Genomic DNA, 56,341 nt, shown 5'->3' with positions numbered 1-56,341 from the left:
TCGAAGTAGCTCGCCGCGTGGTCCCAGACCTCATCGGTGACGGCGTCGGCGCGGTCGGCCATCCGGGTGGCGGCCTCGGCCAGCTCCAGCGCGGCGCGCTCCTCGTCGCTGAAGTACGGCGCCTCGCGCCAGGCGACGACGGTGGCCAGGCGTTCCTCGCTGACACCCGCCTTGCGCGCGGACTTGGTGCCGGCGTCGACACAGGAGCTGCAGCCGTTGACCTGGCTGACGCGCAGGTGCACCAGCTCCAGGATCTCGGCTTCCACCCCGCCGGCCTTGATCGCCGTGAAGATCTCCTGGATGGGGCCCATCGCGCCGGACAGGATCATGGCGGGGTTCTGCATACGGGACTGCATGATGTTTCTCCTCGGTTTCGCTTGTTCTCCGCTGCTTGCGGTGTGTCTCCATCACAGCCCGGCGCGTGCGGGAAAACGAGGTCTGTGGGACACTCTGGGACAGCGGAAAACGGCTCTGACCTCTGGCTTGTCGGCGGGAAAATGGTCGTTGCGGACCGGGACACGGAGTGCGGAACAGTGGTGGTGCAACAGCGGGCGTACCCGCAGGACGAACTGGCGGCGCGGCTGCGCGCGATCCAGGAGCTGTCCGGGCGCGGGGTGCGGGCGCTGGCGCGTGACACCGGGCTGAGTTCGTCGTCGCTGTCGCGCTATCTCAACGGCCAGACGGTGCCGCCGTGGCCCGCCGTGCTGGAACTGTGCCGGTTGGTGAAGCGCGATCCGCGCCCGCTGCGCCCGCTGTGGGAGCGCGCGAACAACCCACTGCCCGCCCCACCCAAGACCAGCCGCCAGGTGGCCCCGCCACAGCTGCCCGCCGACGTTCCCGCCCCGCCGCGCAACGATCTGCCCCGCGACGTGCCCGACTTCACCGGCCGGGAACAGGCCATGGCCGAGGTGCTCGGCGCCGTGCGCACGCACCGGGTGGTGGCCATCGACGGCATGGCCGGTGTCGGCAAGTCGTCGCTGGCGGTGCACGCCGCCCACCAGCTGGCCGCCGAGTTCCCGGACGCCCAGCTCTACCTCGACCTGCACGGTTTCACCGACGGCCGCAGTCCCCTCGATCCCGACGCGGCCGTGCGCGCCCTGCTCGCGGCGCTGGGGGTGCCGTCGGAGCGGGTGCCCCAGGACGGCGGTGTAGAACTGCGCGCGGCGTGCTGGCGTTCGGAACTGGCCCGGTTGCGGGCGGTGATCGTGCTCGACAACGCCGCCGACGCCGCCCAGGTGAGCCAGTTGCTGCCGGGCGCGGGCGCATCGGTCGCCATCATCACCAGCCGCAACCGGCTGCTCGAACTCGACGAGGTGCCGCCGGTGACTCTCGACGTGCTCAGCGTCGAGGAGAGCGCCGAGTTGCTCGCCCGGGCCAGTGGCGATGCGCGCGGACCCGACGGCCGGCTGGCCAGAGAACCCGAACAGGCCGCGGAAGTGTTGCGTCTGTGCGGGAATCTGCCGCTCGCCTTGCGGCTGGCGGCGGCCAGATTGCGGCATCGGCCCGGTTGGTCGGTGGGCATCCTGGTCGAGCGGATGGCCGAGGGCGCAACGGAATTCGACACCGCGTTCGGGATGTCGGTGCGTCAGCTCGATCGCGACCGGCGCCGGTTGTTCCGGCTGCTGGGGCTGGTCCCCGGCTCCACCTTCACCGACCACGTCGCCGCGGCGGTGGCCGACATCCCGTTGCGGGTGGCGCGCGACATGCTCGAAGACCTGCTCGACGCCCACCTGGTGGAACAACCAGCCGAGGGGCGCTACCGACTGCACGACCTGGTTCGCAGGCACGCCCGGCAGGCCGGTGCCGAACACGACACCGCGGCCGACCGGGGGCGCGCCCTGCGCCGCATCCTCGACTACTACGTGCACGCCGCGGCCGCCGCCGACACCGCCATGCCGTTCTTGCCCCCGACCCGTCCCGTGTCGGCCGGAGCCGCGCCGAAAGCCGTGCCGCACTTCCCGAATCGCGATGCCGCTTTCTTCTGGTTCGTCAGCGAGTACACGAACCTGATGGCGGTGTTCGACACCGCCGTGGAGCTCGGCGCCAACGAGCACGTCTGCGAGCTGCCCCGCTTCCTGCGAACCTTCTTCGCCCGGCGCTGCGGCACCACCCACCTCAACGCCTTGTTCGAACAATCACTCAGTGCCGCACAGCAACTCGGCGACCCGCGCCGGCTCGCCGAAGCGCACAGCGATCTGGGATTCGCCCGCTACAACGCGGGCCGCATGGCCGAGGCGGCTGCCGCCTACGCCGCCGCGGCCGCCCTGGTCGCCGAGGCGGGCGACCCGTTGCCGCGCGCCGAGCTGACCATGCGCTGCGCCCAATTGCGCTGGGACGAAGGCGATGTCACCGAACCGCTCGAACTGTTCCGCCAGGCTCACGACCTGTACGCCCGCGGTGGCTGCCCGATGAGCGCCGCCGATGCTCTCGCGGGCGAGGCCTGGGCGACGCTGCAACTGGGCAAACGCACCGAGGCGGCGAACCTGGCCAGACGAGCCCTCACCGCCCCCGCCGACGAACCGGGCCGGCCGCCCTCGTTGCTGGCCCAGATCACCCTCGGCGTCGCGATCGCCCCCGACGAACCCGTCGCCGCCCTGGAATATCTGGACAGTGCCTTGGCGCTGGCCCGCGCCGACGGTCACAAACACAACGAGGCCTGGTGCCTGAACTGTCGCGGTGTCGCGCTGCGCGAGATGGGCCGCTACGACGCGGCCCTCGACAGCCACCGCGCGGCCTTCGCCCTCCTCGACGACCTGTTCGAACCGCACTGGAAGATCCACTTCCTCAACGGCTACGCCGAGACCTGCCGACTGGCAGGGCTTTCCGGCGACGCACTGCGGCTGTACAACGAAACCCTCGACCTGGCACCGCGACTCGGTTACCGGTTCGAGCAGGCCAGGGCCAACCAGGGCATCGCCGATCTGCTCGACGACACCGATCCGGCTGCCGCGCGAGGGCATCGCGCGGCAGCCGACGCCCTCACCACCGAGATCACCTCGCCTGCTTGATCAGCCCATCGACTTGGCGCCGTCCAAGGACTCGCGGATGATATCGGCGTGTCCGGCGTGCTGGGCTGTCTCGGACGCGATGTGCATGAAGGTGCGACGCGCGGTCCAGCGCACGCCCGGCTCGAACCACGGCGCCTCCGGCAGCAGTTGACTCGCGTTCAGGTCCGGCAGCGTCCGCACCAGTTCGTCGGTGCGCGCCGCCACCCGCTCGTACTCGGCCAGCACACCCTCGAGGGTGTCCTCGGGCAGCATCCGGAAGATCTCGCCCCACTTCGCCATCTGCTCCTCGGTCATCGAGGAGAAGTCCGGGCCCTTGGCGGGTCCGTCGACGATGAACCCCGCCCAGTTCGCCTCCACCGCGCTCACATGCTTGATCAGCCCGCCCAGGCACAGCTCGCTCGCGGTGGTGCGCAGCCCGGCCTGCTCGTCGGTGAGGTCGCGCACGGTGTGGCGCAGGAAGTAGCGGTGCTGGGCCAGCACCTCGAGGATGTCGGTGCGTTCGGTGTCGAGCAGGGTCTCGGTCATCAGTGCATCCTTCGCTTGTCGGTGTGAATCCCAAGGTAGAACCAATTGTGGCCAGTTTCCGTCCGCAATAGCGCGATAATCGAGAACATGGCCGATACGAGCGCGCGCACCCTCCGACTGCTGTCGTTGCTGCAGACCAACCGCTTCTGGCCGGGCACGGAACTCGCTGAGCGACTGGTTGTTTCGCCACGCACCCTGCGCCGCGACATCGACCGCCTGCGCGACCTCGGCTACCCCGTGCACGCCCGCCCCGGTGTCGACGGCGGCTACCAGCTCGCCGCCGGCGCCGCGCTGCCCCCGCTGGTCCTCGACGACGAGGAAGCCGTCGCCATCACCGTCTGCCTGCAAGCCGGTTCACAGAGCGCCGGCGACGGCCTCGCCGAACCGTCGTTGCGCGCGCTGGGCAAACTGGTCACCGTCCTGCCCACCCGGCTGCGCCGCCGCGTCGACGCCCTACGCGCCATGACCGTCTCCTCCGGGTGGAGCGCCGTGCCACTGTCGGACCTCGACCCCGCCGTCCTCACCGACCTGGCCCTCACCTGCCGCGGCGAAGAACGCCTCACCTTCACCTACACCGCCGCCGACGGCCGGACCAGCACCCGCGAAGTGGAACCCCACCGCCTGGTCTCCCACGGCCGCCGCTGGTACCTGGTGGCCTACGACCTCACCCGCCACGACTGGCGCACCTTCCGCGTAGACCGCCTCACCGCCTCCCACGCCACCGGCGCCCGCTTCCGCCCCCGCACCCTCCCCGCCCCCGACGCCGCCACCTTCGTCCGCGAAGCCATCGGCGCCCGCCGCCCCGGCTACACCGTCACCGCCGAAATAGCGGCCCCCACCGAACACGTCCACACCCGCGTCGGCCGCTGGTGCACCGTCACCGCTCTCCCCGACGACCGCACCCACATAGAACTCACCGTCGACAGCCTCGACTGGCCGGTCTTCCTCCTGGGCAAGGTAGAAGCCGACTTTCGCGTACTCGGCCCGCCGGAACTCGTCGCTCAGCTGCGGGAGTGGGGGACGCGGTTCACTCGCGCCACGTGAAAGCGGCGGTGGTCAACGACGCAGGGCCTTCCATACCACCGAATGTCGCTCGACGATGTCAGACGTATCGGCTCCGCTCACGCCCGATACCGCTGCATCCGCCGCCGTTCGAAGAACAACTGGTCCACCGCCACCGGTTCGACCATCGCCGTGATCTCGGCCAGCCTGCTGTCGTACTGGTGCTCGGTGATGCACCGATGCAGTCGTGCCCGCCGTTCCGGTTCCAGCGCGCCCCACACCGCACCGAACCGGCCGCGGGCCTCCGTCCCCGCGACCGCTACCAGGTCGAGCAGCTCAGGCCAGCAACCGGTTTCGGTGGCCCGTGCGGGCAGCTCCGCCACCGCGGAGTCCGACAACGTGGCAAGCGCGAACCCCACCTCGCCCCGCACCCGGTCGTTCATGCGCGGGATGAGCGTGAACAGCCCACGCCAGCTCTCGGCCGATGACTGCCCCTCCAACGCGGTAACCAGCCCGACTCCGACCTCCGGCTCGTCGAACACCGCATTCCCGACCAATGTCCACAGCGCGACCGGAGTGAGATGCCCGGCCATGGTGAGGAATTCGGGCACGGCTCCTACCCGCAGCGCGTTGCGCATCAGATTGGCGACAGCACCGGGTGGCGCGTTTCCGAACAACACATCACCCACCCGCCCGATCACATCATCGGCGCACCGCGAGAACACCGACAGCGCAGCATGTTGCAGACTCGGCGGCCCGGCCAACACTGTCTGCGCCATCCGCGGCACCCGCCGGTGCGGCCCGTCGAGCAGCTGCCGCACAACTGCACTGAGCACAGCACCGTCATAGGAGTACGCGGCAGAGTAGATCAATCCCGCGTCATCGCGTACCCCAGCCTCGACAGCGGCAATCAATTCCGTTGTGACACACGACAGGAATGGCCCCGCCGTCACATAGTCCCGCCGCCGCAACAGCTCGTTGACAATCGCTACCACCGGCCCCGCGGACGCCCGCTCCGCCAGCTGCGCGATAGCCCGCGGATCCAGATACGGCGCACAATCAGCCGCGTACCCAGGATCGAGCAACCCCAACGTCTCCGCGGCCTTCCCCGGATGCTCAACGCCCACCGCCCCCGCGGCCCGCCCGGTCATCATCGGCGGAACCAGCTTCTGCACCAACGGAATAGAAACTGTCAACGGAACAAACGGCACCAACGCACTGATCCGCCGAAACGTCACCGCATGCTGATCGAACAACACCCCCGACACCTGCTCCTGCAACTCGTGCAACCGGGCAGCCCCCAGATACCGCAGATGATGCACCCGCTGCGGGTGCACATGCAACGTCCGAGCCAGCAGAATCAACTGCGCCCGCGTCGTCAGATCACTCATCGCCCACCGAACATGATCCGCTTCGCCACCCCACGCAGAGCACGAGGCAGAGCCCCCACCATCGAGTCGATCGCCTTGTCCAAGGTGGCGGCTTCGAAGGTGCTTGCCGCTCTGATCAGGTTGAACAGGTCGCGGGCTTCGTCGACCGGAAGGCGTTGCAACGCGGGCATCCCGGCTGTTACGTCGGCTTCATACTCGCTTCGGATAGACATCAAGGCCCCCAGATGCACAGTGCTTGCCCTTAGGATGCGGCCATCTTTCGACTGAGCATGCTGCTTTTTCGAATATCTGTGCGCAGCTATGAAAGTGAAACGAAAAATATGTGTGAAGCAACGTTCACGGGCAGTCTGAATCCGGCAATGGACGCGCAGCGCCGGTGTGACCACGAGTAGTGCAGCCTTCATGACACGGATTGTGCCCGCGAATAGACAGTTCCGCTGGAACGAGCGGTTACATCCGCTTTGAACCACCATGGCGTCGTAATTCGCTTGTGCGGGACACCGCATATCGCAGATTAGCTGGGCTGACGACAAGCTCGACTGAATCCACCTCAATAAGCCAGCTGACCGGTTTAACTGACTCGGGACAAATTTGACTTATAGTACTCATGGCGTCCATGGTCGTCCTGTCCTATGAAGGCCCTGAACTGCCCGATCTTGTAGGCAAAACCAGTCGGACGCGCCTCCCGATGTATCTCGAAATCCTGGCTGAGCAAACTGATGCGCCTGTCGATCTCGGGATCGTCCAAATCTAGGCCGGTTTCGCGGGCGATTTGTGCAGCGGTGAGGAAGGACGCCTGTTTCCGGAGCGCTTGGTACACCGGGTCCACAGCAGGGTTGATATCGCGGTCGACGCGAGCGCCCTGATGACGCAAGGCGGCCGCTATCGACAGGCCGATTGCGCGGGCTACTGGAGGCGGGAAGGCATTGCCAATCTGTCGGTAGACTGCCGTCTTACCGCCTTCGAAGGTCCACGTATAGTCGGGGTATCCCGCTGGATTCTCGTCTCTCAACATTGCTGCGTGATTCTCGATGCGAGGGTCTTGGAGAATCCAGCCCTGAATGCGTGCAACCATTTCATTTGTAAGTTTTGGCCCATACTCGGTCATCGGACGCTTCTTGTACGGGGGTGCGGAATCATGAACTCCGTACGCGTCGACACCGAGTTCGGCCCATGCTCGTTTCGCACGTGTCGGTCCCAGGTCAGCCCCGCCATGCTTCTTCGAACCACCGACGATTGTGGGGGCGATGCCATTGGCTTTATCGGCCCAGGCGTCTGCTCCCTCCCACCGGTCTCTCTTCATGAGCGCTCGAAGGGTATCGCCAACGGTGCCTGGGTCACCTGACTTCTCAGGCCATCTGAAATACTGAAACTCCTCTGGTTGCATGGCAACCAGGACGAACCGTGGGCGTAGCTGAGGCACTCCGTGTTCAGACGCTTGTATCAGGCGCCATTCGGCGGAGTAACCAAATTCACGGAGTCGCTCTAGTACATGCTGTCGGTAGCCAGCGAAGCGCGGCATGCTGAGCCCCCGAACATTTTCCAGGAGCAATGCCCGCGGTTGGATGACGGCCACCTGCTCCACTGCCCAGGCGAACAGGTCACGCTCATCGTTCGCACCGAGCTGTTTGCCTGCGATGGAGAATGGCGGGCAAGGCACGCCTCCGGCTAAAAGGTCCACCGGGCCTCTGTTGGGGCTAGGTGCGAAGTCGCGGGGATCGAAGACCCGGGGGTCGGCAACATCGCCGACAGCGACCTTCCAATCCCGGTTGAGGACGAGAGTCGCCGCAGCAGTCGGATCTAGCTCCACGGCTAGCTCGTGCTCAAACCCGGCCAGCTCGAGGCCGAGGGCCTGCCCGCCCGCACCGGCGCAGATCTCGATAACGCTGAGTTCTTTCACGCGAAGGCCTTTCGACGAAGGGGCAGGAGTGGATGTGCTGGCCGTAGACCGGTATCTTTGCCTACTGCAGGCTCCGCAGTCGAACCAGGACGCATATGAACGACGACGAAGTCAACGCCATCAGAGTCGCGGCGCACGGGCGAGGCCGCTACCCGGCGCCTGCAAGCGCTGCCAGGTCGCGGAACATGCGCGCGAATCGACGAGCTGATACCAAACCCGAAGTCGAGCTTCGCCGGGCGCTGCATCGGCTCGGCTACCGGTATCGGAAGGACTATCGCCTCGATCTCGGTACTGCGAAGGTCCGCCCGGACATCGTGTTCACCGCCCGGAAGGTGGCGGTATTCGTGGACGGATGTTTCTGGCACGCGTGCCCTGAGCACGGTAGGCGCCCGACGGTCAACGAGTGGTACTGGGAGCCGAAGCTTCGGCGGACAATCGAACGTGATCGCAATGGTGACGCGCTGTTGAGTGCTGCAGGGTGGCGTGTCATCCGGATCTGGGAGCATCAAGACCTGCCGACTGCCATCGGGGCTGTCATCGAAGTACTTGAAGGCGGATCCGAACATATGAGCGATCGTAGGTGATACGCCGACCGGTGCCGTGTCCGACTCTCCGGGGACGATCCCAAGGTAAGGTTGCCGGTTACCGCGGATGTGGACTCCGCCGGAGCGGAGGCTGGACGTGCCCTATAGCTATGACTACCAGTGGATCGGCAGGCCGCGCCAGCCCAGCGTGAGAGACTCTGAGATCGAGGAAGTTGCGCAAGAGCTCTACCGACTCGATCAGTCGGGTGAGAGATTCGGTAGTGTCGTCAGGGATACTTTTGACCAATTATACGACGGTCAGCGTACCGGTCGCTGGAACTTCGACCAGCTCTATAAAACCGAGAAGACGCACATGGGTACCCTTGTGGAGATCAATCTCCAGCGGACGTTTGATTTCGCGGACGGCGATGCGACCGACTATCGGATCGCTGGGTTCGAGGTGGATTGCAAGTATTCGATGAAACCGGGGGAGTGGACCTTGCCTCCCGAGGTCATAGGCCGGATCGCGCTCGTTGTGACCGCAAACGACCGGCAGTCCATCTGGGCAGCCGGACTCGTCCGGGTGCGTGTAGAATATCTTCGCTTGGGGCGTAATCGTGACCAGAAGAGTAGCCTCCTGGCGGCCGCTCGGCCCAACATCTCGTGGCTGTGGAATGGGACCAACAACCTAGCTCCCAACTTATTTTTGCATATCGATCCCGCTGTCAGGGATCGTATATTTGCGGCGAGAGCTCCGCGCGGAAGCCGTCACGGACAAGCGCGCGTGAACGAGTTGTTCCGGTCAGTGCAGCGCCGGATCATACGCAGGGCAGAATTAGCCACCGTAGCGCAACAAGATGATTTCATGAAGCGTGCTCGAAATAATGGTGGAGCGCGAGAGAGGCTGCGCCCAGAGGGGATTCTGGTGCTCGGTCATCATGATTGCGATATCGAAGTAGCCGACGCTTTGGGGCTTGCGATTCCGGCGGCGGGTGAATTCGTCTCTGTTCGTGTGGCACCGACATCGCCCGGTACGTCTCGTCGAGCAGTCAACATTACGGGTAGCTGGTGGGCTATTGCCGAGGAGGGTGAGGCAGCTGTGTTTGCGCCCGATATCGAACGCCGTGCCGATGTGGAAGGATGTCCGGGGCTGAGTGATCGTGCCCAGCAAACCTAGATCGACCTATTCAGTCTTCCGTGCCACTGAGGTGCTGTAGCAATGCACGTACATCAGCGATATCCATTCCCGCGCTAAGTGACGGTTCCTCCTCCAGGTCGGCGAGCTTTTGCACGCTGGGATCGTCGAGAATGCGACCCATAAACGTCAATTTCTTGTGTAGTCTGACATTGACCACTTCGTCCACCGTGCCACGAGTCACCAGTATCGTAACTCTGGTGTCGGTGCCAGGAGGGAGTCCCAAGCGGTGAATACGGTCGAGGCTTTGCAGGAACCTCCCTGCCATGAAGTCTCGATCAACATAGACGGCGTCGTGGCAGACATGATGAAGACTGATTCCCTCTCCCAGAGTTGCCGGATTGGATATCAATACATGGCAATTCGGGTCTCTTTTGAAACGCTGCAGCTGTTCTTCGCGATCGAGAGTGCCGCCGAATACGGTGGCGGGTTCGTACTGTGCGAGCACCCTTTCCAAGGTGGTAAGGCTGCGTACAAAGGTTGTCCACACCAATGTCTTCCGCCCGTTCGCGGCATTTTCGGCGACGATCCGCACGGTCTCCTCGTACTTCGGTGGAAGTCCCTCGGTCGGTATGTTCTTCAAGCGCTCGTATACGGTGCTCCCTGGAACGGGCCTGAGTGCAGGCAACTGGTATTCTACTGGTTCGTAGCGGCTCGAGCCCTCCAATAGGAGGGCGGGGCTGATTGCTGCCATTAGCAGCCTTAGCATCGATCGGCCGAGCGCTTCGATATTTCCACGAGACCCATCTGCTTCGTTGGCGAAATTACCCTTCAGCGCCTCGTAGATTTCCGCGCTGTCCGCCGGCATGTCGAGGTAGCGGATCTTGGGTTCATATGGCGGAAGACCGAGTTCGTGTTTGGTTGTGCGGGTAAATAGTGGTCGCAATACATTGCTGGCGTACCCGAGATCGCCACCACCGACAGCGTCATTTATCACTCGCTTGCCATGGCCGGGCCAGACGAATGAGAAGAGATTCTCCAGATCTCTGGCTCCGTTGGGTGCTGGAGTGCCAGTAAGAATTAGGCGTCGACTGGCTAACGGACCCAAGGCGAGGCATGATGATCCATAAGTGCCGCTGGCACCGAGCTTCATTCGGTGCGCTTCGTCGAGAACGATCATGGCTGGAGCGCTTCTGAGCCAGTCCGATAGATCACTCAATGCGCGATCGAGCCGTTCGTAGTTCACAATGCGAAGTTCAGCTCCGACCGCGTCGGTTGAACCATTTATCGCTACACGGAGGGGCTCATCGAAACAGGTTGCGGCTTCCTGCTTCCAGGCGTCATACGCAGACTTTGGGCACACCACTAGGAGTCGTTTCGCGTGGCCTTGTTCGCGAACCGCGGCGTACACGGCAAGTGCGACGCGTGTTTTGCCGGCCCCTGGCACACTGAAGTTCGCGCCGTGACGCAGTGACAGCAGTCGAGCGATGTCGCGCTTTTGGAATGATGTCAGGTCGGCAATCCAATTTTTACCGAGGCGACTGATGACCTGCTCCGCCGCAACGTCGAAGTCCGAGATTGCGGCGGAATCTCCGGCCAATCTGCGTTGTATCGCGTCGGTGTCGTCGAGGACTCCGGTGACGAGTGTGGCAAGGTTCGCATCCCAGTTGACGCCAGGATGGATCCATGTACTCAACTCGCTGAGGCTGACCAGGAAGTCGTCCAAGTCGACTTCGATTGAGAGCGCTCCGCGCTTCCCCGTTCCTGCTAACCGCCCAATGAGCCTGGCGAAGTCGGACTGGTATGCCGCAGTCGTACGCAGTTCTACCCGCGTACGTGTGACATCGAAGCTCAGCCGTAACGAAGGTGTGGTGTCAGGATTAGACATGCCGCTCCTACTTCGCCTCCACGGCGGCGCTCAGCCATTGAAGGCCTTCGCCGGGCAGCTCGATACTTCGATTGGCTTCGAATACTACCTTTTTCAGCACCTGACGGAGCTGGGACAATGCATCATCAAACGCGCCTTCGTCGAGGCTGGCACTGCCTCGTGCCGTCACGATGTCGGTAACCGACTGATCCAAATCTTTACATGCGTCCGTGATTCTATCTGGCGCTGCCAGCCGCTTTTTCTTCAGTCGCGTGTCCCTCCCGGCGACTTCAATCGCTTCATTGAATGCCCTTCGATAGTCTCCTATCAATTTTGACGCGGCCAGTTGCTGGTCGATATCGGCGGCCGCGCCTGCAGATTCGATAGCTTTCGCCTGAATAAGTTTGTCGGTGATTGCCCGTGCCGAAGCGACATCTGCACCGGGTGCGGCTACACTACGCCCGAGTCCGGGGATGGAAACCGTTGCCGGCGCGGCCTCCTCGCTATCCTTCATCTCATCGGTCAATTCCCTGTTTAGGTACCGAGTTTGGAAATCGTGATCGATGTACCTTACATCGGTCTTTGAGAAGTCGAGAACGATCGCCGCGAGTCGGGCCTCCTTGAGGAGATCTGCTTTATCCTTATTTTTAGAGCTTTCCTTAATGTACGCGCGGTATAGCTCTGCAAGCTTCTCCTGGGAACGCTCGAGGTCCATCAAACGGAGTGTGGGACCACCGGTGGTTTCGCTGCGTTCGATCAAATCTCGAAGTTGCGCAAGAACCCATAGATCGCGCTCACAAGAGCGCACGTTGGTGTGGAATTTCGCTGCGATCACCGGAAGCTCGCGATTCAGATGGACACGCTGTTCCTCGATGGCAAGCAGCCGGTTTATATACGAATAGTCACGGCGTCGGTCGGGACGCAGTTGGAGTGATATCTCGATATCGTTGATGTCCTGCCAGGTGCAGGAGGCCGGCAACACGCCGACACGCATATTCGAGTTGGGATCGATCTCGTGGAGTGCAGCGCAGCGAGTGTTGCCGTTCACGATCACGCCATCGCGTGTGATCAGGCCGGGATCATTCTGCTTGTGTAGCTGGAGGCTTGCTTTCAGCTCTTCAAAATCAGGATCGCGCTTGTTGGGCTCTGATGGGCGTATTGTGAGCAGGTGCCGGAGATAATCTTGACTTTCCTGGCTCCAGGGGTCGTCAGTGAGCGTGGCGTCGCGCTCCGGGTCAAGACTGCGTTGTGCACGTATGCGATGAGTCCCAGGGTTGTAGGCCAGTGTGGTCAAGGGCACATCGATTACCTCGATATGCCTCTGCGTGCCGCGCCATTCGACAGTGAGTGTCTCCGCGACGCCGTTGGTTTCGCGACGGTCCTCGAGGCGCTGCTCGACCAGTTGCCGGGTATGTGGCGCCTGGGGAGGTGTGCCGAAGTCGGTAAACATCGTGGGTTCTCCTGAGGATATTTTGAATTGGAATATTCGCCCGTTCAGCAGCAGCCGTAGCTGCATGTGAAATCGCGGTGTGTTCTATTCGAGCGACTCGTGGACTAGGGCCCGCGAGTCGGCCGGTAGTGTGCGGTATGCAGCCCACAGGGACTCAGCCTCGCTGAATGTGCGGAAATCTTGTTTCACCCAGCTGGCAAGCATCTGCTGTTCGTACCGCGGAAGTGATGCAATGCGTGTAATTATGTCGCCGGCGTCGGCTACAAGCTCTCGTCTGCCGATACGGCAGCGGGTGCACTCGATAACCAAGTGGACATCTATCTCGCCGGATGGCAGCCGGACTGATCGCCGTGCTACATCGAGCTGGGACGCGATGTACGTACCCGGATAGGTCTCGCCAGGGCCTATTCCGCATGAGCGGCACATGTGCCCGTCACGCGACATCGCCAACTGTCGTTCGGCAGCCGTGATCGTCGCGCCTGTCCTTCTCGTCGCCCTGCCTGGCTCCCACACGGGATCTCCCTGGGTGACGAACCGTTGTTCGTGACTCTGGAGACTGGGGTCCTCCCGGTTGGTATCGATGCGCCAGCCGAAGTCACGAAGGTCCCGAAGCCGTCGATCGACCTGGGCGACTGACGGAAAGGCGTCACGGAGGTCCTGTTTGCTGAACAGCTCACCCTCTCCTACTTCCTGGACGAGCCAGAGGCCAACACGTTTCATAGACCCTAGTGACGTTTCGCTCCAGTCCGGCATTGTCATGCTTGCTCGGCCTCCAAAAGATCCCTGACGGTTTAGTAGGACGTTGACGCGCAACCTTGGCGGGCTACCTGGCTACCTACCTTACGTTCATCTGAAGATGTTCACCCATACCGATTTTCGACCCATCCCGGATTTACCCATCCCGACTTCGGCTGCCTGACTGTTGTCAGTCCGGGCGAAATGTGGGCTGGGTGGAGGCGTTGACGGACCGGACGTGGCGAGGAAGATTCTAGGCAGAGTTGTGTCAAATGCGGTTAGGGGCAATCTGTTTCATGAATAGTGGAAGATTCCAGCCGGGATGTTTCAACGAGCTGGACCCCAATCTGAATCATGCATACCGAAGGTTCGCAGTGGAGGTGCGGAGGATCGTGAAGTTCCTCGACGGGTCGTATGAGCACATCAAGGTCCAGCTGGATGACCTGTACGACCGTGCGCTTCAGTCCCAAGGGGTCCGACCGTGGTGGGAGGTGTGCAGTACCACGACGATGTCACGGTGGGTTCGAGGCGATCTGCGGCGCCAGCCCAGAGAAGAACTGCTCCGCCCGCTGCATATCCTTGCCGAAACCAAGGCCGGTAGTCGTGAGGTGCTGCCATGGGAGTCGCATCCGTTGTGCACGGCATGGCAGGGACTGGGAAGCGTCGGCGCCAGGAATGGGAAGAAGCGGCGTGGATCGATGAAGCCGGCCTCCCCGGTGGAGGAGTTGGTTGCCGATGTTGGGCCGGTCCCCCTCAAGAAAGGGGACCGGCCCGACGCCGATGGCATCGATGTAGCTTGGCCTGCGGCGAGATTGGTTGTCGAGTACGTTGGCGCCGGCGATCTTGCGCGCGTCAACGGGCTGATCCGCCATGTCGGGTCCGACGCGTTGCCAGCAGAAGCCGTCGAGGCGATTATCTCCTGTCGGAGCATCGGTGTCTCGGATGCAGCGGATGGAATTGTCGCCCACGCGGCTCAGCGGAAGCCTCTCGAGGTGATGGAGATCGCCTACCGGCTCCTGGAGTCGGAGGCTGGCGTCGACGTCTCCGCGCTACTCGGAGGTGCGTTGATGGCGGCCGGGAGATCCCTGAAATGAGGTGTCGAATGTCCTCGCGCGGTCCGCCATGGCGTGGGCATTACCGAAGTGATCATCGCCTGTGCAAAGACTGATCAGGGCACGTTGGGCGAACTCATAGCCTGCAATCCGCACTGCCGACCGGCGACGCGGACCCGGAATACGTTAGGAGCTGGTAACTCACAATGAGTGAGGACAACCCGAATGACCCCGCCGACCGAGATGATGCTTGCCTGTGGCCGCGCAGATTGGCCGCACTGATCAGGTACGGAAAAGCTCTGAGCCTGGTCTGCTTGCCGGTGCTGCTGTCTTTGCTCTTTACTCCGCCGCAGTCGTGTACCGACTCGACCGTGCCGGCCGAGTCGGTACACGCTGTTCACGGCTCGTAGCGGTTGACCCTGGAAAGTTTTCCCGCTGAGCCGCCGAGATGCCCCGCTGCAAGTTTGTAGCTGGGGAGCAATCGTCCCGGACCATCAAGTATAGGAACGCATCAAATCGGTTCGATGGTGAGGTGCGGTCGATGGTCACTCCCGTTCGCACTGGGCACGGGAGTGACCATGCGCACTTGCCTGTTTCGGGCAGCGTTGCGATGCCATGCGTGCATATGGGGTGGGCGAGTCCTCGACCCGCGCTGTCGACTGGGGTCGAATCGCGTTCAGGGGCTCCTCCTACTTATCGCCTGTCGTCGCGCGTTAGCCGTACGAGCTCGCCGTGCCAGGTGTGCGTGTATACCCCCGGAGACCCACGCCGAGCTGGCGGGTCGCCCTGCCGATGACCTGATAGGCAAGTCGGTGGTCCTCCAGCTCTAGCCCAGTGCCCACATAAACGAGACCGCCACCGGGGGAGCCCGCGGCACCGAAATTGCGTCGCGCGCCGCGGTCGTCATCGGGCTGTCGCCGGGATAGCCGACGCGGGCTAACACAGTCAGACCGGACCGCTGCAGTTGGTGGTCAGATGCTTTCCGTCGCATTGGTGAACGCGCGTAATCGCCGAATCGAGGGGCCCGGTCGCCTCTGTCGACGCGGTCAACCCGACCAGCATCCGACTCCAGGAACCGGTCTTCGCGTTCGCTACTGGCAGGATAAGACTGGAAGCTTATTGGGAGTCGACTGCGGGGTCCAGGCTCCGCCGTTCGGACAACTCTGTGGTTTCTCTTGTGTAGAAACGGGCAGTGGCGGTCAGCGTGTTACGCGGAGCGCTACGCCCGTTAAACTTTGTCCAGGGAGCGATCGTTCAGCAGACGCGCTGGGATGATCGGCGGCCCTGGCGTCGTACAGCGAGTTCGCACATACGCCGAAGAACTTCTCGGTGCCTGCGGCGAGGGGATTCCCATCCCTGCTGAGGAAGCAGGACGGTTGCTGCTCGAGGCCGACTCGGAGGAGACCTTGAGGTGGGAGATGGTGCTTCTCCTAGGCGCCGAGTCGTGACCTCCGGCGTTCGTATGATCAGACCTGGTCGACGGGACGGACCATCGTCAGTTGGTGTACCCGTGCACCCTCGTAACGGAGGCCGGGAACCACGGTCGGAACGCCGTGCGGTGTGAAACCCATCCGCTCGAAGAAACGAACAGCTCGGGTGTTCTCGACCAGCGTTTGTAAGTAGCAACCGGGTGATCCGCTGGCGGCGGCGTGGTCGAGGAAGTGGTGCATCAGGGCGTCGGCGGCGCCGGTGCCGCGGGCTCGGGGGAGGAGATTGATGTGGAGGTGTGAGGGCCAGCGGGGGTCGATGAGTTCGCCTGAGATGGGTTGGCGCCGGGCCTTTGCGATGAGGGTGTCGGCTACGGCGCGGGCGAAGAAGGTGGCCGGTTTGCGTCGGAAGATCAAGCGGTGCCGGCGGATTGCAGATTCGAAGCGTTCCGGTTCGCTCGGGAACGTGGTGCTGTCGACGCACCCTGTGAGGTAGCCGACCAGATAGCCGTTGTCGACCGCCAGGAACAGTGAGTCGGGTTCGAGTTCCATGTACGGGTACAGGTATACCGCGGCCTCGGATTCGGGGTGGCCCCACAAGGTGCCGGTAGGTGAGCCTTCGCCCACATCGTTGGACAGGTCCCGAAGGGCCGCACCGTCCGCTTCGGTGAAAGCTCGGATCTCCACGGTCTCAACTCTACGAACCCGCCGGCGTAAGCGCGCACTGCTGACGCCGAGGACATCCGCCTGCGGCTCGGATGGATATGTTGTAAAACGGTGCGGTCGAAGGTGTGATCAGTAGGTCAGGGCCCGCCAGCTTCGTGGGGGGTCTGCCGCTAGGTCTGTGTGCGCGCTGCGTTCGATCTGTGAGGCGATTTCCTCGGACAGCCACCTGCACTGCGGTGATCGTGCCACCAGACGGGAGCGGTTCAGCTCGTCGGGCGGACCTTGATGGCGTCGCGGGAGATGAAGACGTCGTATTCGCCCGGGGTGGCGATGACGGCGTTACCGTAGGCGGAGCGGACGAAGGGGGAGGTGTACCAGCGGTTTTCGCGCATGTCTTCGAAGAAGTCGCGGTCGCCGCCGTTGAGCATCAGGTGGTCCTGGGTGGTTGCTTTGCCGTTGAGGCGCTGGCCGTAGAGGCGGGTGATCTTGTAGCCGGAGTGGAAGCCGAGGGCGTTGACCCAGTGTTCGAGTTCGACGATGCCGGCTTGCAGGACCCACAGGTCGCCTTCGACGCGGTGGGTGGTGCGGGTGTCGAGGTTGCCGTCTTCGTCGTAGAGGGTGAGTTCGAGTTCGAGGGATTGGTCGGCGACGGTTTTCGCGACGACGTGGGCGGCTTTGATCTCGCCGGTCAGGCCGAGGTAGCTCTGCAGCAGTGTCGCGACCCAGAGCAGCACGACCGCTACCAGCATCAGGGCCAGGGCGGGAACGGCGCGGCCGAGGACGGCTTTCGGGCCGCGGCGGCGCGCGGCGGCCAGGCCGGCCCAGATGAGGAGGACGACGGCCACCGCGAGAAGGGCGAGCAGCCCGACCTGGGTGAGCCCGAAGGACATCGGGAAACTCATGAACTGGGTATACCCCGAATCCGTCTGTGGCAGGCGCGGTCTCGAACTTCTCCTGTGGGCAATCCGGCAAGGAGGGATGACGGCGCGGACGTATCGGCGGTCGGCGACGGCGTGCGACGATGGATGTATCGGCACGACAGGCACATGGGCAGGAGGGTCGGTGGATGACCGGCGGCGTGGTGAGCTGGTTCGACGGCGGCAAAGGGTTCGGGTTCATCGCCCCGGACGCGGGTGGGCCCGAGGTGTTCGTGGAGTACACCGCGCTCGCCGGGGCGGGGTTCCGCACGCTGCGTGACGGTCAGCGGGTGGAGTTCACGGTGCGCCAGACCCGGCGGGGGCCGGAAGCGCAGCGGGTGCGGGTGGTGGAGTAGCCGGTCTCAGTTCTGGCCGCTGGGCCAGAAGCGGCTGGCGCGTTGCCCGCGGACCGGGCGGGTCGGGTTGGGGTCCTCGGCTTCGGTGATGCCGACCTGCATCAGCAGGATCATGGTGACCATGCTGATCGCGATGATCAGCGGGCTGAGCAGTTGCGATGCGGTGGCGCCGGTGGCGTGGGCCGCGTGGGCGGTGGTGTGGGCGCTCATGGAGAACATGCCGGTGTAGTGCATTCCGGTGACGGCCACGCCCATCAGCAGGGCGGCGCCGAGGGTGGCGATCAAGCCGTGGATGTGCAGGGCGAACCACAGGGCGGCGGTCGCGGCGACCACGGCGATCACCAGTGAGAAAGCCACGATGAACGGGTCGTAGACGATCTCGATGTCGGTCTTCAGCGCGTACATGCCCGCGTAGTGCATCGCGGCGACGCCGAGGCCGGTGATGGCGCCGCCGACGGGCAGCGCCGCGGAGTCCCAGCCGCGCCGCACCACGATGGACAAACCGAGCCACACCACCCCCATCGCCACGGCGGCGCTGAACAAGGTGATGGGGACGTTGTATCGGATAGTCGCGCCCTGTACCGAGAAACCGAGCATGGCGATGAAATGCATGACCCAGATTCCGGTGCCGCCGAGTGCGACCGCGGCCGCGGTGAGCCAACCGCCGTGGTTGCCGGAGGCGCGCGAGCGAACCATGCATCGCAGCGCCAGCATCGACCCGAGGACCGACATGAGATAGGCCGCCGACGGGGTCAGCCAGCCGTAGGTGAAATGGTTGATGTTCAGCACGCTCTGCTCCTTGCGCGATTTTCCCGCGGGGTGTGTGCACCCTCACGATTGGTGAAAATACGCTGGTAGGAAATTTGCCGTACTGGGTTCATGGAAAATGTAAAGGGTTGCTGACGATGTGCATCGAGGGCGCGGACGGCTGCTCGCTCATGATGCGTGCCAGTCGGTTTGCCGGGTGCGGCGAAATGATCTGGCATCCGCACCGCAACTACCTCGGCATACGCCGAGCATCCCGGAATGAGGGCGCCGTCACCTCTGTGTCGGCACCGGCTGACAGGGCCCGGGGGAGGGGTGTCTCACAGTGGGGTGGCTGAATTCGTCGGATCATGGCATGGTGGTGACTGAGACCGGGACCGGACTATTAGGACCTGGCTCATCTACAGAAGGTTTTTGAAATGGCACAGGGTGTTGTTAAGTGGTTCAACGGCGAAAAGGGCTTCGGCTTCATCGCCCAAGACGGAGGCGGCCCGGACGTCTTCGTGCATTACTCCGCGATCGGCGGCTCCGGCTTCAAGTCCCTCGAAGAGGGCCAGCGCGTGGAGTTCGAGGTCGGGCAGGGTCAGAAGGGCCCCCAGGCTCAGGACGTTCGCGCCATCTGATTCTGCGCTGAACTAGCGTACGAATGTGAAGCTCCGCACCTGCTGGTGCGGAGTTTCTGCTATCCGGGGGTGGTTGCCCCCAGCGCTTCGGTGCGGAAGAACTCGCCGGTGATCGCCCTGGCCGTACTCAGGTCACGCGGGCCGCGTGAGTCGAATGCCGTTGCCGCCCTCGTGAATTCATCGGTGATGAACGCCGCGATCAGGGCGGGCGGCGCCGCCGAACCCATCTCCCTCGTTCGCGACTTCAGATCGGTGAGTTCCGCGATCGCCGTGACGAGGTCGGTGGGCAGGTCGCACTGCTCCATCAAGGTCGGCAGGTGCATCGGCGCGACCGCGGCCGCGGGATGCTCGCGCAACCAGCGCAGCGCCATGGCCGGCCGCAGCGAGTAGAACACCTTCTTGATGCCGCCGTTGCGCTCGAACAGTGCCCACTGGCGCGCGCCGAGGTGCAGATAGTGCCGGGCGATGCGATCACGATCGGCTACTCGCGTGGCGACCTCGCGCAGGCGGGTGCGGAAATCCTCGTCGCCGCGATAGACGATCGGTGACATCAACCACTCGACGAGCACCGCGTTACCCGCGACGAGCAGGCGCAACGCCTTGGCCAGATCCCAGCCGTTCACATCGAGCAGACCGACCAGCGGTGTCTCGATCACGTCGCGGGTGCGCCACGGTGAGAGATAGGTCTCGAGGCCCGCCACGTAGACGAAACGACAGTCGTAATCGGAGTCGGGGGAAGGGAAGCCCCAAGCGCGGCTGCCGCTTTCGATGGCGAGCGGGATCGCGACGCGGTGCTGTGCCGCCACCCGGTCGAGCTCGGCGTCGACGGCGGCGACCACGGCCGGATCCATCGAATCGGGGACGGTGCGCAGGGTCATGCGGTGATGTTAAGGGCGCGGTACTCAGGGTTCACCCGGTTTTCGGGCAGGGGGGTAAGGGGACCCGAACCCCCGGCGACTATTCTGGGCAGCGGAAACCGCCGACCCCTTTCTTCCCCAGGAGTACCCCACAGTGAGCCAAGCAGGCCGTCCTGTAGTTCTGATCGCCGACAAGCTCGCCCAGTCGACCGTCGACGCGCTCGGTGACGGTGTCGAGGTTCGCTGGGTCGACGGCCCCGACCGCCCGGCGCTGCTCGCCGCGGTCCCGGAGGCCGACGCGATTCTCGTGCGCTCGGCCACCACCGTCGACGCCGAGGTGCTCGACGCGGGCAAGAAGCTCCAGATCGTCGCCCGCGCCGGCGTCGGCCTCGACAATGTCGATGTGCCCGCCGCCACCGAACGTGGCGTGATGGTCGTCAACGCGCCGACCTCCAACATCCACACCGCCGCTGAGCACGCGGTCACGTTGCTGCTCTCGGCCGCGCGGCAGATCCCGGCCGCCGACGCGACGCTGCGTGAGAAGACCTGGAAGCGCAGCAAGTTCAACGGTGTCGAGATCCTCGGCAAGACCGTCGGTGTGATCGGCCTGGGCCGCATCGGCCAGCTGTTCGCGCAGCGCCTCGCCGCCTTCGAGACCAAGATCGTCGCCTACGACCCCTACACCTCGCCCGCGCGCGCCGCCCAGCTGGGCATCGAGCTGCTGAGCCTGGAAGAGGTGCTCGAGCGCGCCGACTTCATCTCCATCCACCTGCCGAAGACGCCTGAAACCAAGGGCATGCTCAACGCCGAGACCCTGGCCAAGACCAAGCCGGGCGTCATCATCGTCAACGCCGCCCGCGGTGGCCTGATCGACGAGCAGGCCCTGGCCGACGCCATCAAGTCCGGCCACGTGCGTGCCGCGGGCCTCGACGTGTTCGAGACCGAGCCGTGCACCGACAGCCCGCTGTTCGACCTGCCCGAGGTCGTCGTGACCCCGCACCTGGGTGCCTCCACCGCCGAGGCGCAGGACCGCGCCGGCACCGATGTCGCCAAGTCGGTGCTGCTGGCGCTGGCCGGTGAGTTCGTGCCCGGTGCGGTGAACGTCACCGGTGGTGCCGTGAACGACGTCGTCGCCCCCTGGCTCGATGTGGTGCGCAAGCAGGGCGCGCTGCTGGGTGCGATCGCGAGCGAGCTGCCCGTCAGCGTCGAGGTGCAGGTGCGTGGCGAGTTGGCCACCCAGGATGTCGCCGTGCTGGAACTGTCCGCGCTGCGCGGGGTGTTCTCGGCGCTGGTCGAGGACCAGGTCACCTTCGTCAACGCCCCGGCGCTGGCCAAGGAGCGGGGCATCACCGCCGCCGTCACCACCGCCACCGAGAGCCCGAACCACCGCAGCGTCGTCGACCTGCGCGCCGTGTTCGGCGACGGCTCGACCCTGAACGTGGCCGGTTCGCTCACCGAACCCGCCCAGGTCGAGAAGATCGTCAACATCAACGGCCGCAACTACGACATGCGCGCCGAAGGTCTGAACCTGGCCGTGCTGAACTACAGCGACAAGCCGGGCGCCCTTGGCAAGATCGGCACCCTGCTGGGTCAGGCCGAGATCGACATCCTGGCCGCCCAGCTGAGCCAGGACGTCGATGCCGAAGGCGCCACCGTGGTGCTGCGCGTGAACGCCACGGTTCCGGCCGAGGTGCAGACCGCGATCGCCGAGGCCGTCGGCGCGTCCAAGGTCGTCCTGGTAGACCTGGCTTGAGTTTTCGGAGCGCCGCGGCGCTCTGATCGCGGCCGGACGGGTCGCGCGAGGGCGGGGCGAGACGCGCGGTGACAGCCGCGGGTCCCGCCCCGTTCGGTCGTTCGCCCGAGCGGTCTCGAACGGCTGCGGTGTCCCGACAAGGGTCGCCGGGGTCGTGCCCGGCACAGTGACGCCAGACAGTGCCGAAGCGCGCTCGGGTGCGTGCGGCGGCCCTGCCGCTGCCGGGTAACGTGGCGATGTTCGACGGGCTGGTCTCCAGCAAGCCGTCACCTGTACGGGCTGGTCTCCAGCGAAACCGTCTGATTGGAGTCGTAACACAATGAAGCTCGCAGTTATCGCCGGTGACGGCATCGGTCCCGAGGTCATCGCCGAGGCGCTCAAGGTGCTCGACGTGGTGTCGCCGGGTGTCGAGAAGACCGAGTACGACCTGGGCGCGGCGCGCTACCACCGGACCGGGGAGATCCTGCCCGAGTCGGTGCTGCCGGAGCTGAAGCAGCACGACGCGATCCTGCTCGGCGCGATCGGTGACCCGTCGGTGCCCAGCGGCATGCTCGAGCGCGGGCTGTTGCTGAAGACGCGTTTCGCGCTGGACCACCACGTGAACCTGCGGCCGTCGAAGCTGTTCCCGGGTGTCACCAGCCCGCTCAGCGGCAACCCCGACATCGACTTCGTGGTGGTGCGTGAAGGCACCGAAGGCCCCTACACCGGCACCGGCGGCGCGATTCGCGTCGGCACCCCGCACGAGGTGGCGACCGAGGTGTCCAACAACACCCGCTTCGGCATCGAGCGCGTGGTGCGCTACGCCTTCGCGACCGCGCAGGCCCGCCGCAAGCACCTGACGCTGGTGCACAAGAACAATGTGCTCGCCTTCGCCGGGTCGCTGTGGCAGCGCACCGTCGACGAGGTAGCCACCGAGTTCCCTGATGTGACAACGGCGTACCAGCACATCGACGCCGCCACCATCCACATGGTGAACGACCCGGGCCGCTTCGACGTGATCGTCACCGACAACCTGTTCGGCGACATCATCACCGACCTCGCCGCCGCTGTGAGCGGTGGCATCGGGCTGGCCGCCTCGGGCAACATCGACGCCTCGGGTGCGAACCCGTCGATGTTCGAACCGGTTCACGGCAGTGCCCCCGACATCGCGGGCCAGTCCAAGGCCGACCCGACCGCCGCCATTCTGTCGGTGGCCCTGCTGCTCAACCACCTCGGCGACGCCGAAGGCGCGGCCCGCATCGAGTCCGCGGTCGCCAAGGATCTGGCCTCGCGCACCGGCTCCGCGTCCACCGTGGAAATCGGCGACCGGATCGCCGCCGCCGTCTGACAAACACCGAACCGAAGGGTCCGCCCGGCACACAGCCGGTGCGGGCCCTTCGAATTTTCGGGTCGCGTTGGTGCTCAGCGTCTTTCGCGTGAACCGGTGTCAACCGCGGTCGGTCTCGGCTCGCCGCCAAGCCGACGAGCTCAACAGGCGGAGGCCGTTGAGCGCGACGATCACCGTCGATCCTTCGTGGCCCGCTACGCCCAGGGGTAACGGCAAGTGCCCCACCAGATCCCAGGTGACCAGTACCGCGATGAAGGTGCCTGCGATGGCGAGGTTGGCGATGACCAGGCGGCGGGCTCGGCGGGACAGCGCGATGACGGTGGGGATGGTGGTGAGGTCGTCGCGGACCACCACCGCGTCGGCGGCTTGCAGGGTGAGGGCCGAACCGGTGCCGCCCATGGCTATTCCGACGTGGGCGGTGGCCAGCGCGGGGGCGTCGTTGAGGCCGTCACCGACCATGGTGACCCTGGCGCCCTCGGACTGCATGGCGCGGATGGCGGTGACTTTGTCATCCGGGAGCAGCTCGGTCCGGATGTCGGTGATTCCCACGCGGGCCGCCAACCGGGCCGCGGTGGTGTGATTGTCGCCGGTGAGCAGAACCGGTGCGGCGCCGGTCGATTCGGTGAGCGCGGTGACGGTGGCGGCGGATTCCGGGCGGTCGCGGTCGGCGATGCCGAGGACGGCGATGGGGGAGTTGTCGCACAGGACGATCACCGCGGTGTGGCCGAGTGCCTGTTGCGCCGCTACCGCGGCGGTGGCCGCCGAGTGGACGGCATCGCCGCGGGCGCCGAAGCCAACCGTGTCCGGTGCTGCCTCAGCAGTTTTCGGTGGATGAGGCTCACCGGTATGCAACAGCGTTGCGGGCGAGCCGACTCGGATCGAATGGCCGTCGACGACGGCGGATACGCCGCGGCCCGGTTCGGCGGCGAATTCCGTGGCGTTCGGCAGGATGAGGTCGCGGTGGCGGGCGGCCCGGACGATGGCGGCGGCCAGTGGGTGCTCGCTCGGGTGTTCGGCGGCGGCGGCAAGGCGAACGACTGCGTCTTCGGTGTGCGAAACTTCCGGCAGCACGAGGACTTCGGTGAGTTCCGGCGTGCCCCGGGTGAGGGTGCCGGTCTTGTCGAAGGCGACGCGGGTGGTGGTGCCGAGCTGTTCCATCACCGCGGCGGACTTCACCAGCACACCGTGCCGGCCGGCGGTGGCGATCGCGGCGAGCAGGGGTGGCATCGTCGCCAGGACAATGGCGCACGGGGAGGCCACGATCATGAATGTCATGGCGCGCAAGAGGGATTCGCGTATCGGCGCACCCCACAGCAGCGGTACGGCGAACACCGCGACGGTGGCGGCGACCATGCCGATCGAATAGCGCTGCTCGATCTTGTCGATGAACAGCTGGGTGCCCGCCTTGGTGCGGACGGCTTCGTCGACCAGGCCGGCGATCCGGGCGACCACCCAGTCGTGTGCGCGCCGATCCACCCTGACCCGCAACGTGCCGGTGCCGTTGAGCGTTCCGGCGAAGACTTCGTCGCCGACGGTGCGATCCACCGGGAGCGGTTCGCCGGTGATGGTGGCCTGATCGACTTCGCTCGCCCCGGCCACGACCGTGCCGTCGGCGGCGATCCGGTCGCCGGGCCGGATCAGCACCACCTCGCCGATGTCGAGCTCGCTTGCGGCTACCGTTTGTTCGGTGCCGTCGGTCCGAAGCACGGTGGCGGTCTCGGGGGTGAGGTCGAGCAGGCCGCGCACCGAATCCTCGGTTCTGGCGGTGGCGAGGGCCTCCATCGCGCCGGAGGTCGCGAAGATCACGATCAGCAGTGCGCCGTCGGTGATCTGGCCGATCGACACCGCGCCGATCGCGGCGACGACCATCAGCAGATCGACATCGAGCGTGCGGTCCCGCAGCGCCCGCAGCCCGCCGAGCGCCGGCTCCCAGCCGCCGGTGACGGCGCAGGCCAGGTACAACGCCCACCACGTCCACTCCGGCGCACTCGACAACTGCGTGGCCAGGCCCAGCAGGAACAGGACCAGCGACGTTGCTGCCCAGCGTACTTCCGCGATGTCGAGCAGGCGGGTGCGCCGGACGCGGGGGAGTGCGGCCGCGCGGGGGCGCAGTGCGGTGGACGTGGCCACGAGGAACCTCCGGGACGGGGACAGGACGAACGCGAGAATAACAGAACATATGAAGAGGTCTTCATCAATGCCGGTCCGCTAGACTGCCGCCCATGGGACACGGTGTGGATGGCCGCGACCGGCCGACCACCCGGCTGGACGCCGACACCGCCGCGCACGTGGCCACCACCCTGCAGGCATTGGCCACTCCGAGCAGGCTGCTGATCCTGTCCGAACTACGGCAGGGGCCGCGCCCGGTGACCGAACTGGCCGAGGCGGTGGGGATGGAGCAGTCGGCCGTCTCGCATCAGTTGCGGCTGCTGCGCAATCTGGGACTGGTCATCGGCACCCGCGCCGGGCGAAGCATCGTCTACAGCCTGCACGACAATCATGTCGCCCAGCTGCTCGACGAAGCGGTCTACCACAGCGAACACCTGCGCCTCGGCCTCGCCGACCGCTCCGGCACCGCCTAGCCGCCCCGAATCCGGCTCCGACCGGCTATCTTCCGGTGCTCCGCGGCACCAGCGGGATGGCCGCCGCGGCCGCCACCGCCGCCACCGCGAAGACCGCGGGGAAACCGGTGGCGGCGATGACGGCACCGAAAACCGGTGGAACCGCGGCCAACGCGAGATTCTGGCCGGTGTTCTGGATGCCCAGGCCGCGACCGCTCCAGAACGGCCCGGCGATTTCGGCCACCGCGGTGAAGGCCAACCCGTTGTCCGAGACCGAGATCACCGAGGCCGCGACCATCAGCGGGATCGCCGCCCACCACCAGTCGGTCCAGGCGGTGACGGTGAGCGCGGCCATGGTGATGGCGGCGGCGACGGCCACCTGACGCAGGGGTCCCAGGCGTGAGCCGACGCGGTCCGACCACGCGCCCGCGCCGATTCGTCCGGCCGCGCCCAGGAATTGGGTCACCGTCAGCAAGGCCCCCGCCGTCGGGAGGGGCCAGCCCAGGTCGCGGTGCAGCCACAGCAGGCCGAAAGTCCACAGGGTGCCCTGCGGGATGACGAGCAGGATCGAGACCACGTGGATTCGCCACAGGGTGGAACCGCCGCGGTAGGGGTTGGCGCGGTCGGCGGCCTCGGCGGGCGGGCGCGCCGGGTCGACGATGCCCACCAGGCAGCCGATCGCGGCGGCGCCGGCCAGCAGCGACGGGACGAGCATGGCGGCGGGGATGCCGTGGTGCTGGGCGACCCAGGGGATGGTGATCGCGCCGATGCCGACACCGAGGGGCTGGGCGGCCTGGCGGATTCCCATGGCCACCCCGCGCCGGTCCGGCGGGAACCAGCCGACGATCAACCGCCCGCTGGCGCCGTTGGAGCTGGCGGCGCCGATACCGCCCACGAACAGCAGCGCGGCGAACACGACCGGGTCGTCCGCCAGTGCCGCGGCGACGCCCGCCACGCACATCAGCGCGGTGCCCGCCACCAGTACGACGCGTTCCCCGATCCGGTCGACGACATAGCCCCAGGCGATCAACGTGCACACCAGGCCCAGGGTCGGCAGGGCGACCAGGGCGCCGGCTGCCACCAGCGAGTCGCCGCGGGCGGTGAGCGCGGGCAGCAGGAACGGGGTGCCGTGGATGAAGATCGAACTCGCGGTCTGGGCGAAGACCCCGAGAGCGAGCATCAGCCAGCGTCTGCCGTTGTGGATCCGGTCCGTCGGCCGCACCTCGGTCACGATACTCACCTCGCTGGATTGCACGATTGCATCTCATGGAATGGGATTGAAGTCCCAGTCCATGAACGCTGGTGATCACGCTACACCGGTGACCCGTGGGTCTCGCTCCGGGTCGTGGTGTCTGACAGGTCACACCCGGAGCCTCGGGCCAGAATGCGAATCACGCACGCGGACAGCACCTTCGAATTACACCGATGTGAGCCGGGTCCGATCGGGCCGGCACGCGCATCAAAGGACTCGCGCCGCCTCGCGGGCGCGTTCGGGCAGGTGGGTGTGCCTCGATAGACTTCACCGCATGCGCTTAGGTCGAGTTGCCAGTCCCGACGGAGTCGCGTTCGTCAGCATCGAAGGTGACGGAAGCGATGCCACCGCCAAGGAGATCGCCGAACACCCGTTCGGCTCGCCGACGTTCACCGGACGGAGCTGGCCGCTGGCCGACATCCGCCTGCTCGCGCCGATTCTGGCCAGCAAAGTGATCTGCATCGGCAAGAACTACGCCGCCCACGTGGCCGAGATGGGCGGCGAGGCGCCGTCGGAGCCGGTGATCTTCATCAAACCGAATACGTCCATCGTGGGCCCCAACGTTCCGATCATCCTGCCGCCCAGCTCTTCCCAGGTCGACTACGAGGGCGAGCTCGCCGTGGTGATCGGGCGCCCGTGCAAGGACGTCGCCGCCGCCAAGGCCGCCGACGTGATCCTGGGCTACACCATCGCCAATGATGTGACCGCCCGTGACCAGCAGCGCCAGGACGGACAGTGGACCAGGGCCAAGGGCTACGACACCTTCTGCCCGCTGGGACCGTGGATCGAAACCGCCCTGGATCCCAGTGATCTGGAGATCACCACCGAGCTCGACGGCGAGGTGCGCCAGCGCAGCCGCACGTCGCTGTTCCTGCACGACATCGGCGAGATCATCGAGTGGATCAGCTCGGTGATGACCCTGCTGCCCGGTGATGTGATCCTCACCGGCACACCGGAAGGCGTCGGCCCGTTGCAGGCCGGGCAGAACGTGTCGGTCACCGTCGAGGGCATCGGCACCCTCACCAATCCTGTTGCCACCAAGCGCTGATCCCCGGACAAGCGCAGAGAAGAGAGTCATGACTGAAGTACGGGTCCGTTTCTGCCCGTCGCCGACCGGCACGCCGCACGTCGGCCTGATCCGCACGGCACTGTTCAACTGGGCCTACGCGCGCCACCACGGCGGCAACTTCGTGTTCCGGATCGAAGACACCGACGCCGCACGCGATTCCGAGGAGTCCTACAACGCGCTGCTCGACGCGCTGCGCTGGCTGGGACTCACCTGGGACGAGGGGCCGGAGGTCGGTGGGCCGTTCGGGCCCTACCGGCAGTCGCAGCGGCGCGATCAGCACCTCGACGTGGTGCGCAGGCTGCTCGCGGCGGGCGAGGCCTATGAGGCGTTCTCGACGCCGGAGGAGGTCGAGGCCCGGCATCGCGCGGCCGGGCGCGATCCGAAACTCGGGTACGACAACTTCGACCGGGACCTGAGCCAGGAGCAGATCGCCGCGTACAAGGCCGAGGGCAGGCCCGCGGTGGTGCGGTTGCGGATGCCCGCCGAAGATCTCAGCTGGAACGATCTGGTGCGCGGGGAAACCACCTTCAAGGCCGGTACCGTGCCCGACTTCGCGCTCACCCGCGGAAATGGTGACCCGCTCTACACGCTGGTGAATCCGGTGGACGACGCGCTGATGCGGATCACCCATGTGCTGCGTGGTGAAGACCTGCTCTCCTCGACTCCGCGGCAGCTCGCGTTGTACGGTGCGCTGCGGCGTATCGGGGTCGCCGAGTTCACGCCGGAGTTCGGTCATCTGCCGTTCGTCATGGGCCAGGGCAACAAGAAGCTGTCCAAGCGCGACCCGGAATCCAATCTGTTCCTGCACCGCGATCGCGGATTCATCCCCGAGGGTTTGCTGAATTATCTCGCGCTGCTCGGCTGGAGTATCGCCGAGGACCGCGATGTGTTCTCGATGGCGGAGATGGTGGCCGCATTCGATATTTCCACGGTGAATTCCAATCCGGCCCGATTCGATCAGAAGAAGGCCGACGCGATCAACGCCGAACAGATTCGTTTGCTGGAGCCGGGTGATTTCGCCCACCGTTTGCGGGAGTACCTCACCGCACAGGGCCATATCGGTGCCGAAATCGACGAGAAGACGTTCGCGGTGGCGGCGGAACTGGTACAGACCCGCATCGTGGTGCTCGGCGACGCCTGGGGTCTGCTGAAGTTCCTGTTCGTCGCGCCCGCGGAGTTCGCGATCGACCCGGCGGCCGGGGCGAAGAATCTGGGCGCCGAGGCCGACCAGGTACTCGAGGCCGCCATCGCCGCTGTGGAGCCGCTGGGCGAGTGGACCACCCCGGCGCTGGAGGAGGCGCTGAAAAAGGCGCTGATCGAGGATCTGGGGCTCAAGCCGCGCAAGGCCTTCGCGCCGGTGCGGGTGGCGGTGACCGGCTCGCACATCAGCCCGCCGCTCTACGAGTCGATGGAGTTGCTGGGCCGTGCGGCCTCGCTGGAGCGGTTGCGTGCCGCTCGTGGCTGGGTGCCGGCCGCGCAGTAGCCGCCGGGGGTGGGTGCGGCCCGAGTGGCCGCACCCGCTCGCACCGCGGTGTATCGGCCGAAAACAGCTGAAAACCGCGCTTTGACCAGGCGATTTGTAGTTTACCCCCTAGTGTTTGGTAATCTTCTTCTCGCCGCGGAACACGGCCTCGCAACACCGACAGCCACTCGGTGGGGATTGCAGGGTCGGGCGTTTCGGTCTTTGGGGTATGGTGTAATTGGCAACACAGCGGTTTCTGGTACCGCCATTCTAGGTTCGAGTCCTGGTACCCCAGCAAGGTTTCACTTCAGTGAGATCGTCCTGGCCCCGTCGTCTAGCGGCCTAGGACGCCGCCCTCTCAAGGCGGTAGCGCGGGTTCGAATCCCGTCGGGGCTACGAAAAGAAGGCCCCCGGTCGAATCCGACCGGGGGCCTTCTGGCATTCACAGCCGCTTGTGCAGCGCCTCGGCGGCGGCCACCAGGTCGGCGGCCCAGCGCGCACCCGGCCGGCGGCCCATCCGATCGATCGGTCCCGACACCGACACCGCGGCCACGATCACACCCCCCGCGTCACGCACCGGCGCCGACACGCTCGCGACGCCCTGGGCTCGTTCGGCCGCGCTCTGCGCCCAGCCCCGCTTGCGGACCTCGGCCAGCGCCCGATCGCCGAACACGGCGTCGGCCAGGACGGTGCGTTGCAGCTCCGGGTCCGCCCATGCCAGCAGCACCTTGGCCGCGGAGCCGGCGGTGAGCGGTAACCGCGAGCCGACGGGCACCGTGTCGCGCAGGCCGACGGGCGGCTCCAGCGCGGCCACGCAGACGCGTGCGTGCCCGTCGCGGCAGTAGAGCTGGACGCTCTCGCCGGTGATCTCACGCAGCCGGGGCAGAATGACCCCTGCCGCCTCCACCAGTGGATCGGCGGCCCCCGCCGACAACTCGGTGAGAGCGGGCCCCGGACGCCACAGTCCGTTGCCGTCACGGGCCAGTAGCCGATGTGTCTCCAGCCCGACCGCCAGCCGGTGCGCGGTGGCGCGCGGCAGGCCGGTGCGGGTGCACAGGTCGTTGAGACCACAGGGCTCGTCCGCGACGGCGTAGAGCACCGCCACAGCTTTGTCGAGGACGCCGATACCGCTATGCTGTCTCATAGAACGATACTAACGTCTCAAATGTTGAGATACCAAGTATGCCCGTCGAAAGGTGATCAAGCAATGGCCGAGCGCGCCCGCACACTGGCCGAGAAGGTGTGGGAACAGCACGTCGTCAACCACGGCGACGGCGAAGGTTCCTCTCGCGAACCCGACCTGATCTACATCGATCTGCACCTCGTGCACGAGGTGACCAGCCCGCAGGCCTTCGACGGGCTACGCGCGGCGGGCCGGCCGGTACGCCGCCCGGATCTCACCATCGCCACCGAGGACCACAATGTCCCCACCGCCGACATCGACAAGCCGATCGCGGACCCGATCTCGCGCACCCAGGTGGAGACCCTGCGCCGCAACTGCGCCGAGTTCGGTGTGCGCCTGCACCCGATGGGCGATGCCGAGCAGGGCATCGTGCACGTGGTCGGCCCGCAGCTCGGACTCACCCAGCCGGGCATGACCGTGGTGTGCGGCGACAGCCACACCTCCACCCACGGCGCGTTCGGCGCGCTGGCGATGGGCATCGGCACCAGCGAAGTCGAACACGTGCTGGCCACGCAGACGCTGTCGCTGCGCCCGTTCAAGACGATGGCCATCACCGTCGACGGCGAACTGGCGCCCGGTGTCACGAGCAAGGATCTGATCCTCGCCGTGATCGCCGAGATCGGCACCGGCGGCGGTCAGGGCTATGTGCTGGAGTATCGCGGCGAGGCCATTCGCAAACTGTCGATGGAAGCGCGGATGACGATCTGCAACATGTCCATCGAAGCGGGCGCGCGGGCGGGCATGATCGCTCCCGACGAAGTGACCTACGAATTCCTGAAGGGCCGCCCGCACGCGCCGCAGGGAGCCGACTGGGACGCCGCGGTGGCCGCCTGGGAAGCGCTGAAGACCGACGAGGACGCGGCTTTCGACGCCGAGGTCCACATCGACGCGAGCGCGCTCACCCCGTTCGTCACCTGGGGCACCAATCCCGGTCAGGGCCTGCCGCTGGGCGCGAACGTGCCCGATCCGGCGCAGATCGCCGACGAGAGCGAGCGCGAATCCGCCGAGAAGGCCCTGCACTACATGGACCTGACACCGGGAATGCCGCTGCGTGAAGTGAGTGTGGACACCGTATTCGTCGGTTCCTGCACCAACGGCCGAATCGAAGATCTGCGCGCTGTCGCCGGGGTTTTGCAGGGCCGCCGCGTGGCCGACGGTGTGCGAATGCTGGTGGTACCTGGCTCGATGCGGGTGCGCGCCCAGGCGGAAAAAGAAGGACTCGGCGAGATTTTCACCGCGGCCGGCGCGGAATGGCGCCAGGCCGGCTGCTCGATGTGTCTGGGCATGAATCCCGATCAGCTCGAACCGGGTCAGCGTTGCGCCTCCACGTCCAACCGTAATTTCGAAGGCAGGCAGGGCAAGGGCGGCCGTACGCACCTGGTCTCGCCGCTGGTGGCCGCCGCGACGGCGGTGCGCGGCACCCTGTCCTCGCCCGCCGATCTGGCCTGAGCGCCCGACCACCACGATCGAAGGAGAATCGTTATGGAAGCCTTCACTGTTCACAAAGGCATCGGGGTACCGCTTCGCCGGTCCAATGTCGACACCGACCAGATCATCCCCGCCGTTTACCTGAAGCGCGTGACCCGTACGGGTTTCGAGGACGGGCTGTTCGCGGCGTGGCGCAACGATCCGGACTTCATTCTTAACACCGAGCCCTACCGGCACGGGAGCGTGCTGGTGGCCGGTCCGGATTTCGGTACCGGGTCCTCCCGTGAGCACGCGGTGTGGGCGCTGTCGGACTACGGCTTTCGAGTCGTCATCTCCTCGCGTTTCGCCGACATCTTCCGTGGGAATGCGGGCAAGGGCGGTCTGTTGGCCGCGCAGATGTCACAGAACGATGTCGAAATGCTCTGGAAGCTGATCGAGGAACAACCCGGCATCGAATTGGTTGTCGATCTGTCCGCGCGCACCGTGACAGCGGGAACCATCGTGTTGCCGTTCGATATTGACGACTACACCCGCTGGCGTCTGCTGGAGGGTTTGGACGACATCGGCCTCACGCTGCGCCGGGCCGACGTCATCGGCGAGTTCGAAAAGGGAAGGCCATCATGGAAACCCGTGACGCTGCCGGAGCCTAATTCGCAGGCGTAATCGGCTGGAACGATTGGCGGAGCTTCCCTGGGAGCGGTAGCTGGACGTGTGCTAAACCACATGAATTTTGGCGTGGCACATAGACTCTTGCTCAAACTGGGTTTACCGTGGTACCTAGTCGGTCCGACGACGGGCCATTAGTCTGCGGAGGATTCAATGAACAAGGCGGAACTGATCGACGTTCTGACCGAAAAGTTGGGTACGGACAGGCGGACGGCTACTGCGGCTGTCGAGAATGTTGTCGACACCATCGTCCGTGCCGTGCACAAGGGTCAAAGCGTCACCATCACCGGATTCGGTGTGTTCGAACAGCGCAAGCGTGCTCCCAGGGTTGCCCGTAACCCGCGTACCGGTGAAACCGTGAAGGTGAAGGCGACTTCGGTCCCGGCCTTCCGCCCGGGCGCTCAGTTCAAGGCGGTGATTGCGGGTAAGCAGAAACTGGCCTCGTCCGGTCCCGCCGTCAAGCGCGGTGTGAACGCGCCCGTGGCGGCGAAGAAGGCGGCAGCCAAGAAGACCGCGGCGAAGAAGACCGCGGCCAAGAAGGCGACGCCCTCGAAGGGTCCGGCCAAGACCACGGCCCGCAAGGCCGCCACCAAGGCTCCTGCCGCCAAGAAGACGACAGCGGCCAAGAAGACCACGGCGGCCAAGACCACCGCCGCCAAGAAGACCACCGCGGCAAAGAAAGTGACCGCCGCCAAGAAGGCGCCGGCCAAGAAGACCACGGCGGCCAAGACCACGGCAGCCAAGAAGACCACCGCTAAGAAGGCTCCTGCTAAGAAGGCTCCCGCAAAGAAGACTGCTGCCAAGAAGACAGCCACCCGTCGTGCTCGTTGATCCTGCCGCAGCGGGATCGGGTCGGGGAATGGGCACGTAAGCCGCATCACCCACCACTGGACCGAGAACGGCCCCGCCTCGAGCGGGGCCGTTTCGGCATCTGTGGGGAGTTCGCGCGTCTCAGGCGGTGACGATTCCCGTCGAGAGAGCGCGATCCATATGGTCCGCAGCGACTAATCGGTCGTCGACGAACGACAATGCCCATACACTGCCCTTGCGATTGCGGGCCGGGGGCAGGCTGAGCCCGTCGCGCTCGGCGAGCCACTGGACCAGATCGGGAATCACCCCGCCCTGACTACACACCACCGGTACACCCCGATCTGTTACCAAAGACAGGAATCGTTGCCGCGCCGGACCTTTCGCTGAATCGTAACCTTGCTCGGAAAACATTGGCTCGCAATTGATTTCGACGTTCAGCTGTTGCGCCAACGGGGTAACGGTTTGGATACAGCGCAGTGGGTCGGCCGAATAGATCTCGGATGCGCCGAACGCCAGCAGATTCGGTGGTAAAGCCTGCGCCTGCCGCCGACCGGCGGCCTCGAGCGGGCGCAGTTCGTCGGGACCGTCGAATCGGCTGCGCTTGCCCGCCTTCGCGTGGCGCACCACCAACACCGTGGCGGTGCGGGCGGGCAACCGGGCGAACATGCGCACGATCTGGCGATCCATCGGATACGACAAATGGTCCATGACCCGATCGAGTGAGAACCAGCGCAGCTGATCGACTTCGGCGTTCTCGGTGAACTCGCCCGCAGCGGCCTCGGCGGCCCAGTAGTCCACCCGCTTGAGCTTGCGGTGCCCCGGGATCGGATAGGTGACATGACCCAGATAGCGCCCCAGCGTGCACGGCAGCCCGGTTTCCTCGCCGACCTCGCGCACCGCGGCCACCACCGGGGTCTCACCGGGATCGAGCTTGCCCTTGGGCAGCGACCAGTCCCCGTATTTCGGCCGGTGGATCACCGCGATCTCCGGCCCGGCCGCGCCGGCACGCCACAGGACCGCGCCGGCGGCATGGATGTTGGGCCGTACCCGCGGATCCCGCATCGCCGCGGCGGCTTGCTTGCTCACGGCTGATCGGGGCGACGCAGTCGCATCAGGAACTGCTGATGGTCGCGTACCTGGCTGGCTTCGGCAGCACGCGGGCTGGCCTGCCAGGTGCCGTCGGGCAGCAGGACCCAGCAGCGTGTCATCGGGTCGAGCGCGGAATCGAACACCGCGGTGAGCCGCTCGGTCAGCCGCGGATCCTTCACCTGCACCATCACCTCCACCCGGCGATCCAGATTCCGGTGCATCATGTCGGCGCTGCCGATCCAGGTCTCGTCCTGTGCCCTGAACTGCAGGACCCGCGAGTGCTCGAGGAAACGACCGAGAATCGAGCGCACTTCGATGTTCTCGCTCAGCCCCGGCACCCCGGCGCGCAGGCCGCAGATGCCGCGCACCACGATCTGCACCGCCACCCCGGCCTGAGAAGCGCGATAGAGCGCGTCGATGATCTGCTCGTCGACGATCGCGTTGGCCTTGATCCTGATCCGCGCGTCGGCGCCCTGGCTCGCCAATGCGATCTCGCGGTCGATCCGCTCGATGATGCCCGCGCGCACCCCCAGCGGCGCCACCATCAGGTTGCGGTAGTCGTCCTTGCGGGAATAGCCGGTCAGCGAGTTGAACAGGTCGGTCAGATCGGCCCCGATTTCCGGTGCCGCCGTGAACAAGCCGACGTCCTCGTAGAGCCGGGCGGTCTTGGGGTTGTAGTTGCCGGTGCCGATGTGGCAGTAACGCCGGATCGTGGAACCCTCGCGGCGCACCACCAGGCAGGTCTTGCAGTGGGTCTTGAGCCCGACGAGGCCGTAGACCACGTGCACACCGGCCTGTTCGAGTTCACGCGCCCACTTGATGTTGGCCTGCTCATCGAAGCGGGCCTTGATCTCGACCAGCGCCACGACCTGCTTGCCCGCCTCGGCGGCATCGATGAGCGAATTGATGATCGGCGAATCACCCGAGGTGCGGTACAGGGTCTGCTTGATCGCGAGCACCTGCGGGTCGGCCGCGGCCTGCTCGATGAAGCGCTGCACGCTGGTGGAGAACGAATCATAAGGATGGTGCACCAGCACGTCACCCTCGCGCAGCGCGGCGAACACGTTGCGCGGAGTCTCGCGCTCACCGAAAGCGGGCGGGGTGGCCGGCACGTAGGGCGCGTCCTTGAGTTCGGGGCGGTCCACCCCGTAGACCTGCCACAGGCACGACAGGTCGAGCAGACCGGGCACCTGGATGACGTCGGCCGGGTCGACCTCGAGCTCACGCAACAGCAGTTCCAGCATGTGCTCGGTCATGTCGTCGGAGACCTCGAGGCGCACCGGCTTGCCGAAACGACGCCGTGCCAGTTCACGTTCCATCGCCTGCAGCAGATCTTCGTCGCGATCCTCGTCGACCTCGAAGTCGGCGTTGCGGGTGATGCGGAACGAATGGGTCTCCACCACGGTCAGACCGGGGAACAGCAGATCCAGATGCGCGGCGATGAGGTCTTCCATCGGCAGGAACGCCGCGATCGCCGAGGGCGCGGTGGTGCGGCGCACGCGCACGAACCGGTCGACATTGTCGGGCACCTTCACGCGGGCGAAATGCTCACCGCCGGTGCCCGCGTCCTTCACCGTCACCGCGAGATTCAGGCTCAGACCGGAGATATAGGGGAACGGGTGGGCCGGGTCGACAGCGAGCGGAGTGAGGACCGGGAACACCTGGTCGGTGAAGTGGTTCGAAAGCCGTTGACGTTCATCGACGTCGAGATCGGCCCAGCAGATGATGTCGATGCCCTCGGCGGCCAGGGCCGGGTTCACCGCGTCGATGAAGACATGGGCGTGGCGATCGGCGAGCTCCTGGGCCCGCGCGCTGATCATCTCCAGCTGCTCCGACGGTGAGCGGCCGTCGGCCGAGCGCACCGACAGTCCGGTCTCGGCACGGCGTTTGAGACCGGCGACACGGACCATGTAGAACTCGTCGAGATTCGAGGCGAAGATCGCCAGGAACTTCGCCCGTTCCAGCAGCGGCAGCGAGGCGTCCTCGGCCAGCGCCAGCACCCGGGCATTGAAATCCAGCCAGCTCAGTTCCCGATTGAGGTAGCGATCACGTGGCAACCGTTGCGTGCTCGCGTCGCCGCCGGCGGTGATCGCGGCCGCGGGTGGCGGGGAAATCGGGGGCAGCTGCTTGATGGTTTCCGTATCGCTCACACCACCGATCATCCCTTACGAACCGGGCAGTTCGCATCATGACATCGAGCTCTGTGACCAGCTCGCGGCGGTGGCGGCGACCGGCTAGCACACGGTGCGAACGGGATCACTTCGCTGCGATGTCATTCCGATGTCGCGCAGGGTGTCGGCGGTGAACGCGCCGACGCCCAGCGCGCGCACCGCCACCAGGTCGGCGGGAGTGTCGACATCGCAGCGCAGGCCCGGCCAGTGCCCCGACAGCGCCCGAGCGCCGCCGTCGCGGTGGGCGCGCGCGGATTCGGCACCGAAACGCGGAGCCAATGCGGCCGTGCGGTCACCGACCAGCAATGCGGCGGTGCCGGTGCCCGTGTGATCGATCACCAACGCGCGTGCGCCGTCTGCGGCGACGGCGAGCACGTCGGCGAGTTCGGCGGTGCGCAGGGCGGGCAGGTCGGCCTGCAGGGCCAGCAGACGAGTCGGCCCGTACCGATCGCGGACGTCCTGGGCGCCGGCGGCCAGCGCCGTGTTGAGCGGGTCATGCCGGCCCGGCGGCTCGGCGAGTACGTGCGCGCCGAGTTCGCCGGCGCGGGCGGCCACCAGCGGGTCCGGGGTGACCACCGTCAACGAGGCCAGCGCGGGCACCGCCGTCGCGGCCACCACGGTGTCGGCGAACATGGCCAGCACGAGCCGGCCGCGCTGCTCGGTGGTCAGCATGTTCGCCAACCTGCTCTTGGCCCGGTCGATGTGCTTGACCGCCATCACGGCGTGCACGGTGTGCATGCCCTCGATCCTTGCATGGCATATTGGGCTGATGACGAGGGCGGCGGTAATGGGTGCGGGGTCGTGGGGTACGGCGTTCGCCAAGGTGTTGGCAGAGGCGGGGACCGATGTCACGATCTGGGCCAGACGCGACGAGGTGGCCCGAGCCCTCGACACCGAACATCGCAATCCCTTCTATCTGCCCGGGGTGCAGTTGCCGCCGGTGCGCGCGACCGACGATCCCCGGATCGCTCTCGACGGCGCCGAACTGGTGGTGCTGGCGGTGCCCTCGCAGTCACTGCGCGCGAATCTGGCCGGGTGGAAAGGCGACATCGGGTCCGAGGCCACGTTGCTGAGCCTGGCCAAGGGGATCGAGACCGGCACCCTGCTGCGGATGAGCCAGGTGATCGCGGAGGTCACCGGCGCGCAGGCGAGCCGGATCGCGGTGCTGTCGGGTCCCAATCTCGCGCACGAGATCGTGCAGCGGCAGCCGGCTGCGACGGTGATCGCGTGCAGCGACAGCGAACGGGCCGAGGTCGCGCAGCGGGCGTGTGCCACCGGCTATTTCCGGCCCTACACCAATACCGACGTGATCGGCTGTGAGATCGGTGGCGCGTGTAAGAACGTGATCGCGCTGGCCTGCGGCATCGCCTCGGGAATGGGATTGGGCGACAACTCGGTCGCGAGCCTGATCACCCGTGGGCTCGCCGAAGTCATGCGACTCGGCGTCGCCCTCGGGGCCCAACCGGTGACCCTGGCCGGGCTCGCCGGGGTCGGCGATCTGGTGGCTACCTGCACCTCGCCGTTGTCGCGCAACCGGTCCTTCGGATACGTGCTCGGTGCGGGCGGCTCGATGCAGGCCGCCCAGGACGCGACCAATGGCCAGGTCGCCGAAGGTGTGAAGTCCTGCACATCGGTGCGCGCGCTGGCCGCCGAACACCAGGTGGAAATGCCGCTCACCGACGCGGTGCACCAGGTGTGCCACGAGGGACTTTCGGTGAGCGAAGCGGTGGGCAGTCTGCTGGGCAGACGGATCAAGCCCGAATAAGGCCGATAGCGTCGCGCGGACGCGAACCTACTACGGTGACCTCCATGACGGAACGGATCAGGGTGGCTGTGGTGTTCGGCGGGCGCAGCAGCGAGCACGCCGTCTCGTGTGTCTCGGCCAGCAGTGTGTTCAGCAACCTCGATCCGCAGCGGTACGAGGTGGTGCCGATCGGCATCACCACCACCGGCAGCTGGGTACTCGCCGACGGCCTCGGCCAACTGACGCTGAGCCACGGCGGGCAACCCGAGGTCGACGCGAGCGGCACCGCGCTCACCCTGGCCGCCGACCCCGGCCGTTCCGGCGCCCTGGTGGCCCTCGACGATCCCGGCGCCGTGCTCGGCAACGTCGACGTGGTGTTCCCGATCCTGCACGGGCCCTTCGGTGAGGACGGCACCGTCCAGGGCATGCTCGAACTGGCCGGGGTGCCCTATGTCGGTGCGGGCGTGCTGGCCAGCGCGGCGGGCATGGACAAGGAATTCACCAAGAAATTGCTGGCCGCCGAGTCCTTACCCGTCGGCGTGCAGGTGGTGCTGCGGCCCGGAACCGACACGCTCACCGAAGCCGACCGCGACCGGATCGGGCTGCCCGCCTTCGTGAAGCCCGCCCGCGGCGGGTCCTCGATCGGCATCACCAAGATCACCGACTGGACCCACCTGCCCGCGGCCGTCGCCGCCGCCCGCGCGCACGATCCCAAGGTGATCATCGAAGCCGGCATCGTCGGCCGTGAAGTCGAATGCGGCGTGCTCGAATTCGCCGACGGTGAGGTGCGCGGCAGCGTGGTCTCCGAGATCCGGATGCCCGACGCCGACGCGAGCACCCCCGAGTTCTACGACTTCGCCAGCAAATACCTCGACGACGTCTGCGAATTCGACGTACCCGCCAAACTCGACGACGACCTCGCCGACGAGATCCGGGAACTGTCGGTCCGCGCGTTCCGGGCGCTGGACTGCCAGGGCCTGGCCCGGGTCGACTTCTTCGTCACCGCCGACGGTCCGGTGATCAACGAGATCAACACGATGCCCGGGTTCACCCCGATCTCGCAGTACCCGCGGATGTGGGAGGCGAGCGGCGTCGGTTACTCCACGCTGGTGTCCACGCTGATCGACACGGCCCTCGCGCGCGGCACCGGCCTGCGCTGAGGCGCCGCCCGGCCCGTTTCGTCTACAGCTCGCCCGGAGTCGGTTCGCGGGCGGGCAGGTTCGCGTTGATCACGTCGGAAACCGCCGTGATCGAATCCGTGCCCGAACCGTCGGGGATCGTCAGGGCGACGTAGGTCTCGCGATCCACTGCGAACCAGGTGCCGGTCTCGGCCAGGTCGTCGCGGACCTGGAACCACTGCACCCCGTTGACCACCGTCAGGCTCGACGCGCGGTTGAACTCGAGCGGACGGTCCAGGCCGCACCGCAGCACGACCGGTTCGCCGCCGTCGGGATGCTGCCAGGCTCGGGTGGCCGGTGGTGCCGGTTCGACCAGGGTCGACTTGGTGTAGTCGTCGATCTCGGCGGGCAGGGCGGGCAGCAGCGTCTGGCAGGCGGGACCGTCGGCCGCGGGGGCGGGGACCGGGCCCAGCGCAAGGGGATCGCGTTCGACGGGGGCGCGCAGGGCGATATAGGCGGCGACGAGGACGCCGACGATCAGGACGACCGGGAGCGCGACCGCGGTGGCGATGAGTGCGGGGGAGTGGGTGGTGCCGGCGGTGGTGGTGTCGGTGTCGGTGAGCTGGGAGTCGGCAGGCTTCGTGTCGCCGGGCTCGGTGCTGGCGGACTGAGCTTCCGAGTCCGAGTCCGAGTCCGAGTTCGAGTTCGAGTTCGCGTCCGGTTTCGCGTCGGGCGCGGACCGGTCCACCGGGCGGTTCCCCTCGTCGCGATCGTCTGCTGTCGGGTCCGGCGAATCCGCCATAGTCGTGTGGTCCTTTCCGGTCGCTGGTTCCGCGCACCGTCAGTGATGCCCGATCGCCTCCGAAAGGGTACCGTCGGAGCGATTTCGTCGGTCGCCAGCACAGTGGAGAGGGGTCGGTCATCAGCGAGCACAGCCGTCCACAGACAGTGCGTGAGCTGGGCGAATTCGCCCTGATCGACCGGATCAACGCCGGTCGCGAGCAGGCGGCGCAGGTGTTGCTCGGCCCCGGTGACGACGCCGCTCTGCTCGCCGCGCCCGACGGACGGTTCGTGGTGAGTACCGACATGCTCGTCGAAGGCAGGCACTTCCGGTTCGACTGGTCGACCCCGCGCGACATCGGTCGCAAGGCCATCGCGCAGAACGCCGCCGACGTGGTGGCGATGGGGGCACGGCCCACCGGGTTCGTGGTCGCGCTGGGTTGCCCCGCCGACACCCCTGTGCCCGTCGTGGAGGGCATCGCCGATGGCATGTGGCTCGAGGCGGTGCGCGCGGGTGGTTCGATCACCGGCGGCGACCTGGTGCTCAGCGAGCAGTGGGTGATCTCGGTGACGGCCTTCGGCGACCTCGGCGGGCAGGCCGCGCTCACCCGCTCCGGTGCCGGGGTGGGCGAGGTGGTCGCGGTGTCGGGCGAACTCGGCTGGTCGGCGGCCGGGCTGGCCGTACTGTCCGCCGGCGCTGACACTTCCGATCCCGCGTTCGCCCATGCCCTTGCCACCCACCGGGTTCCGCAACCGCCCTACGCGGAGGTGATCGACCTGTTCGGCGAGCACATCCCTACCGCTCTCACCGATGTCTCGGACGGCTTGCTCGCCGACCTCGGACATCTGGCCCATGCCTCCGGGGTGGCGATCGACGTACACGCCGCCGCGCTCACCGATCCGGAACTGTCCGCGCTCGCCGACCGGCTCGAAGCCGATGCGGCACAGTGGATTCTGGCCGGCGGCGAGGACCACGCCTTCGTCGGCACCTGGCCGTCGAGCACCGCGTTGCCGCCGGGCTGGCGGCCCATCGGCGTCGTCACCGCAGGCAGTGGCGTCACCGTCGACGGCACGCGGCCCAGCGGCGGCACCGGCTGGGAATCGTTCCGTGGGGCGGACGCGACGCCCACCGGCCACAACAGATAGGTTGTGCGGTCATGGGTGCCAAACCACTGTCGGAGATCATCGATCCGGGCTGGGCCCGGGCCCTGGAACCGGTCGCCGACCGAATCAGCGCGATGGGCGAATTCCTCCGTGAAGAGAACACGGCCGGACGCGGATACCTACCGGCGGGCGAGAACGTGCTGCGCGCGTTCCGGCGCCCGTTCGACGCGGTGCGCGTGCTGATCGTCGGCCAGGATCCCTACCCGACGCCCGGGCACGCGATGGGCCTGAGCTTCTCGGTCGCGCCCGACGTCTCGCCGGTGCCGCGCAGCCTGTCCAACATCTTCGCCGAGTACAGCAAGGACCTCGGCTTCGACACGCCCCGCTGCGGTGACCTGAGCCCGTGGTCGGATCAGGGTGTGCTGCTGTTGAACCGGGTACTCACCGTCACCCCGGGCGCACCGGCCTCGCACCGGGGTAAAGGCTGGGAAGCGGTCACCGAGCAGGCGATCCGGGCGCTGGTGGCCCGCGACGAACCACTGGTCGCGGTGCTGTGGGGCCGCGACGCCGGTTCGCTCAAGCCGACCCTCACCGAAGCCGAGATCCCCTATATCGAATCGGCGCACCCGTCACCGCTGTCCGCCTCGCGTGGGTTCTTCGGTTCACGGCCCTTCTCGCGGGTCAACGAACTGCTCGACGAACTCGGCGCCGACCCTGTCGACTGGCGGCTGCCCTGACCCGGGGTGCCGCCCGCCCGAGAAGAAAATGATGAAGGAGCACAACCCGATGCACATCAAGACCGTTCGCGCCGCGCTCGCGACCGCCGCCGTCGCCGCCGCCCTCACCGCCGGTGCGGGCTCGGCCTCGGCCGCCGGCCTGCAGCTCGAGCCCTACAACGAGCAGGCCTCGCCGGTGCAGACCAGCCAGATCGGTGAGGAGTGGACCTCCACCGGCACCTCCACCATCTCCGCGGGCGTGAACGCGAAGGTGACCTGCCTGCTGCAGAACACCTTCAGCGCCCTCGGTGCTGCGTGTTAGGGCGGCTGGCGCCGCGGGGTTTTCGGCCCTGATTGCCTCACCTCCGAGGGGCGATACTTCGCCTTCGGCGTTACGTCTCGCCCCTCGGAGGCGAGGCGGCCGAAAACCCATGGTGGTCGGTTACCCATCCCGTGATGGTGGGTGATCGAAATCCGTGGTGTCGGGTTTTCGGCCGTGGTTCGATGTTCAGCTGAGCCCTAGGTAGTCGGGCTTGCGCTTGGCCACGAAGGCATCGACGCCTTCGCGGCCGGTGCGGCTGTTCGCGGCGGCCGCGATGCCGGCGCGTTCGGAATCGAGCTGCTGGTCCAGAGTCGCCGTGGGCGATTGGGCCAGCAGCTTTTTCATGCCCGTGTAGGTGGCGCGGGGGCCGGTGACGAACGTGTGCGCCACCCGCAGCGACTCGGCGCGCACGTCCTCGTCTGCGACGGTGCGGCTGAGCAGCCCGATCCGCACGGCCTCCTCGGCATCGATCACGGCATCGGTGAGCAGGATCTCCTTGGCCCGGCTCGCGCCGACGATGCGCGGCAGCGACCAGGACATGCCACCGTCGGGACTCAAACCGATGCCGGGATAGGCGGGGCGCAGCTTCGTCGACGGGCCACCGATCGCGATATCGGCGGCGCACACCAGGCTCATCCCCGCACCGGCCGCCCAGCCCTGCACCGCGGCGACGACGGGAACCGGGCTCGCGGCCAGGGCCCGCATGAAGTCGTGCAGTTCGGTGGCCTTCTCGTAGAGGTAGGCGCCACGATCCTCGGCTGCGGCGAAATGACGGACGTTGCCGCCCGCGCAGAAGTTGGCGCCCGCGCCGGTGAGCAGCACGGCGCCGACCCCGGCGTCGAGGGCACGCAGCGCCGCGGTGCCGGCGTTGATCAGGTCGAAATCCATTGAGGTGCCCGCGGCGGAGGTGGCGATGGTCAGCTGCAGCACGCCGTCGATGACTTCGGCGGCGGGGACCGGTTCGGTGGTACTCATGCGCGTCACCCTAGCGAAGAGTCGCGCCGCCACCATTGTTCGGGCAGCAGGGTGAACGGGTCGGTGCGGCGCACCCCGGTGTCGGTGAAGCCGTGCCTGCGGTAGAAGGCGTGCGCGCGCGGATAGTTGCCGAACACCCACAGACTGCACGGCGAATCGGGCGCGGCGATGTCGATCAGGACATCGGCGAGGCCGGTGCCGTGCCAGGCGGCGCGGACATAGAGGGCTTCGAGTTCGGTGCCGGTGGCGGCGGCGAAACCGATCAGCCGGTCACCGGCGAAGGCGACGGGGAGCCGGTGGGTGCCCGCGGCGCGGCGGCGTTCCCAGGTGATGGCCGAGCGTTCGAGGTCGAACGCGGCCAGCACACGATCCGGGATCAGCTGGTCGTAGGCCTCGCGCCAGCTGGCGATGTGACAGGCGGCGAGCGCGGTGACGTGCTCGGCGGTCAGCGGCTCGATCCGCCACTCGGACACCGCGACGCCTACCTACGACAAAACCCCGGATCACCCACGAGGGGTGCCGGGGTACTGTCGGCAGAATGTACGGGCTGAGAAATCAGCCGCGGACGACCTTGCCCGCCTTCAGGCAGGAGGTGCACACGTTCATCCGGCGGGTGTTGCCAGGGGCAACCTGCGCACGCACGGTCTGGATGTTCGGGTTCCAGCGACGGTTGGTGCGCCGGTGCGAGTGCGAGACCGACTTCCCGAAACCGGGGCCCTTGGCGCAGACGTCGCAAACGGCAGCCATGTCGCGAGCTCCTTCATGTCATAAGCGGCCAGCGGCGCACGTATGCCCGCTGAACCGGAAACTGATGTCGTCAAATGCCTTGCCGACTCGCGTCGGCCAGCGCAGACCGGAAGGCCGCACGAGGCAACCCTGCAAGCGTAGCGGGCCGGGGCGGGAACTTCCAAACCGGGCCTCCCGGCCGACACGCCGGGCACGCCCGGATGACGGGCCTGCCCGCGCTCAGGATACTGCTGTCGGACGCCGGCGCTAACCTGGCGTGCGATGCTCGGCGGGCGAGCACGGCCAACGCGGAACGAGGTGACGGTGTCGCACGTGCGGGAGGCGCTGGACGGCGCCACACTGCTGGCTTGGGCCCTGTCCTGCCGCACCGACCTGGAGGCCCGCCGGGCCGAGATCGACGCACTCAATGTGTTCCCCATCGCCGACGCCGACACCGGAACCAACCTGCTCGCCACCATGCGCGCGGCGGTGGCGTGCGCCGACACTGCGCTCGCGGCTGCTCGCGGTGCCGCGGCGAGGCCGGGCGACCTCGGGGAGTCCGGGCTTCCCGCTGGTGACGCGACCGGGATCGGTGACGCGGCGTTCGTGGCGCGGGCGCTGGCTCGTGGGGCGACGGTGGGGGCGCGGGGCAACTCCGGGATCATCCTGTCGCAGGTGTTGCGCGGTGTCGCCGATGCCGTGGTGGACGGGCCGCTGACCGGTGCGCGGTTGCGGGTAGCGCTGGGCCGGGCGGCGGTGCTGGTGCGCACCGGGCTCAGCGCCCCGGTCGAGGGCACGATCCTGACCGTGCTCGATCGCGCCGCGGTGGCCGCCGCCGAACCGGCCGACCCGTCGCTGGCCGCGGTGGCACGGGCCGCGGCCGACGGCGCGGCCCTGGCCCTGAACGAAACACCGGACCAGCTGGGCGTGCTGCGCGCGGCCGGCGTGGTGGACGCCGGTGCTCGCGGCCTGCTGGTCCTGCTCGACTGCCTGGTCGAGCAGGCCTGCGGTGAGGCTCCGGCCCGGCGCAGTTACCTGCGTGAGCGCGGCGACCACGATGGGCGGGGCGTGCACGCACCCCGCGACCTCGGGGTGGACTGCGGCGATATTCATGGGCCGGGGTTGTTCGGTGTGGACGGGGACGGGGCGCCGGACCCGCACTTCGAGGTGATGTACGTCCTTTCCGGTACCGATGACACCGGGGCGACTGCGTTGCGGGAGCGACTCGCGGTGCTGGGGGACTCGGTGGTGGTCGTCGGCGACGGGGACGGGGTTTGGTCGGCGCATGTGCACTGTCGCGATGCGGGGGCAGCGATCGAGGCGGGGCTGGCGGTGGGACGGTTGGCCCGGATTCGGGTGGAGAGCTTCGCGGTGACCGCGCCGCACGGCGACAACCACCACGACGCCCCGACGGTCCAGCCACAGGCCGGTGCGCACCGGACGGAGGGTGTCGATCGTGCGCCTGCCCACTACGGGCTCGACGCTGCCGCTCGTGTGCCCCTCGTGAGTGAAAGGTTCAACGCCGCGCGTGGGACGGACGGCGTTGATCGTGTGGGTCCCGTAGGCGAGCGTTTCGGCCCTGCCCGCACGGTGAGCGGGATCGAACATGCGCCGATCGCGGGCGACGGGCTCGCCGACCGCGGAATCCTGGCCGTGGTGGCCGGCGCCGACGCGGCGCGACTGTTCGAGGACGCGGGGGCGGCGGTGCTGCGCGGGGATCGGCAGCTCGAGACCGATGATCTGCTGCGCGCGATCCGGGCGATGCCGCACCGTGAGGTGCTCGTGCTGCCCAACGGTGCCCTACCCGCCCAGGAACTGGTGGCGGTCGGTGTGGCGGCGCGCGACGAGTCGCGCGATGTGCTGTTGCTGCCCAGTTCGTCGACGGTGCAGGGACTGGCCGCGCTGGCCGTGCACGATCGGGGGCGGATCGCGGTCGACGACGCGTTCGCGATGTCGGAGGCAGCGGCGAGCACGCGCTGGGGCGCGTTGCGCGCGGCGAGCGTGCGGGCCCTCACCATGGTCGGCACCTGTTCGCCCGGAGACGGATTGGGTCTGGTGGGCCATGATGTCGTGGTGATCGACCCGGACGTGGTCGGGGCGGGGCGCATTCTGCTGGACCGGATGCTCGGTCTCGGTGGTGAACTGGTGACTCTGCTGATGGGCGCCGAAGCCGGCCCCGAACTGGCGCAGGTACTCGCCGACCATGTGACCGCCGGTTTCCCCGGTGTCGATGTGGTGGTGTATTCCGGTGGGCAGCAAGCGGATCTGGTGCAGATAGGGGTCGAGTAGAGATGACGACGTTGAACGACCGGCTCGATCACGTACTGGGCGTCAAAGCGGCCGACCGGTTGACCGAGGCCTTCGACATGACCACGGTCGAGGACCTGCTGCGCCACTACCCGGTGCGCTACGCCACCCAGGGGCAGCCGCTGAGCGAGGAGGAGCCGGCGGAGGGTGCCCACATCACCGTCATCGGCCGGATCACCAAAACCGAACTGCGACCGATGAAGAACCGTCGCGGTTCGCTGCTGAAAGTGCAGCTCGACACCGGCGCGCAACGCCCCATCGAGGCCACCTTCTTCAACGGTGACAAGGTGCGGTACCTGGTGAAAGACGGTGTGCGGGCGATGATGTCGGGCACCGTGCACTGGTGGCGTCCCGACCGCTGGAGCCTGTCGCACCCGGATTACCTGATCCTGCCCGACAAGGCCGAATCCGGGGTCGCCGAGCTCACCACCGTGCGCGGCAGCGGCGCGCTGCGCGGGCTGGCGCAGAGCGCGAAAGGCGCCGGGGGAGTGGACGCGTCGTTTTTCGAGCGCGAGTTCGTTCCGGTGTACCCGGCGACGGCGAAGGTGCAGAGCTGGGACCTGCTCGCCTGCATCCGCCAGGTGCTCGACCAGCTCGACCCGATCGAGGACCCGCTGCCCGAGGATCTGCGTGCCGAGCGCCACCTGCTCGATGTCTCCGACGCGCTGCGCCTGATCCACCTGCCCGAACATCAGCTCGACATCGAGAAGGCCAGGGACCGGCTGCGTTTCGACGAAGCGCTGGCCCTGCAACTGGTGCTGGCCGAGCGGCGCCACGACGTGGAAGCCCGCACCGCCCCCGCCTGCCCGCCGCGCGTCGACGGGATCGCCGCCGCCTTCGACGAGCGCCTGCCGTTCGAGCTCACCGACGGTCAGCGGCAGGTGATCGATGAGATCTCCGACGACCTGGCGCGCACCCGTCCGATGCATCGGCTGCTGCAGGGTGAGGTCGGTTCGGGCAAGACGATCGTCGCCCTGCACGCGATGTTGCAGACGGTCGATTCCGGTCGTCAGTGCGCCCTGCTGGCGCCGACAGAAGTGCTTGCCGCCCAGCATTACCGGTCGTTGCGAGCCATGCTCGGCGACCTGGGGACCGCCGGTGAACTGGGCGCGGCCGAGCACGCCACGAAGGTGGTGCTGCTCACCGGTTCGATGTCGACCGCGGCGAAGAAAGCCGCACTGCTGGATGCGATGACCGGGGCGGCGGGCGTCGTGATCGGCACGCACGCGCTCATCCAGGACGCGGTCGAGTTCTTCGACCTCGGGCTGGTGGTGGTCGACGAACAGCACCGCTTCGGTGTCGAGCAGCGAGACGCTCTGCGCGCCAAGGCGAACAACGGCATCAGCCCGCATCTGCTGGTGATGACCGCGACGCCGATCCCCCGCACCATCGCGATGACCACCCTCGGCGACCTCGAGACCTCCACGCTCACCCAGCTGCCCCGGGGGCGCTCACCGATCGTGTCGAAAGTCGTGCCGCGCAAATTGCATCCGGGCTGGGTGGACCGGGCCTGGGAACGCATCGTCGAGGAGGTCGGCCAGGGCAGGCAGGCGTATGTGGTGTGCTCGCGCATCGGCGAGGACCCCGACGCGCCACCGGCGAAGGGCAAGAAGGCCGAGGAAAAGGAAGGCCCCACCACCCAGGCCGCGGTCGAGATGTACGAGACGTTGAGCACGGGGCCGCTGGCCGGTGTCCGGGTGGGGTTGCTGCACGGCCGGCTGCCCGCCGACGAGAAGGATCATGTGATGCGTCAGTTCAACGACGGCGCCATCGACGTGCTGGTGTGCACCACCGTCGTCGAGGTGGGCGTCGACGTGCCCAACGCCACGGTGATGGTGATCGTCGATGCCGACCGCTTCGGTGTGAGCCAGCTGCACCAGCTGCGCGGGCGCATCGGGCGTGGTCAGCACCCCGGGCTGTGTCTGCTGGTCACCGATGCCGCACCGGGCGGTACGGCGATGGCCCGGTTGTCGGCGGTGGCGGCGACCACCGACGGTTTCGAACTGTCGGTGCTGGATCTGCGGCAGCGCCGGGAGGGTGATGTGCTGGGTGCGGCCCAGTCGGGCACGGCCCGCTCGCTGCGCCTGCTGTCGCTGCTCGACGACCTCGAGGTGATCACCGCGGCGCAGGAGCTGGCCAGGCGGGTCGTGGCCGAGGACCCCGGGCTGGTGAAACATCCCGGTCTGGCCGGCATGATGCGCGCCGCGGTGGACGGCGAACGCATCGAATACCTCGCCAAGTCCTGACCCGCGAGCTCAGCGCGGCAGGCGCGGGTACGGCAGATCGGTGCTGGTGTGTTCGGCCACCGCCAGCGCGCGCCCGATCTGCGGGAAGGCCCGCTGCGGGCAGGACGGACGCTCACACACCTTGCAGCCGGCACCGATCGGGACCGCGATGTGCGGGTCGTCGAGCTGGATCCCCTGGGAGTACACCAGCCGGTCGGCGTACTCGATATCGCAGCCGAGCGCGATGACGAAATTCTTCGCCGCGGTGCCGTACCCCTGCGCGGTGGGCGGGGTCGTGCGGGCGATCCACAGGTAGCGCCGCCCGTCGGGCATCTCCGACACCTGGGTCAGGATGCGACCGGGATGGGCGAACGCCTCGTGGGTGACCCACAGCGGACAGTTCCCGCCCACCCGGGAGAAGTGGAAGGCGGTGGCGGACTGGCGTTTGGAGATGTTGCCGGCGCGATCGGTGCGGACCAGGAAGAACGGCACCCCACGCTGACCTTGGCGTTGCAGGGTGGCGAGCCGATGGCAGACCGTCTCGAAACCGACCTCGAACCGCAGGGCCAGCAGGTCCACGTCGTAGCGCAGTTCTTCGGCCGAACGCAGGAATCGCCCGTAGGGCAGGATCAGCGCACCGGCGAAATAGTTGGCCAGCCCCACTCTGGCCAGCGCCCGGGATTCGCCGTTGAGCGTGTGGGACTCGGCGAGCACGGTGTCGATCTCGCCTCCGTAGAGCAGCAGTCCCAGCGTGGAGGCGATCTGGAAGGCGCGCTGACCGGGGCGCAGACGCCGGGCCAGGGTGAGGGTGCGGGTGTCGGGTTCGTAGTGACGTTTCGGGATGGACGGGTCGGCGCCGTCGCCACGCACCAGCACGGTGACGCCGGCGCGTTCCTCGGCGATGCGGGCCAGTTGACGATCCAGCGAGCCGATGCTGAGCCCGGCCTCCTCGAACAGCTGCTCGGCGGCGTGGTCGAGGGTGGCGATGTGATTGCGGTGCTCGTAGAAGAAGTCGCGCACGTCCTCGTAGGGCATGGGTGTGCCCGAGGTGCCGCTGGGTGTGTCGACCCGGGCCGAGAGCAGGTCGAGCTGGTCGGTGGCCGCGCGCAACCGCCGGTGCATGGCGATCACGATCCGCGAGACCTCCGGCAGCCGGGTGGCCAGTTCCTCCACCTCGGTGATCGGCGCGGTGTCACCGCCGCCCGCGGCATCGACGAGCACCTCGTGCAGATCCGAGACCAGCCGGGCATCGGAATCGGCGGCGAAGAACTGCACGTCGAGGTCGAAGGTCGAATTCAGTTTCAGCAGAACGGGAATGGTGAGCGGTCGCTGGTCGCGCTCGAGCTGGTTGAGATAACTGGGCGAGAGATCCAGTGATTTCGCGAGCGCCGCCTGGGTCATCCGTCGTTCTTCGCGCAACCGTCGTAGCCTGGCCCCCGCGTACATCTTCCGCACGCCGAAGATCCTAACGCCGCTGGTTCGCAATGTTCGCTGAAAGTGTCGAATGCCCTAGGAGAACGCCAGTCCCGCAAGGGATTCTGACAGTGATTACTCGTGCGTAACATGCGAAGCGCCCGCCGGGGCCGTTGTTTCGGCCCACTGAGCGGGCCGGCGCACCGCGGAACCGATCCGGTCGTGAGATGTGACGGCCCGGTAACCACAACTTCGCAGGTGGGCGGGACGCGCGGTGAAGAATATGGCGAAGCCACCTTGCCTGCCGGGGGTGTCGTGGCGTCCGGGTACCGTAGGCCAATGTTCTCGAAAGTCTTGGTCGCCAATCGCGGCGAGATCGCCATTCGTGCCTTTCGTGCGGCCTATGAACTGGGCATCGGAACGGTCGCGGTGTTCCCGCACGAGGATCGCAACTCCGTCCACCGGCTGAAGGCGGCCGAGTCGTATCAGATCGGCGAGGAAGGTCACCCGGTCCGGGCGTACCTGTCGATCGAGGCGATCATCGACGCGGCCAAGAGCGCCGGCGCCGACGCCATCTACCCCGGCTACGGCTTCCTGTCGGAGAACCCCGACCTGGCCGCGGCGTGCGCTCGTGAGGGCATCACCTTCATCGGCCCCTCGGCGCACGTGCTGGAGATGGCGGGCAACAAGGCCACCGCGATCGAAGCGGCCCGAGCTGCCGGTTTGCCGGTGCTGAAGTCCAGCGAGCCCTCCGCCGACATCGACGAGCTGCTCGCGGCCTCGGCCCAGCTCGAGTACCCGATCTTCGTCAAGGCCGTGGCCGGTGGCGGCGGGCGCGGTATGCGCCGGGTGGCCGCGCCGGAGCAGCTACGCGAGTCGATCGAGGCGGCTTCGCGCGAGGCGGAGTCGGCCTTCGGCGATCCGACGGTGTTCCTCGAGCAGGCGGTGGTGAACCCGCGCCACATCGAGGTGCAGATCCTGGCCGATCAGCACGGCAACGTGATGCACCTGTTCGAGCGCGACTGCTCGCTGCAACGTCGTCATCAGAAGGTGATCGAGCTCGCGCCCGCCCCGAATCTGTCGCCGGAGCTGCGCGAACGGATCTGTGCCGACGCGGTCGCCTTCGCCCGCCAGATCGGGTACAGCAACGCGGGCACGGTGGAGTTCCTCCTCGACGAGCGCGGCAACCACGTGTTCATCGAAATGAACCCGCGCATCCAGGTCGAGCACACGGTGACCGAGGAGATCACCGACGTCGACCTGGTGCAGTCGCAGTTGCGGATCGCGGCGGGGCAGACCCTCGCCGATCTGGGCCTGAGCCAGGACACCGTCGCCATTCGCGGTGCGGCGCTGCAGTGCCGCATCACCACCGAGGACCCGGCCAACGGTTTCCGTCCCGACACCGGCCGCATCACCGCCTACCGCACCCCGGGTGGCGCGGGCATCCGTCTCGACGGTGGCGCGAACCTGGGCGCCGAGATCGGTGCCTACTTCGACTCGATGCTGGTCAAGCTGACCTGCCGGGGCCGGGACCTGCCCGCCGCGGCCGCCCGCGCCCGTCGCGCGCTGGCCGAGTTCCGCATCCGTGGCGTCACGACCAACATCCCGTTCCTGCTGGCGGTGCTCGACGACCCCGATTTCCAGGCGGGCCGGGTCACCACCTCGTTCATCGATCAGCGCCCCGAGCTGCTCAACTCGCGCGGGTCGGCCGACCGTGGCACCAAGATCCTCACCTATCTGGCCGATGTCACCGTCAACAAGCCCAACGGTGAGCGCCCGACCACGGTGTACCCCTACGACAAGCTGCCCGCCGTGGACCTGACGCTGCCGCCGCCGGACGGTTCCCGCCAGCGTCTGCTCACCCTCGGGCCCGAGGGGTTCGCACGGGCACTGCGCGAACAGAAGGCGCTCGGGGTCACCGACACCACCTTCCGCGACGCCCACCAGTCGCTGCTGGCGACCCGTGTGCGCACCAACGGCCTGCTCGGGGTGGCCGGCCACGTCGCCCGGCTGACCCCGGAACTGCTCTCGATCGAGGCCTGGGGTGGCGCGACCTACGATGTGGCCCTGCGATTCCTGCACGAGGACCCTTGGGAGCGGCTCGAAGCGCTGCGGGAAGCGGTGCCCAACATCTGTTTGCAGATGTTGCTGCGCGGCCGCAACACCGTGGGCTACACGCCCTACCCCGAGCAGGTCACGCGGGCGTTCGTGTCCGAGGCCGCCGCGACCGGGATCGACATCTTCCGGATCTTCGACGCGCTCAACAATGTGGACCAGATGCGGCCGGCCATCGACGCGGTGCGCGAAACCGGAACCGCGGTGGCCGAAGTGGCCCTGTCCTACACCGGTGACCTGCTCGACCCGAACGAGTCGCTCTACACGCTGGACTACTACCTGAAGCTGGCCGAACAGATCGTGGACGCCGGCGCGCACGTGCTCGCGATCAAGGACATGGCCGGTCTGCTGCGTGCGCCCGCGGCCGCGAAACTCGTCACCGCGCTGCGCAGCAACTTCGACCTGCCGGTGCACGTGCACACCCACGACACCCCCGGTGGTCAGCTGGCCACCTACCTGGCGGCGTGGCAGGCCGGGGCCGACGCCGTCGACGGTGCCTCGGCGGCGATGGCGGGCACCACCAGCCAGCCCGCGCTGTCGGCGATCGTGGCCGCGGCCGCGCACACCGAACACGACACCGGGCTGAACCTGCAGCACATGTGTGACCTCGAGCCCTATTGGGAAGCTCTGCGCAAGGTCTACGCCCCGTTCGAGTCGGGCCTGCCCGCGCCGACCGGGCGGGTGTACACCCACGAGATCCCCGGCGGTCAGCTGTCGAATCTGCGTCAGCAGGCGATCGCGCTCGGCCTGGGCGACCGGTTCGAGGAGGTCGAGGCCAAGTACGCGGCGGCGGACCGGCTGCTGGGCCGGTTGATCAAGGTGACGCCGTCATCGAAGGTTGTCGGTGACCTCGCGCTGGCGCTGGTCGGCAGCGGTGTCGACATCTCCGACTTCGCCGCCGACCCGGGCCGCTACGACATCCCCGACTCCGTCATCGGCTTTCTGCGCGGCGAACTCGGCACCCCGGCCGGTGGCTGGCCCGAACCGTTCCGCAGCAAGGCCCTGGCCGGGCGCACCGAGCCCAAGCCGGAGACTCCGCTCGCCCCGGCGGATCGGGCCGCGCTCGACGGGTCGTCGCAGGACCGCCGCGACACCCTCAACCGGCTGCTGTTCCCCGGCCCGACCGCCGAATTCCGCACCCACCGCGCGAAGTACGGCGACACCACCGGGCTGTCGGAGAACCAGTTCTTCTATGGTCTGCGCCGCGGCGAAGAGCACCGGGTGCAGTTGGAGAAGGGCGTCACCCTGCTCATCGGGCTCGAGGCGATCTCCGAACCCGACGAGAAGGGCATGCGCACGGTCATGTGCATCATGAACGGGCAGCTGCGCCCGGTCGCGGTGCGTGACCGGGCCATCGCCTCGGAGGTGCCGGCCGCGGAGAAGGCCGACAAGAACAACGCCGGTCACATCGCGGCGCCGTTCGCCGGTGTGGTCACCGTGGCGGTGTCGGAAGGCGACGAGATCCACGCGGGCGACACCGTCGGCACCATCGAGGCCATGAAGATGGAGGCGGCCATCACCGCGCCGCGCGCCGGCATCGTCGCCCGGGTGGCCACCGCCAAGGTGGCTCAGGTCGAAGGCGGCGATCTGCTGGTGGAACTGGCCGCGCGCGAGTCGGAATGACACGCATCGTCGCCGGTGTGGCGGGCGGGCGGCGCCTCGAGGTGCCGCCCGCCGGCACCCGTCCCACTTCCGACCGGGTGCGCGAAGCGCTGTTCAGCGCGATCGATGCCCGCCTCGATCTCGACGGCGCACGGGTGCTGGACCTGTACGCGGGTTCGGGTGCGCTGGGGTTGGAAGCGCTCTCACGCGGAGCGAGCCACGCGCTGCTGGTGGAGTCGGGTCGCAAGGCGGCTGCGGTGATTCGCGCCAATATCGCGGTCCTCGGGTTGCCCGGTGCCGAACTGCGCCAGGGCAGTGTCTCCGCGGTGCTCGCGCACGCCGCGCCGGCGGACTACGACGTGGTGTTCGCCGACCCGCCCTATGACGTGAGCACCGCCGACGTGCTCGCCGATCTCACCGCGCTGGCGGGCAACGGCTGGCTCGCGCCCGCGGCGCTGGTGGCGGTGGAACGGTCCAGTCGCTCACCCGAGATCAGCTGGCCCGCAGGGTATGTGGCGTTGCGAACCCGCAAATACGGGGAGACCAGAATCGAACTCGCCGAGTTCGGTGCTAGCGTCTGAGTCATGGCTGCCGCAGCACTGTGCCCCGGTTCCTTCGACCCGGTCACCAATGGTCACCTCGACGTCTTCGTCCGCGCCGCCGCGCAGTTCGACGAGGTGATCATCACCGTGATGGTGAACCCCAAGAAGCAAGGCATGTTCACCGTCGACGAGCGCATGGAACTGTTGCGTGAGGCCGTGGCCCACCTGCCCAATGTGCGGGTCGCGTCCTGGCAGGGGCTGCTGGTCGACTTCGCCAAGCAGGAGGGTGTGGGCGCGATCGTCAAGGGTCTGCGCGACGCGGGCGACTTCGGTTACGAACTGCAGATGGCCCAGATGAACCACAAGCTGGCCGGTGTCGACACCTTTTTCATCGCCACCAACCCCGCACTGAGCTTCCTGTCCAGTTCGCTGGTGAAGGAAGTGGCCGCCTACGGCGGTGATGTCACCGACATGCTGCCGCCCGCGGTCCACAAGCGGCTGCTGGACCGGCTGGCCGAGCGCAACAGCTGAGCCGGCGAGCTCGGAACACGGCGAGCTCAGAACACCCAGTCGCGCAACGCCAGGAAGCGCATGCCGCCGACCGCGGCGGTGATGGCGAGAACGGCCAGGGCCTGCATGCTGTCGCCCAGGCCGGGCGCCCAGAAGCCCAGGGCGGCCAATCCGGCCGTGGTGATGCCGAGCCCGAGCAGGGCCAGTCCGCCGCCTTCCCACTGTGCGGTGAACCAGCCGACGCGGTCGGCGGCGTGGAAGGTGAGCCGGCGGTGCAGTTCGTTGGCGATGACCGTGCTGACGAGCGATCCGGCCACATTGGCGATCAGCGGTCCGGCGCCGACCACCGAGAAGAACAGCAGCACGTAGGCGATATTGCTGGCCCCACCCACCAGCGCGAACCGGATGAGCTGGGGCAGGGCGCGGTCGTCGCGCAGGTAGAGCAGGCTCCGGTCGAGCCGTGGCCGCGCTTTCGGTGTCGTCGTGACCGTCACGGGGACGGGGCCGGTCCACACTGTGAACATGCACGCGACGTGTGACACCGAGGGTTTCGGTGTTTCCAGGACGGTCATGATCGACTCCGATTGGCGTGTGGTGCTTCCCGGCGGACGGCGTTGTCGCGCCTTCCGATGGTAACGGAACCGGAGGGCCGCACTCCACTTGATTCGAGTGCGATCTAGGACACTGTCGCGACACACCGCGCCGACATTCGGCGCACGCGCCGACGACGGGCACACTGGGCACGGCGGTAGTGGTTTCGCCGTGAGTCCGCAGGAGGGTAGTGAGCATGTATCGCGTATTCGAAGCACTCGACGAACTGGTCGCCATCGTCGAAGAGGCGCGCGGCATTCCGCCGACTCGCAGCTGCATCGTGCCGCGCGGTGACGTGCTCGAGCTACTCGACGACGTCCGCGACGCGCTGCCCGGTGAACTCGACGACGCACAGGACGTCCTCGACCACCGCGACAAGATCGTGCTCGACGCCCGCACCAGCGCCGAGGCCACCGTCACCACCGCCGACGAACAGGCACGCAGCACCGTCGAGACCGCGCGCGCCGAAGCCGATCGTCTCCTCGCCGACGCCAAGGACCATGCCGACCGGATGGTCGCCGAGGCCACCGCGCATGCCGACCGGCTCGTCGCCGCCGCGCAGGCCGAGGCCGACCGGGTC

49 protein-coding genes and 2 tRNA genes (2 of these 51 cut by a window edge) are annotated in these 56,341 nt (G+C 67.0%); 28 read left to right on the top strand and 23 right to left on the bottom strand.

All coding sequences use genetic code 11. The annotated features are described in order from the left end of the window. Positions 1-356 carry the 5' portion of a carboxymuconolactone decarboxylase family protein gene (locus ACFO5K_RS12400; RefSeq protein ID WP_378560713.1) on the bottom strand. It extends 100 nt beyond the left edge of the window, so the window shows 356 of its 456 coding nt (coding positions 1-356); the start codon lies at positions 354-356; the stop codon falls past the left edge of the window. Positions 357-533: 177 nt separating this feature from the next. Between ACFO5K_RS12400 and ACFO5K_RS12395 the strand changes: the two genes are divergently transcribed. Continuing rightward, on the top strand, positions 534-3,008 hold the full coding sequence (locus ACFO5K_RS12395; protein ID WP_378560710.1) for a helix-turn-helix domain-containing protein: 2,475 nt from the start codon (positions 534-536) through the stop codon (positions 3,006-3,008). On the opposite strand, the gene ACFO5K_RS12390 is transcribed toward ACFO5K_RS12395, so the two are convergent. Continuing rightward, on the bottom strand, positions 3,009-3,533 hold the full coding sequence (locus tag ACFO5K_RS12390) for a DinB family protein (RefSeq protein ID WP_378560707.1): 525 nt from the start codon (positions 3,531-3,533) through the stop codon (positions 3,009-3,011). An 87-nt stretch (positions 3,534-3,620) separates the two neighbouring features. On the opposite strand from ACFO5K_RS12390, the gene ACFO5K_RS12385 reads away from it, so the two are divergent. Next, positions 3,621-4,577, top strand: coding sequence for a helix-turn-helix transcriptional regulator (locus ACFO5K_RS12385; protein ID WP_378560704.1), 957 nt, complete (start codon positions 3,621-3,623; stop codon positions 4,575-4,577). Positions 4,578-4,654: 77 nt separating this feature from the next. On the opposite strand, the gene ACFO5K_RS12380 is transcribed toward ACFO5K_RS12385, so the two are convergent. The 3 genes from ACFO5K_RS12380 to ACFO5K_RS12370 form a co-directional block, all read right to left on the bottom strand. After that, positions 4,655-5,926, bottom strand: a complete 1,272-nt coding sequence (locus ACFO5K_RS12380) for a hypothetical protein (RefSeq protein ID WP_378560701.1) — start codon at positions 5,924-5,926, stop codon at positions 4,655-4,657. Further along, positions 5,923-6,330, bottom strand: coding sequence for a hypothetical protein (locus tag ACFO5K_RS12375; protein WP_378560698.1), 408 nt, complete (start codon positions 6,328-6,330; stop codon positions 5,923-5,925). The genes ACFO5K_RS12380 and ACFO5K_RS12375 overlap by 4 nt, the downstream gene beginning before the upstream one ends. A 167-nt stretch (positions 6,331-6,497) precedes the next feature. Then, complete coding sequence (locus ACFO5K_RS12370) at positions 6,498-7,826, bottom strand: DNA cytosine methyltransferase (protein WP_378560695.1); 1,329 nt, start codon at positions 7,824-7,826, stop codon at positions 6,498-6,500. 185 nt (positions 7,827-8,011) lie between these two features. On the opposite strand from ACFO5K_RS12370, the gene ACFO5K_RS12365 reads away from it, so the two are divergent. Both ACFO5K_RS12365 and ACFO5K_RS12360 read left to right on the top strand, forming a co-directional pair. Then, complete coding sequence (locus ACFO5K_RS12365) at positions 8,012-8,410, top strand: very short patch repair endonuclease (RefSeq protein ID WP_378563765.1); 399 nt, start codon at positions 8,012-8,014, stop codon at positions 8,408-8,410. A 97-nt stretch (positions 8,411-8,507) separates the two neighbouring features. Then, the gene (locus ACFO5K_RS12360; protein ID WP_378560692.1) at positions 8,508-9,527 is read left to right on the top strand and encodes a NaeI family type II restriction endonuclease; all 1,020 of its coding nucleotides are present in this window, start codon (positions 8,508-8,510) and stop codon (positions 9,525-9,527) included. 10 nt (positions 9,528-9,537) lie between these two features. On the opposite strand, the gene ACFO5K_RS12355 is transcribed toward ACFO5K_RS12360, so the two are convergent. Together ACFO5K_RS12355 and ACFO5K_RS12350 are read right to left on the bottom strand one after the other, a co-directional pair. Next, positions 9,538-11,373 (bottom strand): DEAD/DEAH box helicase, encoded by a 1,836-nt coding sequence (locus tag ACFO5K_RS12355; RefSeq protein WP_378560689.1) that lies wholly within the window; start codon positions 11,371-11,373, stop codon positions 9,538-9,540. 7 nt (positions 11,374-11,380) lie between these two features. Further along, positions 11,381-12,802, bottom strand: a complete 1,422-nt coding sequence (locus tag ACFO5K_RS12350) for a transcriptional regulator (protein ID WP_378560686.1) — start codon at positions 12,800-12,802, stop codon at positions 11,381-11,383. A 1,127-nt stretch (positions 12,803-13,929) separates the two neighbouring features. Between ACFO5K_RS12350 and ACFO5K_RS12345 the strand changes: the two genes are divergently transcribed. Next, positions 13,930-14,631 carry a hypothetical protein gene (locus ACFO5K_RS12345; protein ID WP_378560683.1) on the top strand — a complete coding sequence of 234 codons (702 nt, stop codon included), beginning with the start codon at positions 13,930-13,932 and terminating at the stop codon, positions 14,629-14,631. A gap of 1,424 nt (positions 14,632-16,055) precedes the next feature. Here the strand turns inward: ACFO5K_RS12345 and ACFO5K_RS12340 are convergent. Both ACFO5K_RS12340 and ACFO5K_RS12335 read right to left on the bottom strand, forming a co-directional pair. Then, complete coding sequence (locus tag ACFO5K_RS12340; protein ID WP_378560680.1) at positions 16,056-16,703, bottom strand: GNAT family N-acetyltransferase; 648 nt, start codon at positions 16,701-16,703, stop codon at positions 16,056-16,058. 242 nt (positions 16,704-16,945) lie between these two features. Further along, positions 16,946-17,584, bottom strand: coding sequence for a hypothetical protein (locus ACFO5K_RS12335; protein ID WP_378560677.1), 639 nt, complete (start codon positions 17,582-17,584; stop codon positions 16,946-16,948). Positions 17,585-17,748: 164 nt separating this feature from the next. Between ACFO5K_RS12335 and ACFO5K_RS12330 the strand changes: the two genes are divergently transcribed. Then, on the top strand, positions 17,749-17,955 hold the full coding sequence (locus tag ACFO5K_RS12330) for a cold-shock protein (RefSeq protein ID WP_378560674.1): 207 nt from the start codon (positions 17,749-17,751) through the stop codon (positions 17,953-17,955). 6 nt (positions 17,956-17,961) lie between these two features. Here the strand turns inward: ACFO5K_RS12330 and ACFO5K_RS12325 are convergent, their stop codons facing one another. Beyond that, positions 17,962-18,744, bottom strand: a complete 783-nt coding sequence (locus tag ACFO5K_RS12325) for an MHYT domain-containing protein (protein WP_378560671.1) — start codon at positions 18,742-18,744, stop codon at positions 17,962-17,964. Positions 18,745-19,139: 395 nt separating this feature from the next. Here ACFO5K_RS12325 and ACFO5K_RS12320 point away from each other — a divergent pair, with 395 nt between their 5' ends. Further along, a complete protein-coding gene (locus ACFO5K_RS12320; RefSeq protein ID WP_056812000.1) occupies positions 19,140-19,343 on the top strand; it encodes a cold-shock protein in 204 nt (67 codons plus the stop codon). 59 nt (positions 19,344-19,402) lie between these two features. On the opposite strand, the gene ACFO5K_RS12315 is transcribed toward ACFO5K_RS12320, so the two are convergent. Then, positions 19,403-20,221 carry a nucleotidyltransferase domain-containing protein gene (locus ACFO5K_RS12315; RefSeq protein WP_378560667.1) on the bottom strand — a complete coding sequence of 273 codons (819 nt, stop codon included), beginning with the start codon at positions 20,219-20,221 and terminating at the stop codon, positions 19,403-19,405. Between the two features lie 133 nt (positions 20,222-20,354). On the opposite strand from ACFO5K_RS12315, the gene serA reads away from it, so the two are divergent. Both serA and ACFO5K_RS12305 read left to right on the top strand, forming a co-directional pair. Beyond that, positions 20,355-21,953, top strand: a complete 1,599-nt coding sequence (serA, locus tag ACFO5K_RS12310; protein WP_378560663.1) for a phosphoglycerate dehydrogenase — start codon at positions 20,355-20,357, stop codon at positions 21,951-21,953. 319 nt (positions 21,954-22,272) lie between these two features. After that, positions 22,273-23,280 carry a 3-isopropylmalate dehydrogenase gene (locus ACFO5K_RS12305; protein WP_378560660.1) on the top strand — a complete coding sequence of 336 codons (1,008 nt, stop codon included), beginning with the start codon at positions 22,273-22,275 and terminating at the stop codon, positions 23,278-23,280. Positions 23,281-23,379: 99 nt separating this feature from the next. Here ACFO5K_RS12305 and ACFO5K_RS12300 read toward each other — a convergent pair whose 3' ends face one another. Then, on the bottom strand, positions 23,380-25,410 hold the full coding sequence (locus ACFO5K_RS12300) for a heavy metal translocating P-type ATPase (protein WP_378560657.1): 2,031 nt from the start codon (positions 25,408-25,410) through the stop codon (positions 23,380-23,382). A gap of 92 nt (positions 25,411-25,502) precedes the next feature. Between ACFO5K_RS12300 and ACFO5K_RS12295 the strand changes: the two genes are divergently transcribed. Then, complete coding sequence (locus ACFO5K_RS12295; protein WP_378560654.1) at positions 25,503-25,862, top strand: ArsR/SmtB family transcription factor; 360 nt, start codon at positions 25,503-25,505, stop codon at positions 25,860-25,862. A gap of 25 nt (positions 25,863-25,887) precedes the next feature. On the opposite strand, the gene ACFO5K_RS12290 is transcribed toward ACFO5K_RS12295, so the two are convergent. Then, positions 25,888-27,021: an MFS transporter gene (locus ACFO5K_RS12290; protein WP_378563762.1), complete on the bottom strand. Its 1,134-nt coding sequence runs from the start codon at positions 27,019-27,021 to the stop codon at positions 25,888-25,890. Between the two features lie 346 nt (positions 27,022-27,367). On the opposite strand from ACFO5K_RS12290, the gene ACFO5K_RS12285 reads away from it, so the two are divergent. The 4 genes from ACFO5K_RS12285 (at position 27,368) to ACFO5K_RS12270 (ending at position 30,020) form a co-directional block, all read left to right on the top strand. Continuing rightward, the gene (locus tag ACFO5K_RS12285; RefSeq protein ID WP_378560651.1) at positions 27,368-28,141 is read left to right on the top strand and encodes a fumarylacetoacetate hydrolase family protein; all 774 of its coding nucleotides are present in this window, start codon (positions 27,368-27,370) and stop codon (positions 28,139-28,141) included. 28 nt (positions 28,142-28,169) lie between these two features. Beyond that, on the top strand, positions 28,170-29,645 hold the full coding sequence (gene gltX / locus ACFO5K_RS12280) for a glutamate--tRNA ligase (RefSeq protein ID WP_378560648.1): 1,476 nt from the start codon (positions 28,170-28,172) through the stop codon (positions 29,643-29,645). A 202-nt stretch (positions 29,646-29,847) separates the two neighbouring features. Further along, positions 29,848-29,919 (top strand) — tRNA-Gln (locus ACFO5K_RS12275). A 28-nt stretch (positions 29,920-29,947) separates the two neighbouring features. Continuing rightward, positions 29,948-30,020: transfer RNA gene (locus ACFO5K_RS12270), tRNA-Glu, on the top strand. 46 nt (positions 30,021-30,066) lie between these two features. Here the strand turns inward: ACFO5K_RS12270 and ACFO5K_RS12265 are convergent. Then, positions 30,067-30,768 (bottom strand): IclR family transcriptional regulator, encoded by a 702-nt coding sequence (locus ACFO5K_RS12265; RefSeq protein WP_378560645.1) that lies wholly within the window; start codon positions 30,766-30,768, stop codon positions 30,067-30,069. A gap of 63 nt (positions 30,769-30,831) precedes the next feature. Here ACFO5K_RS12265 and leuC point away from each other — a divergent pair, with 63 nt between their 5' ends. From leuC to ACFO5K_RS12250, 3 genes are all read left to right on the top strand, one after another. Continuing rightward, positions 30,832-32,256, top strand: coding sequence for a 3-isopropylmalate dehydratase large subunit (leuC, locus tag ACFO5K_RS12260; RefSeq protein ID WP_378560641.1), 1,425 nt, complete (start codon positions 30,832-30,834; stop codon positions 32,254-32,256). Positions 32,257-32,289: 33 nt separating this feature from the next. Then, complete coding sequence (gene leuD, locus ACFO5K_RS12255) at positions 32,290-32,898, top strand: 3-isopropylmalate dehydratase small subunit (protein ID WP_378560637.1); 609 nt, start codon at positions 32,290-32,292, stop codon at positions 32,896-32,898. Positions 32,899-33,054: 156 nt separating this feature from the next. After that, positions 33,055-33,732 (top strand): HU family DNA-binding protein, encoded by a 678-nt coding sequence (locus ACFO5K_RS12250; RefSeq protein ID WP_378560634.1) that lies wholly within the window; start codon positions 33,055-33,057, stop codon positions 33,730-33,732. Between the two features lie 120 nt (positions 33,733-33,852). Here ACFO5K_RS12250 and ACFO5K_RS12245 read toward each other — a convergent pair whose 3' ends face one another. From ACFO5K_RS12245 to cofC, 3 genes are all read right to left on the bottom strand, one after another. Further along, on the bottom strand, positions 33,853-34,773 hold the full coding sequence (locus ACFO5K_RS12245) for an NUDIX hydrolase (RefSeq protein WP_378563759.1): 921 nt from the start codon (positions 34,771-34,773) through the stop codon (positions 33,853-33,855). Between the two features lie 20 nt (positions 34,774-34,793). Continuing rightward, positions 34,794-36,962: an RNA degradosome polyphosphate kinase gene (locus tag ACFO5K_RS12240; RefSeq protein WP_378560631.1), complete on the bottom strand. Its 2,169-nt coding sequence runs from the start codon at positions 36,960-36,962 to the stop codon at positions 34,794-34,796. A gap of 72 nt (positions 36,963-37,034) precedes the next feature. Further along, on the bottom strand, positions 37,035-37,709 hold the full coding sequence (cofC, locus tag ACFO5K_RS12235) for a 2-phospho-L-lactate guanylyltransferase (protein ID WP_378560628.1): 675 nt from the start codon (positions 37,707-37,709) through the stop codon (positions 37,035-37,037). Between the two features lie 31 nt (positions 37,710-37,740). Here cofC and ACFO5K_RS12230 point away from each other — a divergent pair, with 31 nt between their 5' ends. Both ACFO5K_RS12230 and ACFO5K_RS12225 read left to right on the top strand, forming a co-directional pair. Further along, positions 37,741-38,736 (top strand): NAD(P)H-dependent glycerol-3-phosphate dehydrogenase, encoded by a 996-nt coding sequence (locus ACFO5K_RS12230; protein ID WP_378560625.1) that lies wholly within the window; start codon positions 37,741-37,743, stop codon positions 38,734-38,736. A gap of 44 nt (positions 38,737-38,780) precedes the next feature. Next, the gene (locus ACFO5K_RS12225; RefSeq protein WP_378560622.1) at positions 38,781-39,875 is read left to right on the top strand and encodes a D-alanine--D-alanine ligase family protein; all 1,095 of its coding nucleotides are present in this window, start codon (positions 38,781-38,783) and stop codon (positions 39,873-39,875) included. Between the two features lie 22 nt (positions 39,876-39,897). Here ACFO5K_RS12225 and ACFO5K_RS12220 read toward each other — a convergent pair whose 3' ends face one another. Beyond that, positions 39,898-40,635 (bottom strand): DUF3515 domain-containing protein, encoded by a 738-nt coding sequence (locus ACFO5K_RS12220; RefSeq protein WP_378560619.1) that lies wholly within the window; start codon positions 40,633-40,635, stop codon positions 39,898-39,900. Between the two features lie 146 nt (positions 40,636-40,781). Here ACFO5K_RS12220 and ACFO5K_RS12215 point away from each other — a divergent pair, with 146 nt between their 5' ends. The 3 genes from ACFO5K_RS12215 to ACFO5K_RS12205 are packed head-to-tail and all read left to right on the top strand — an operon-like array spanning position 40,782 to position 42,755. Beyond that, the gene (locus tag ACFO5K_RS12215) at positions 40,782-41,759 is read left to right on the top strand and encodes a thiamine-phosphate kinase (protein ID WP_378560616.1); all 978 of its coding nucleotides are present in this window, start codon (positions 40,782-40,784) and stop codon (positions 41,757-41,759) included. Between the two features lie 11 nt (positions 41,760-41,770). Beyond that, the gene (locus ACFO5K_RS12210) at positions 41,771-42,454 is read left to right on the top strand and encodes a uracil-DNA glycosylase (RefSeq protein WP_378560613.1); all 684 of its coding nucleotides are present in this window, start codon (positions 41,771-41,773) and stop codon (positions 42,452-42,454) included. A 49-nt stretch (positions 42,455-42,503) separates the two neighbouring features. After that, positions 42,504-42,755: a hypothetical protein gene (locus ACFO5K_RS12205; protein ID WP_378560611.1), complete on the top strand. Its 252-nt coding sequence runs from the start codon at positions 42,504-42,506 to the stop codon at positions 42,753-42,755. Positions 42,756-42,941: 186 nt separating this feature from the next. Here ACFO5K_RS12205 and ACFO5K_RS12200 read toward each other — a convergent pair whose 3' ends face one another. The 3 genes from ACFO5K_RS12200 to rpmB all read right to left on the bottom strand — a co-directional run bounded on the left by ACFO5K_RS12200 (position 42,942) and on the right by rpmB (position 44,477). Beyond that, complete coding sequence (locus ACFO5K_RS12200) at positions 42,942-43,730, bottom strand: enoyl-CoA hydratase/isomerase family protein (RefSeq protein WP_378560608.1); 789 nt, start codon at positions 43,728-43,730, stop codon at positions 42,942-42,944. Positions 43,731-43,735: 5 nt separating this feature from the next. Next, positions 43,736-44,203: a GNAT family N-acetyltransferase gene (locus ACFO5K_RS12195; protein WP_378560605.1), complete on the bottom strand. Its 468-nt coding sequence runs from the start codon at positions 44,201-44,203 to the stop codon at positions 43,736-43,738. Positions 44,204-44,285: 82 nt separating this feature from the next. Then, on the bottom strand, positions 44,286-44,477 hold the full coding sequence (gene rpmB, locus ACFO5K_RS12190) for a 50S ribosomal protein L28 (protein ID WP_011210730.1): 192 nt from the start codon (positions 44,475-44,477) through the stop codon (positions 44,286-44,288). 261 nt (positions 44,478-44,738) lie between these two features. On the opposite strand from rpmB, the gene ACFO5K_RS12185 reads away from it, so the two are divergent. Both ACFO5K_RS12185 and recG read left to right on the top strand, forming a co-directional pair. After that, positions 44,739-46,745, top strand: a complete 2,007-nt coding sequence (locus ACFO5K_RS12185) for a DAK2 domain-containing protein (RefSeq protein WP_378560602.1) — start codon at positions 44,739-44,741, stop codon at positions 46,743-46,745. A gap of 2 nt (positions 46,746-46,747) precedes the next feature. Next, entirely contained in the window at positions 46,748-49,009 is a 2,262-nt protein-coding gene (recG, locus tag ACFO5K_RS12180) for an ATP-dependent DNA helicase RecG (protein WP_378560599.1), read from the top strand. Between the two features lie 9 nt (positions 49,010-49,018). Here recG and ACFO5K_RS12175 read toward each other — a convergent pair whose 3' ends face one another. Continuing rightward, the gene (locus tag ACFO5K_RS12175) at positions 49,019-50,443 is read right to left on the bottom strand and encodes a short-chain fatty acyl-CoA regulator family protein (protein WP_378560596.1); all 1,425 of its coding nucleotides are present in this window, start codon (positions 50,441-50,443) and stop codon (positions 49,019-49,021) included. A gap of 297 nt (positions 50,444-50,740) precedes the next feature. On the opposite strand from ACFO5K_RS12175, the gene ACFO5K_RS12170 reads away from it, so the two are divergent. Genes ACFO5K_RS12170 through coaD form a run of 3 tightly spaced genes read left to right on the top strand, consistent with a single transcriptional unit; the run spans position 50,741 to position 55,191 of the window. Beyond that, the gene (locus tag ACFO5K_RS12170; protein ID WP_378560593.1) at positions 50,741-54,139 is read left to right on the top strand and encodes a pyruvate carboxylase; all 3,399 of its coding nucleotides are present in this window, start codon (positions 50,741-50,743) and stop codon (positions 54,137-54,139) included. After that, positions 54,136-54,699 carry a 16S rRNA (guanine(966)-N(2))-methyltransferase RsmD gene (rsmD, locus tag ACFO5K_RS12165; RefSeq protein WP_378560590.1) on the top strand — a complete coding sequence of 188 codons (564 nt, stop codon included), beginning with the start codon at positions 54,136-54,138 and terminating at the stop codon, positions 54,697-54,699. The genes ACFO5K_RS12170 and rsmD overlap by 4 nt, the downstream gene beginning before the upstream one ends. A gap of 3 nt (positions 54,700-54,702) precedes the next feature. Further along, positions 54,703-55,191 (top strand): pantetheine-phosphate adenylyltransferase, encoded by a 489-nt coding sequence (gene coaD, locus ACFO5K_RS12160; RefSeq protein WP_378560587.1) that lies wholly within the window; start codon positions 54,703-54,705, stop codon positions 55,189-55,191. A 26-nt stretch (positions 55,192-55,217) separates the two neighbouring features. On the opposite strand, the gene ACFO5K_RS12155 is transcribed toward coaD, so the two are convergent. Continuing rightward, complete coding sequence (locus tag ACFO5K_RS12155) at positions 55,218-55,742, bottom strand: GtrA family protein (protein ID WP_378560584.1); 525 nt, start codon at positions 55,740-55,742, stop codon at positions 55,218-55,220. 215 nt (positions 55,743-55,957) lie between these two features. Here ACFO5K_RS12155 and ACFO5K_RS12150 point away from each other — a divergent pair, with 215 nt between their 5' ends. Next, positions 55,958-56,341, top strand: the 5' portion of a protein-coding gene (locus ACFO5K_RS12150; RefSeq protein WP_378560581.1) for a DivIVA domain-containing protein. 381 nt of this gene lie beyond the right edge of the window; the window shows 384 of its 765 coding nt (coding positions 1-384); it begins with the start codon at positions 55,958-55,960; its stop codon lies beyond the right edge, outside the window.

It is taken from the genome of Nocardia halotolerans (genome assembly GCF_042650145.1).
GTDB lineage: Bacteria > Actinomycetota > Actinomycetes > Mycobacteriales > Mycobacteriaceae > Nocardia > Nocardia halotolerans.
The sequence above is the reverse complement of the archived record's forward strand: the minus strand, read 5'-3'. Positions and strand labels throughout refer to the sequence as shown.

Bases quoted from the DNA above. Each gene is read 5' to 3' on its own strand.
- ACFO5K_RS12210 (WP_378560613.1), top strand. From the start codon at position 41,771: ATGGGTGCCAAACCACTGTCGGAGATCATCGATCCGGGCTGGGCCCGG.
- ACFO5K_RS12390 (WP_378560707.1), bottom strand. From the start codon at position 3,533: ATGACCGAGACCCTGCTCGACACCGAACGCACCGACATCCTCGAGGTG.
- ACFO5K_RS12335 (WP_378560677.1), bottom strand. From the start codon at position 17,584: ATGAGTTTCCCGATGTCCTTCGGGCTCACCCAGGTCGGGCTGCTCGCC.
- ACFO5K_RS12225 (WP_378560622.1), top strand. From the start codon at position 38,781: ATGACGGAACGGATCAGGGTGGCTGTGGTGTTCGGCGGGCGCAGCAGC.
- ACFO5K_RS12200 (WP_378560608.1), bottom strand. From the start codon at position 43,730: ATGAGTACCACCGAACCGGTCCCCGCCGCCGAAGTCATCGACGGCGTG.
- ACFO5K_RS12185 (WP_378560602.1), top strand. From the start codon at position 44,739: ATGCTCGGCGGGCGAGCACGGCCAACGCGGAACGAGGTGACGGTGTCG.
- rsmD (WP_378560590.1), top strand. From the start codon at position 54,136: ATGACACGCATCGTCGCCGGTGTGGCGGGCGGGCGGCGCCTCGAGGTG.
- ACFO5K_RS12265 (WP_378560645.1), bottom strand. From the start codon at position 30,768: ATGAGACAGCATAGCGGTATCGGCGTCCTCGACAAAGCTGTGGCGGTG.
- coaD (WP_378560587.1), top strand. From the start codon at position 54,703: ATGGCTGCCGCAGCACTGTGCCCCGGTTCCTTCGACCCGGTCACCAAT.
- ACFO5K_RS12315 (WP_378560667.1), bottom strand. From the start codon at position 20,221: ATGACCCTGCGCACCGTCCCCGATTCGATGGATCCGGCCGTGGTCGCC.
- ACFO5K_RS12170 (WP_378560593.1), top strand. From the start codon at position 50,741: ATGTTCTCGAAAGTCTTGGTCGCCAATCGCGGCGAGATCGCCATTCGT.
- ACFO5K_RS12320 (WP_056812000.1), top strand. From the start codon at position 19,140: ATGGCACAGGGTGTTGTTAAGTGGTTCAACGGCGAAAAGGGCTTCGGC.
- ACFO5K_RS12380 (WP_378560701.1), bottom strand. From the start codon at position 5,926: ATGAGTGATCTGACGACGCGGGCGCAGTTGATTCTGCTGGCTCGGACG.
- ACFO5K_RS12250 (WP_378560634.1), top strand. From the start codon at position 33,055: ATGAACAAGGCGGAACTGATCGACGTTCTGACCGAAAAGTTGGGTACG.
- ACFO5K_RS12155 (WP_378560584.1), bottom strand. From the start codon at position 55,742: ATGACCGTCCTGGAAACACCGAAACCCTCGGTGTCACACGTCGCGTGC.
- cofC (WP_378560628.1), bottom strand. From the start codon at position 37,709: ATGCACACCGTGCACGCCGTGATGGCGGTCAAGCACATCGACCGGGCC.
- ACFO5K_RS12205 (WP_378560611.1), top strand. From the start codon at position 42,504: ATGCACATCAAGACCGTTCGCGCCGCGCTCGCGACCGCCGCCGTCGCC.
- ACFO5K_RS12285 (WP_378560651.1), top strand. From the start codon at position 27,368: ATGCGCTTAGGTCGAGTTGCCAGTCCCGACGGAGTCGCGTTCGTCAGC.
- ACFO5K_RS12330 (WP_378560674.1), top strand. From the start codon at position 17,749: ATGACCGGCGGCGTGGTGAGCTGGTTCGACGGCGGCAAAGGGTTCGGG.
- ACFO5K_RS12385 (WP_378560704.1), top strand. From the start codon at position 3,621: ATGGCCGATACGAGCGCGCGCACCCTCCGACTGCTGTCGTTGCTGCAG.
- ACFO5K_RS12245 (WP_378563759.1), bottom strand. From the start codon at position 34,773: ATGCGGGATCCGCGGGTACGGCCCAACATCCATGCCGCCGGCGCGGTC.
- gltX (WP_378560648.1), top strand. From the start codon at position 28,170: ATGACTGAAGTACGGGTCCGTTTCTGCCCGTCGCCGACCGGCACGCCG.
- recG (WP_378560599.1), top strand. From the start codon at position 46,748: ATGACGACGTTGAACGACCGGCTCGATCACGTACTGGGCGTCAAAGCG.
- ACFO5K_RS12355 (WP_378560689.1), bottom strand. From the start codon at position 11,373: ATGTCTAATCCTGACACCACACCTTCGTTACGGCTGAGCTTCGATGTC.
- leuC (WP_378560641.1), top strand. From the start codon at position 30,832: ATGGCCGAGCGCGCCCGCACACTGGCCGAGAAGGTGTGGGAACAGCAC.
- ACFO5K_RS12350 (WP_378560686.1), bottom strand. From the start codon at position 12,802: ATGTTTACCGACTTCGGCACACCTCCCCAGGCGCCACATACCCGGCAA.
- ACFO5K_RS12375 (WP_378560698.1), bottom strand. From the start codon at position 6,330: ATGAAGGCTGCACTACTCGTGGTCACACCGGCGCTGCGCGTCCATTGC.
- ACFO5K_RS12240 (WP_378560631.1), bottom strand. From the start codon at position 36,962: ATGATCGGTGGTGTGAGCGATACGGAAACCATCAAGCAGCTGCCCCCG.
- ACFO5K_RS12305 (WP_378560660.1), top strand. From the start codon at position 22,273: ATGAAGCTCGCAGTTATCGCCGGTGACGGCATCGGTCCCGAGGTCATC.
- ACFO5K_RS12220 (WP_378560619.1), bottom strand. From the start codon at position 40,635: ATGGCGGATTCGCCGGACCCGACAGCAGACGATCGCGACGAGGGGAAC.
- ACFO5K_RS12295 (WP_378560654.1), top strand. From the start codon at position 25,503: ATGGGACACGGTGTGGATGGCCGCGACCGGCCGACCACCCGGCTGGAC.
- ACFO5K_RS12290 (WP_378563762.1), bottom strand. From the start codon at position 27,021: ATGCTCGCTCTCGGGGTCTTCGCCCAGACCGCGAGTTCGATCTTCATC.
- rpmB (WP_011210730.1), bottom strand. From the start codon at position 44,477: ATGGCTGCCGTTTGCGACGTCTGCGCCAAGGGCCCCGGTTTCGGGAAG.
- ACFO5K_RS12230 (WP_378560625.1), top strand. From the start codon at position 37,741: ATGACGAGGGCGGCGGTAATGGGTGCGGGGTCGTGGGGTACGGCGTTC.
- leuD (WP_378560637.1), top strand. From the start codon at position 32,290: ATGGAAGCCTTCACTGTTCACAAAGGCATCGGGGTACCGCTTCGCCGG.
- ACFO5K_RS12365 (WP_378563765.1), top strand. From the start codon at position 8,012: ATGCGCGCGAATCGACGAGCTGATACCAAACCCGAAGTCGAGCTTCGC.